At 62.3% G+C, this 57,427-nt stretch carries 48 protein-coding genes, 1 tRNA gene and 2 pseudogenes (1 of these 51 cut by a window edge); 29 read left to right on the top strand and 22 right to left on the bottom strand.

Features of this window, described 5'->3' with window-relative positions:
• Nucleotides 1–447: the 3' portion of a hypothetical protein gene (locus tag ACVOK8_RS06450; RefSeq protein ID WP_481566106.1), read on the top strand. Its footprint begins 27 nt before the window's first position; only the last 447 of its 474 coding nucleotides appear in the window; its start codon lies off the left edge, out of view; the stop codon is at nucleotides 445–447.
• Nucleotides 448–618: 171 nt separating this feature from the next.
• Here ACVOK8_RS06450 and ACVOK8_RS06445 read toward each other — a convergent pair whose 3' ends face one another.
• On the bottom strand, nucleotides 619–1,392 hold the full coding sequence (locus ACVOK8_RS06445; RefSeq protein ID WP_481566105.1) for a lytic transglycosylase domain-containing protein: 774 nt from the start codon (nucleotides 1,390–1,392) through the stop codon (nucleotides 619–621).
• Nucleotides 1,393–1,515: 123 nt separating this feature from the next.
• On the opposite strand from ACVOK8_RS06445, the gene ACVOK8_RS06440 reads away from it, so the two are divergent.
• Entirely contained in the window at nucleotides 1,516–1,824 is a 309-nt protein-coding gene (locus tag ACVOK8_RS06440) for an ASCH domain-containing protein (protein WP_481566104.1), read from the top strand.
• Nucleotides 1,825–2,071: 247 nt separating this feature from the next.
• Here ACVOK8_RS06440 and ACVOK8_RS06435 read toward each other — a convergent pair whose 3' ends face one another.
• A complete protein-coding gene (locus tag ACVOK8_RS06435; RefSeq protein WP_481566103.1) occupies nucleotides 2,072–3,142 on the bottom strand; it encodes a chitinase in 1,071 nt (356 codons plus the stop codon).
• 188 nt (nucleotides 3,143–3,330) lie between these two features.
• Nucleotides 3,331–4,302, bottom strand: coding sequence for a hypothetical protein (locus ACVOK8_RS06430; RefSeq protein WP_481566102.1), 972 nt, complete (start codon nucleotides 4,300–4,302; stop codon nucleotides 3,331–3,333).
• 184 nt (nucleotides 4,303–4,486) lie between these two features.
• On the opposite strand from ACVOK8_RS06430, the gene ACVOK8_RS06425 reads away from it, so the two are divergent.
• On the top strand, nucleotides 4,487–6,235 hold the full coding sequence (locus ACVOK8_RS06425) for an acyl-CoA dehydrogenase family protein (protein ID WP_481566101.1): 1,749 nt from the start codon (nucleotides 4,487–4,489) through the stop codon (nucleotides 6,233–6,235).
• 266 nt (nucleotides 6,236–6,501) lie between these two features.
• Here ACVOK8_RS06425 and ACVOK8_RS06420 read toward each other — a convergent pair whose 3' ends face one another.
• On the bottom strand, nucleotides 6,502–7,995 hold the full coding sequence (locus ACVOK8_RS06420; RefSeq protein ID WP_481566100.1) for a SulP family inorganic anion transporter: 1,494 nt from the start codon (nucleotides 7,993–7,995) through the stop codon (nucleotides 6,502–6,504).
• Between the two features lie 293 nt (nucleotides 7,996–8,288).
• On the opposite strand from ACVOK8_RS06420, the gene ACVOK8_RS06415 reads away from it, so the two are divergent.
• The 3 genes from ACVOK8_RS06415 (at nucleotide 8,289) to ACVOK8_RS06405 (ending at nucleotide 11,350) form a co-directional block, all read left to right on the top strand.
• A complete protein-coding gene (locus tag ACVOK8_RS06415; RefSeq protein WP_481566099.1) occupies nucleotides 8,289–9,131 on the top strand; it encodes a class I SAM-dependent methyltransferase in 843 nt (280 codons plus the stop codon).
• A 178-nt stretch (nucleotides 9,132–9,309) separates the two neighbouring features.
• Complete coding sequence (locus ACVOK8_RS06410; protein WP_481566098.1) at nucleotides 9,310–9,951, top strand: CDGSH iron-sulfur domain-containing protein; 642 nt, start codon at nucleotides 9,310–9,312, stop codon at nucleotides 9,949–9,951.
• Between the two features lie 274 nt (nucleotides 9,952–10,225).
• Nucleotides 10,226–11,350 carry an alpha/beta hydrolase gene (locus tag ACVOK8_RS06405; protein ID WP_481566097.1) on the top strand — a complete coding sequence of 375 codons (1,125 nt, stop codon included), beginning with the start codon at nucleotides 10,226–10,228 and terminating at the stop codon, nucleotides 11,348–11,350.
• Between the two features lie 116 nt (nucleotides 11,351–11,466).
• Here the strand turns inward: ACVOK8_RS06405 and ACVOK8_RS06400 are convergent, their stop codons facing one another.
• The 4 genes from ACVOK8_RS06400 to ACVOK8_RS06385 all read right to left on the bottom strand — a co-directional run bounded on the left by ACVOK8_RS06400 (nucleotide 11,467) and on the right by ACVOK8_RS06385 (nucleotide 17,046).
• Nucleotides 11,467–12,732: a serine hydrolase domain-containing protein gene (locus tag ACVOK8_RS06400; RefSeq protein ID WP_481566096.1), complete on the bottom strand. Its 1,266-nt coding sequence runs from the start codon at nucleotides 12,730–12,732 to the stop codon at nucleotides 11,467–11,469.
• A 184-nt stretch (nucleotides 12,733–12,916) separates the two neighbouring features.
• Nucleotides 12,917–15,217, bottom strand: coding sequence for a TonB-dependent hemoglobin/transferrin/lactoferrin family receptor (locus tag ACVOK8_RS06395; RefSeq protein ID WP_481566095.1), 2,301 nt, complete (start codon nucleotides 15,215–15,217; stop codon nucleotides 12,917–12,919).
• Nucleotides 15,218–15,376: 159 nt separating this feature from the next.
• Entirely contained in the window at nucleotides 15,377–16,225 is an 849-nt protein-coding gene (locus ACVOK8_RS06390; protein WP_481566094.1) for an EF-hand domain-containing protein, read from the bottom strand.
• Nucleotides 16,226–16,251: 26 nt separating this feature from the next.
• Complete coding sequence (locus ACVOK8_RS06385; protein ID WP_481566093.1) at nucleotides 16,252–17,046, bottom strand: DUF4198 domain-containing protein; 795 nt, start codon at nucleotides 17,044–17,046, stop codon at nucleotides 16,252–16,254.
• A gap of 990 nt (nucleotides 17,047–18,036) precedes the next feature.
• Here ACVOK8_RS06385 and ACVOK8_RS06380 point away from each other — a divergent pair.
• On the top strand, nucleotides 18,037–18,471 hold the full coding sequence (locus ACVOK8_RS06380) for a hypothetical protein (protein WP_481566092.1): 435 nt from the start codon (nucleotides 18,037–18,039) through the stop codon (nucleotides 18,469–18,471).
• 45 nt (nucleotides 18,472–18,516) lie between these two features.
• Here ACVOK8_RS06380 and ACVOK8_RS06375 read toward each other — a convergent pair.
• Nucleotides 18,517–18,815, bottom strand: a pseudogene (locus tag ACVOK8_RS06375) (IS3 family transposase); the annotation flags it as partial.
• A 163-nt stretch (nucleotides 18,816–18,978) separates the two neighbouring features.
• Between ACVOK8_RS06375 and ACVOK8_RS06370 the strand changes: the two are divergent.
• Nucleotides 18,979–20,751 carry an ATP-dependent nuclease gene (locus tag ACVOK8_RS06370; protein WP_481566091.1) on the top strand — a complete coding sequence of 591 codons (1,773 nt, stop codon included), beginning with the start codon at nucleotides 18,979–18,981 and terminating at the stop codon, nucleotides 20,749–20,751.
• 128 nt (nucleotides 20,752–20,879) lie between these two features.
• Here ACVOK8_RS06370 and ACVOK8_RS06365 read toward each other — a convergent pair whose 3' ends face one another.
• From ACVOK8_RS06365 to ACVOK8_RS06350, 4 genes are all read right to left on the bottom strand, one after another.
• On the bottom strand, nucleotides 20,880–21,194 hold the full coding sequence (locus ACVOK8_RS06365) for a HigA family addiction module antitoxin (RefSeq protein WP_481566090.1): 315 nt from the start codon (nucleotides 21,192–21,194) through the stop codon (nucleotides 20,880–20,882).
• 139 nt (nucleotides 21,195–21,333) lie between these two features.
• Nucleotides 21,334–21,612 carry a type II toxin-antitoxin system RelE/ParE family toxin gene (locus ACVOK8_RS06360; protein ID WP_481566089.1) on the bottom strand — a complete coding sequence of 93 codons (279 nt, stop codon included), beginning with the start codon at nucleotides 21,610–21,612 and terminating at the stop codon, nucleotides 21,334–21,336.
• Nucleotides 21,613–22,550: 938 nt separating this feature from the next.
• Nucleotides 22,551–23,261, bottom strand: coding sequence for a DNA-methyltransferase (locus tag ACVOK8_RS06355; RefSeq protein WP_481566088.1), 711 nt, complete (start codon nucleotides 23,259–23,261; stop codon nucleotides 22,551–22,553).
• A complete protein-coding gene (locus ACVOK8_RS06350) occupies nucleotides 23,179–23,376 on the bottom strand; it encodes a Com family DNA-binding transcriptional regulator (protein ID WP_481566087.1) in 198 nt (65 codons plus the stop codon). Before ACVOK8_RS06350 ends, ACVOK8_RS06355 begins: the two co-directional genes overlap by 83 nt.
• A 297-nt stretch (nucleotides 23,377–23,673) precedes the next feature.
• Between ACVOK8_RS06350 and ACVOK8_RS06345 the strand changes: the two are divergent.
• Nucleotides 23,674–24,862 (top strand): annotated as a pseudogene (locus tag ACVOK8_RS06345) (site-specific integrase).
• Between the two features lie 68 nt (nucleotides 24,863–24,930).
• On the opposite strand, the gene ACVOK8_RS06340 reads toward ACVOK8_RS06345, so the two are convergent.
• Nucleotides 24,931–25,006, bottom strand: a tRNA-Ile gene (locus ACVOK8_RS06340).
• Nucleotides 25,007–25,739: 733 nt separating this feature from the next.
• Between ACVOK8_RS06340 and ACVOK8_RS06335 the strand changes: the two genes are divergently transcribed.
• The gene (locus ACVOK8_RS06335) at nucleotides 25,740–28,751 is read left to right on the top strand and encodes a TonB-dependent receptor (RefSeq protein WP_481566086.1); all 3,012 of its coding nucleotides are present in this window, start codon (nucleotides 25,740–25,742) and stop codon (nucleotides 28,749–28,751) included.
• Between the two features lie 395 nt (nucleotides 28,752–29,146).
• Here the strand turns inward: ACVOK8_RS06335 and rpoD are convergent, their stop codons facing one another.
• Nucleotides 29,147–30,994, bottom strand: coding sequence for an RNA polymerase sigma factor RpoD (gene rpoD / locus ACVOK8_RS06330; RefSeq protein ID WP_481515831.1), 1,848 nt, complete (start codon nucleotides 30,992–30,994; stop codon nucleotides 29,147–29,149).
• 93 nt (nucleotides 30,995–31,087) lie between these two features.
• Nucleotides 31,088–31,528: a D-aminoacyl-tRNA deacylase gene (gene dtd, locus ACVOK8_RS06325; RefSeq protein WP_481566085.1), complete on the bottom strand. Its 441-nt coding sequence runs from the start codon at nucleotides 31,526–31,528 to the stop codon at nucleotides 31,088–31,090.
• Between the two features lie 63 nt (nucleotides 31,529–31,591).
• On the opposite strand from dtd, the gene ACVOK8_RS06320 reads away from it, so the two are divergent.
• From ACVOK8_RS06320 to ACVOK8_RS06305, 4 genes are all read left to right on the top strand, one after another.
• Entirely contained in the window at nucleotides 31,592–32,512 is a 921-nt protein-coding gene (locus tag ACVOK8_RS06320; RefSeq protein WP_481566084.1) for a lauroyl acyltransferase, read from the top strand.
• A gap of 74 nt (nucleotides 32,513–32,586) precedes the next feature.
• The gene (gene ribA, locus ACVOK8_RS06315) at nucleotides 32,587–33,708 is read left to right on the top strand and encodes a GTP cyclohydrolase II RibA (RefSeq protein WP_481566083.1); all 1,122 of its coding nucleotides are present in this window, start codon (nucleotides 32,587–32,589) and stop codon (nucleotides 33,706–33,708) included.
• Nucleotides 33,709–33,919: 211 nt separating this feature from the next.
• Complete coding sequence (locus ACVOK8_RS06310; protein ID WP_481566082.1) at nucleotides 33,920–34,426, top strand: PH domain-containing protein; 507 nt, start codon at nucleotides 33,920–33,922, stop codon at nucleotides 34,424–34,426.
• Nucleotides 34,423–35,937 carry a PH domain-containing protein gene (locus tag ACVOK8_RS06305; RefSeq protein WP_481566081.1) on the top strand — a complete coding sequence of 505 codons (1,515 nt, stop codon included), beginning with the start codon at nucleotides 34,423–34,425 and terminating at the stop codon, nucleotides 35,935–35,937. Before ACVOK8_RS06310 ends, ACVOK8_RS06305 begins: the two co-directional genes overlap by 4 nt.
• Before the next feature lie 159 nt (nucleotides 35,938–36,096).
• Here ACVOK8_RS06305 and ACVOK8_RS06300 read toward each other — a convergent pair whose 3' ends face one another.
• Nucleotides 36,097–37,128 (bottom strand): CDP-glycerol glycerophosphotransferase family protein, encoded by a 1,032-nt coding sequence (locus tag ACVOK8_RS06300; RefSeq protein WP_481566080.1) that lies wholly within the window; start codon nucleotides 37,126–37,128, stop codon nucleotides 36,097–36,099.
• A 102-nt stretch (nucleotides 37,129–37,230) separates the two neighbouring features.
• On the opposite strand from ACVOK8_RS06300, the gene ACVOK8_RS06295 reads away from it, so the two are divergent.
• The 5 genes from ACVOK8_RS06295 to ACVOK8_RS06275 all read left to right on the top strand — a co-directional run bounded on the left by ACVOK8_RS06295 (nucleotide 37,231) and on the right by ACVOK8_RS06275 (nucleotide 42,437).
• A complete protein-coding gene (locus tag ACVOK8_RS06295) occupies nucleotides 37,231–38,055 on the top strand; it encodes a glycosyltransferase family 2 protein (protein ID WP_481566079.1) in 825 nt (274 codons plus the stop codon).
• Between the two features lie 297 nt (nucleotides 38,056–38,352).
• A complete protein-coding gene (locus ACVOK8_RS06290) occupies nucleotides 38,353–39,549 on the top strand; it encodes an O-antigen ligase family protein (protein WP_481566078.1) in 1,197 nt (398 codons plus the stop codon).
• Nucleotides 39,546–40,460, top strand: coding sequence for a glycosyltransferase family 2 protein (locus ACVOK8_RS06285; RefSeq protein WP_481566077.1), 915 nt, complete (start codon nucleotides 39,546–39,548; stop codon nucleotides 40,458–40,460). The genes ACVOK8_RS06290 and ACVOK8_RS06285 overlap by 4 nt, the downstream gene beginning before the upstream one ends.
• Before the next feature lie 115 nt (nucleotides 40,461–40,575).
• Nucleotides 40,576–41,523 (top strand): UDP-glucuronic acid decarboxylase family protein, encoded by a 948-nt coding sequence (locus ACVOK8_RS06280; RefSeq protein WP_481535166.1) that lies wholly within the window; start codon nucleotides 40,576–40,578, stop codon nucleotides 41,521–41,523.
• Nucleotides 41,520–42,437, top strand: a complete 918-nt coding sequence (locus ACVOK8_RS06275; RefSeq protein WP_481566076.1) for a glycosyltransferase family 2 protein — start codon at nucleotides 41,520–41,522, stop codon at nucleotides 42,435–42,437. The genes ACVOK8_RS06280 and ACVOK8_RS06275 overlap by 4 nt, the downstream gene beginning before the upstream one ends.
• 22 nt (nucleotides 42,438–42,459) lie before the next feature.
• On the opposite strand, the gene ACVOK8_RS06270 is transcribed toward ACVOK8_RS06275, so the two are convergent.
• The 4 genes from ACVOK8_RS06270 to def all read right to left on the bottom strand — a co-directional run bounded on the left by ACVOK8_RS06270 (nucleotide 42,460) and on the right by def (nucleotide 46,403).
• The gene (locus ACVOK8_RS06270) at nucleotides 42,460–43,227 is read right to left on the bottom strand and encodes a glycosyltransferase family 25 protein (RefSeq protein WP_481566075.1); all 768 of its coding nucleotides are present in this window, start codon (nucleotides 43,225–43,227) and stop codon (nucleotides 42,460–42,462) included.
• A gap of 203 nt (nucleotides 43,228–43,430) precedes the next feature.
• Nucleotides 43,431–44,777, bottom strand: a complete 1,347-nt coding sequence (gene rsmB / locus ACVOK8_RS06265) for a 16S rRNA (cytosine(967)-C(5))-methyltransferase RsmB (protein WP_481566074.1) — start codon at nucleotides 44,775–44,777, stop codon at nucleotides 43,431–43,433.
• 4 nt (nucleotides 44,778–44,781) lie between these two features.
• Nucleotides 44,782–45,705, bottom strand: coding sequence for a methionyl-tRNA formyltransferase (gene fmt / locus ACVOK8_RS06260; protein ID WP_481566073.1), 924 nt, complete (start codon nucleotides 45,703–45,705; stop codon nucleotides 44,782–44,784).
• Between the two features lie 182 nt (nucleotides 45,706–45,887).
• Nucleotides 45,888–46,403, bottom strand: a complete 516-nt coding sequence (gene def / locus ACVOK8_RS06255) for a peptide deformylase (RefSeq protein ID WP_481566072.1) — start codon at nucleotides 46,401–46,403, stop codon at nucleotides 45,888–45,890.
• Nucleotides 46,404–46,531: 128 nt separating this feature from the next.
• Between def and ACVOK8_RS06250 the strand changes: the two genes are divergently transcribed.
• The 9 genes from ACVOK8_RS06250 (at nucleotide 46,532) to ACVOK8_RS06210 (ending at nucleotide 56,078) form a co-directional block, all read left to right on the top strand.
• Complete coding sequence (locus tag ACVOK8_RS06250; RefSeq protein WP_481566071.1) at nucleotides 46,532–47,656, top strand: LysM peptidoglycan-binding domain-containing protein; 1,125 nt, start codon at nucleotides 46,532–46,534, stop codon at nucleotides 47,654–47,656.
• A 78-nt stretch (nucleotides 47,657–47,734) separates the two neighbouring features.
• Complete coding sequence (dprA, locus tag ACVOK8_RS06245) at nucleotides 47,735–48,886, top strand: DNA-processing protein DprA (RefSeq protein ID WP_481566070.1); 1,152 nt, start codon at nucleotides 47,735–47,737, stop codon at nucleotides 48,884–48,886.
• Between the two features lie 45 nt (nucleotides 48,887–48,931).
• Nucleotides 48,932–49,405, top strand: coding sequence for a DUF494 family protein (locus ACVOK8_RS06240; RefSeq protein ID WP_481508841.1), 474 nt, complete (start codon nucleotides 48,932–48,934; stop codon nucleotides 49,403–49,405).
• A 21-nt stretch (nucleotides 49,406–49,426) separates the two neighbouring features.
• Nucleotides 49,427–50,161, top strand: coding sequence for a pilin (locus ACVOK8_RS06235; RefSeq protein ID WP_481566069.1), 735 nt, complete (start codon nucleotides 49,427–49,429; stop codon nucleotides 50,159–50,161).
• Between the two features lie 33 nt (nucleotides 50,162–50,194).
• A complete protein-coding gene (locus ACVOK8_RS06230) occupies nucleotides 50,195–51,118 on the top strand; it encodes an RDD family protein (protein WP_481566068.1) in 924 nt (307 codons plus the stop codon).
• Between the two features lie 188 nt (nucleotides 51,119–51,306).
• Nucleotides 51,307–53,808, top strand: a complete 2,502-nt coding sequence (locus ACVOK8_RS06225; RefSeq protein ID WP_481566067.1) for a DNA topoisomerase I — start codon at nucleotides 51,307–51,309, stop codon at nucleotides 53,806–53,808.
• 224 nt (nucleotides 53,809–54,032) lie between these two features.
• A complete protein-coding gene (gene tsaC / locus ACVOK8_RS06220) occupies nucleotides 54,033–54,593 on the top strand; it encodes an L-threonylcarbamoyladenylate synthase type 1 TsaC (protein ID WP_481566066.1) in 561 nt (186 codons plus the stop codon).
• A 175-nt stretch (nucleotides 54,594–54,768) separates the two neighbouring features.
• Nucleotides 54,769–55,452, top strand: coding sequence for a DUF4124 domain-containing protein (locus ACVOK8_RS06215; protein ID WP_481566065.1), 684 nt, complete (start codon nucleotides 54,769–54,771; stop codon nucleotides 55,450–55,452).
• A complete protein-coding gene (locus tag ACVOK8_RS06210) occupies nucleotides 55,452–56,078 on the top strand; it encodes a DUF4124 domain-containing protein (RefSeq protein ID WP_481566064.1) in 627 nt (208 codons plus the stop codon). Before ACVOK8_RS06215 ends, ACVOK8_RS06210 begins: the two co-directional genes overlap by 1 nt.
• Here ACVOK8_RS06210 and ACVOK8_RS06205 read toward each other — a convergent pair.
• Nucleotides 56,066–56,842 (bottom strand): SDR family oxidoreductase, encoded by a 777-nt coding sequence (locus tag ACVOK8_RS06205; protein ID WP_481566063.1) that lies wholly within the window; start codon nucleotides 56,840–56,842, stop codon nucleotides 56,066–56,068. The genes ACVOK8_RS06210 and ACVOK8_RS06205 overlap by 13 nt on opposite strands.
• Nucleotides 56,843–56,937: 95 nt before the next feature.
• Here ACVOK8_RS06205 and ACVOK8_RS06200 point away from each other — a divergent pair, with 95 nt between their 5' ends.
• Nucleotides 56,938–57,168, top strand: a complete 231-nt coding sequence (locus tag ACVOK8_RS06200) for a hypothetical protein (RefSeq protein ID WP_481566062.1) — start codon at nucleotides 56,938–56,940, stop codon at nucleotides 57,166–57,168.
• The last annotated feature ends 259 nt before the right edge of the window (nucleotides 57,169–57,427 follow it).

Here is a 57,427-nt window from a genome sequence, read left to right as displayed (position 1 = left end):
ATCCGCCTGCAGGCTGGGCAGAGCACGGATATCAGCCTGCCACTGTCACTGTCCTCGCTGCTGGAGGCCGGTCTGCGGCATTTCCCGCCTTCTGAGCGTGCAGTGGAGCAGGCCATCGCCAGTACCGAGGATGCGCTGATGCCGTGGATTCCGGCCCTGCGCCTGGATTCGCTGGAGGTATTGGAGTGTGCCGATGCGGTGCTGGCTCCCCTGCCAGGCGTGCTGGGCTATCCACCGCAAGCGATCTGGGAGCTGGACATCGACGAAGTCGAGCGGGCATTCAACCAGCTGGCACAGGTGGCGGCGGGGATGCCGGCAAAGAGCCTGGATGTACCCGAGAACCCGGCTTTCGTCGCCGCGCTGGTGGTGGTGCGCGAGCTGATGCATCACGTTGGCTGGGAGCAGTTGCGGTTGCTGGAGGCTGGGCTGGTTGGTGCTGAGAACTAAAGCAAGGACAAAAGCACCCCTCCCCAACCCTCCCCTGCTGCGCAAGGGAGGGGGCGCAAGCCAAAGCTGCGGCACCGCGCGAACTGCACCCTCCCTTTGCCGCAGGCAACGGGAGGATTTGGGAGGGGTGCTCTTGCTCTGCTTTTGCCTCTCTCAGTCCCGAAAAACCCACTACAAAGCAGGCTTCTCCGGCGCCGCCCCCATCGCCTCCCGGTAACGCCCGTACAAGGCCAATACCTTGTCCACGTATTGCCGCGTCTCCGCATAGGGCGGCACACCGCCATAACGTGCAACCACCCCGATCCCAGCGTTGTAAGCGGCTGCCGCCAAGGTCCGGTCACCGTTGTAGCGACGCAGCAGCGACTTCATGTAGCGCGCGCCACCGCTGATGGACTGTGCAGGGGACAGGGGATCACTCACCCCGTACTCGGTTGCCGTCTCCGGCATCAACTGCATCACCCCCTGCGCGCCCTTGGGCGACACCGCTTTTTCATCGAATGCGCTTTCGGCATGGGCGACTGCACGCAACCAGGCATCATCCACGCCGGTGGCCTTGGCAGCGGCCAGGAATTGCGGGGCGTGCCGGTTCAACTGCGGCGTGCCTACCCGGCCCAGACCTTCATGGGCCGACTCGCCCGGCGGCGTGGCGACAGTGAAACGCAGGTAAGGAGTCGAGCCCGGCAGGTTGCGGGTGGAATAAACCAACTTGCCATCCTGCTCACGCTCATACAAGGTGCCGCTGAACACACCGAAGTTGCCCCATAGATTGGGCGTCTGCACGGCGTTGTCGTCAACCTCGATGGCCTTGCAACTGGAGCCCGGCTCGGGCGCAGTAGCCATGCTGACCGTGCCTTTCTGCACGCAGCGGTACACCGAGCGCGCCTGCAACGGCGCGCACAGCCCGTATAAGAGCAGCAACAGCACAAGTGCGGCCGCGCGCGGCATGGGGCCAGATCCAATCGTGAGGAAGGAGACGATGCTGAGCCTGCCTGTTTGAACGGCAGGTGATGAAAAAACCAACCATCGCGCCCAGAATGAATACCTGCTTTCCAGCCCCTTCCAACGCCCATGACGGTACCTCTGCTCGGCTTCGACAACCCTCAGTTCCATACCGGGCGCAACACCAGCGTACGGCGTGGGGCGCGTTGGCACGGGGTGGCACAGGCCCGCATTGATCTGGGTGAAGGCCGCCAGCTTGGCCCTTTGTCACTGCAGACCGAGCTGCGGGCTTTTGATGCACTGGATGAAGCCGATCTGCGCGATGAGCATGATCCTGGCTGTCGTACGCCTGCGGGATTACTGGCCGTGATGCAGTGCTTGTACCCAGGGTTTCGCAGCGATGAGCTGGTGACTCTGGTGCATTTCTGGGTGGAGTGAAAGCGCAGACCTGAGAGACGCGGAATAGATCGGCTGTTGGCTGTTGGCTGTTGGCTGCGGTTGCGGTTGCGGTTGCGGTTGCGGTTGCGGTTGCGGCTTTGGCTTTGGCTTTGGCTTTGAGCCTTTCCCTTCTCCCGTTCACGGGAGAAGGTGGTGCGAAGCACCGGATGAGGGGAGCTTTTGCTTTTGCTTTTGCTTTTGCTTCTGCCTCAACCAAAAACCAAAACCGCAAAAGCTCCCACTGCACTCAGCGCCCCTGCGCCGCCCGCAGATGCCCACCTACCGGGCCCGAGAACGCACGCCCATCGACCACATCCCAATTGATCGACCAGGTCATCACCCCGCGGAAATCCGGATGCGGCTGACTCGGCTTCACCTCATCACACTGAGTAGCCGTGGTCAGGCAATCGAAGGCGCGATTTATATCCGCCGGTGTCGCATAACCATTGCCTGCAGCGCGCAGGCCCGACGGCAACGCCAGGGCAACCTGATCGGCACGCAGCCCTGCAAACCGCCCCTTGCCACCGGCAAGATCAAAACCCTCGATCAGCATCTTGGCCGAGCCCACCATCATGTCCACGCTGCCGCCCGGATACTTTTCGTCGCGGTAGGGTGTGGGCAGCCCCCCGTTGTTATAGAGCTGCACGTGCAACAGATCCAGCTCCTCACGCAGGCCGTCGATCAGCGGCAGGTAGGCGCCCCAAATACCTTCCATCGACACAAAGCCACCCTGCACGTACGGGTGCTCCGGTGCCATCGACACATACAGGTTCGGGTACATGCCGTGCAGGCGCTTCACCGCCGAGATCAGGTGCGGGGTGACCGGAGCGCCGTGCACCACACCGGCAATCTTTTCCAGATCAACATCGATGCCATCAAAGCCGTAGGTGTTGATCGCATCGGCGGTGGTGCGCACGAAATTGTCCTCATCGCGCTGCGTGTTCAAGGTCACCGTGCCCAGCTCGCCACCGAAGGACAGCACCACGATCTTGCCCTGCGCACGCTTGGCGGCGATGTCGGCGATCAGCTGCGTGCGGTCCAGCCCGCGATCCGGGTTGAACGCCACCTTGCCCTCGCCCTTGTCATCGGCGAAAGCCAGCACGATCACGTCCCAGCTCTCATCCACCTTGCCAACCGGCAACAAGCCCACGCCGTTGTCGAAGTTATGCAGATAGCCAACAAGCGCATGCTTGGGCAGCGCATGGCTATGCCCAGGAGCGATGCCCACGCCTGCGGACGGCACCGGCACTGGCGTTGCCTGACAGCCGAATGTGGAAACAAGCGCCAGCGTGGAGAACAACAGACCGATCGACTTCATCGCACCACCAGAAAGGGAAGACGCCCGATTCTAGGCATGCAAAACCGTCAAAAAATCATTCAAAGACAATAACTTAGAAAAGTCGTCCTGATTTGTCCCGGTTTGTCCCCCGCATGACGCACGGCCTGATCAATGGACACCGGCAATGACGACGGCAAGGCTCGCCATTGGCCCGCGATGACCACCGCTCAAATGCACATTTTCATGCGCCGCTCGGCGTCCCATAGCGCGCGTCGGGCGAGGTCGTAAGCGCTGTCTGCGGCGCTGGGCAGGCTGTGCTCAGCCTCGAGCGGATCGGCCCCGTTGTTGTAGCGGTATTCGGCGCGTTGCAGTGCGTCCAGATGTGTCATCAACGGGGCAAGCCACTGCCTGCGCTGCTGCGCATTGCAACGTGGATAGCGCTGCTCCAGTGCGCCCAGCGCAACACGAATGCGACGGCTGGCCCCACCCTTCATGTCCGGCGCTTTTTCGTAGCGGATGGGCGCCGCCTTATAGGCATCGCCGGTAGCTTCGCTACCGAGGTCGGACTTGCGCTCATGCAGGTTGGGATTGAACGCCACCTCAGGCGGGCGCCGTGCCTGCGCAGGTTGGATGTCGGGACCGTGGATCAAACGCGCACCGATCTGCCCCAGGGTCGGCGGCTTGGTCTTGTCCTCGAACATGCCGGAGACCATTTTCTCCAGCGGCCGCTCGCCGACGCCGGTAGCCAGTTCATCACGGTGTTCGAACACGCGTTCGGTCGCACTCTCCTGGCGTGGATCAGCGCCGTCCTTGGGCACCGCCAAGTTGCCGTCCTTGCCATACAGTCGCTGCGACCACCCCGCCTGAGCTGCCGCAGGTGCGCTCGCAGCAGTCGTTGCAGCCGCAGGTGACATATTGGCCGCATGCGCTTGCCCATCGTCCAGGGCCGCGACCGGCGCTGCCTGCTCATGCGACACGGCTGCTGTCTGGGTCGCTGTAGCCGCTTGTTGCGGCAGTGTCGCTACGGCAGGTGCCGTTGACGGCGCCAACCAGCGCAGCTGGATCCGCGTCTCTTCCCGCACTGCGTTCAGCTCCGGCAGCTGCAACATAAGACGCGCCAGCCCTGACATGAACGCCAATGCAATAACGCCGGCGGTCAGTCGGGTCGATAGCGGTTCGGCTGAACGGTCAGAACGCATGCAACTCCATCAGAAACACGACGCAGAGCACTAACCGGCCCCGTCACGGTACAAACGCACAGGACAGAGACCGACAAGAGCGCAACGAGTTCCACGATTGTGCCCTTCGAATGCGTGAACCTGTGGCAAGAGTGGGTCATCATCGGGCAAACGCCGTCATCGTTCGCAGCACAAGGAGCCGTACGTGAATACCGTTGCAGCACAGAACCTGGATGAAAGCATCGCCAAGCAGCTGTTCTTTGGCCATATCGCCGAAGATGTGTTGTTCCCCTACCCGCAGATCCGCGAGCGTGACCGCGAGATGCTGGGCGCGATGACCGATGCCATCGACCAGTTCCTGGCCGACAAGACCGCCGATCTGCGCCAGTACGACCGTGATGCCGAGCAGCCGCCGGAGTTCATCCAGGCACTGCGCGACATGGGCCTGTTCGGGCTGATCATTCCGGAGGAGTTCGGCGGGTTGGAGCTGTCCAATGGCGCCTATGCGCGCGTGCTGGGCCAGACCAGCAGCCACGACAGCTCGGTATCGCTGACCATCGGCGCGCACAGCTCGATCGGCATGAAGGGCTTGTTGCTGTTCGGCAATGACGAGCAGAAGCAGCGCTACCTGCCGAAGCTGGCCAGCGGCGAGATGATCGCCGCGTTCTGCCTGACCGAATCCGGCGCCGGCTCCGATGCAGCCGCCATCCGCACCAAGGCACAGCGCAACGACGACGGCAGTTGGACGCTGAGCGGCGAGAAAATCTGGATCACCAACGGTGGCATCGCCGACTTCTACACCGTGTTCGCGCGTACCGACACGCCCGAAGGCAAGGTCACCGCCTTCATCGTCGAGGCCGGCTGGGAAGGTGTCAGCCACGGCCCGCACGAAGACAAGATGGGCATCCGCGCCTCGTCCACCACCACCGTCGCCTTCAACGACGTACGCGTGCCGGCGGCCAACGTACTGGGCCCGGTTGGCAAGGGCTTCAAGGTGGCGATGAATATCCTCAACAGCGGCCGTACCGGCTTGGGCGGCGGCGCGGTGGGCGGCATGCGTGCGCTGATCCGCATGGCCTGTGCCCAAGCCAACGAACGCAAGCAGTTCGGTCAGCCGATCGCTGAGTTCGGCTTGGTGCGCGAAAAGATCGCACAGATGAGCGCCGACTGCTTCGCTGCCGAAAGCACGGTGTGGATGGTGGCGCACCTGATCGACAGTGGCCGCAGCGACTACTCGGTGGAAGCGGCGATGAGCAAGATCTTCGCCAGCGAAGCGGTACAACGCAGCTGCTACGAAGCACTGCAGATTGCCGCCGGCAACGGCTTCATGCGGGAGCTTCCGTATGAGCAGATGACCCGTGACACGCGCATCCTGTCGATCTTCGAGGGAACCAACGAGATCCTGCGCCTGTATGTGGCGCTGAATGGCCTGAAGGGTGTAGGCGCGACACTGAGCGAGCTACAGAGCGCGGTGGGCGGCATCTTCAATGACCCGATCAAGGGCTTCGGCGTGCTCAGCGACTATGCCGGCCGCCGCATGCGCGAGGCTACCGGCTACGGCACCGGCCGCATCCGCGTACCGCTCAACGATGCACTGCGGCCATTGGCGCGCTTGTGCGAGAAGTACACGGTGGAACTGTCCAAGGCCTCAGACCGGTTGCTGCGCAAGCACGGCAAGAAGATCGCCGATCAGCAGCATGCACAGAAGCGCGTGGCCGATATCGCCATCGATCTCTTTGTTGGCCTGTGCGTGTTGTCGCGCGTGGAGAGCCTGCTGCAGGCTGGTCACCCGGCGGCCGAAGACGCGGTGAAGATCGCCCGCCTGTTTGCCCGCCAGGCGCGTCGGCGTATGGCGCGCAATGTACGTGGACTGGAGCGCAATGAAGACGACATCGTCGAATCGCTGGCAGCATCGGTACTGGAGCGCGGCGGCTACGCCTGGGATGTGATGTAAGCCCTCTGATGTTTGTAGGAGCGGCGTATGCCGCGAAGCCACTGCACCATCCGCCGAGAAAGTTCCTGCAATTGCGAACTCCCAGGCAACCGGCAAGTGCACCAGCTTCGCGGCTGATGCCGCTCCCACAACAGCATCACCTGCGGCCAACGCTTGTGGGAGCGGTGTAAACCGCGAAGCCACCGAACTACCCGCCGAAGAAGATTCTGCAATCGCAACAAACCAGGCAATCGGTACCTGCACCAGCTTCGCGGCTGACGCCGCTCCTACAGAGACGGGTCCTCTACAGCCAGCTCGCCCTCACGCAGCACCCTCCGCATCAATGCCCGCCCCTGTCGGTCCAGCCCCAGCACGCGCGGCTTCACGCCGTGATGGCGATAGCGGCTGACCACCTTCTCCAAAGCCGCCACTGCGGTGATATCCCACAGCTGCGCGCCGGATAGATCAATCACCACCGCGCGCCCCTCGGCAACACGCGGGTCAAAGGCATCAATGAAGGCATCAGCGGAAGCAAAGAAAACCTGCCCGCGCACCACATAGCGAAGGCTGCCATCGGCCTGATCCAGCGCTTCCACATCAAGCAGGCGCGCCACCTTCAGCGCGAAAAACACCCCGCTCAGCAGCACGCCCACGCCAACACCGGCCGCCAAATTATGCGTCCCAAGGGTCACCGCCACCGTCGCCAGCACCACCACACCAGACAGGCGCGGATGCCGTACCAAGGCACCGAGGCTGCGCCAGTCAAACGTGGACACGCTGACCATCACCATGATCGCCACCAGCGCGATCACCGGCACCTGGCCAACCCACGGCTTCAGCAACACCATCAGCACCAGCAGGAACACGCCAGCAAACAAGGTCGAAAGCCGACCACGCCCGCCGTACTTCACGTTGCCAACGGTCTGCCCGATCATGCCGCAGCCGGCGATTCCGCCGAACAGGCTGGCGGTGATATTTGCCACACCCAGACCAGTGCACTCACGATTCTTGGAGCTTGGCGTATCGGTAAGTTCATCGACCACACGCGCCGTCATCATCGACTCGAGCAAGCCCACCATCGCGATAGCCAAGGCCGGCATCGCGATGATGCGCAGCGTTTCCAGATCCCACGGCAACGATGGCAAACCCATCCACTGCGGTAGCGCGTCCGGCAGCTTTCCAAGATCGGCGACGGTGGGCAGATCCAGCTTCAGCCACGAAGCCAGCACGCTCAGCACCACGATGCAGATCAACGGCGAGGGAATCGCACGGACGCCAGGCAAGGGCAGCCGCGGCAATCCGTAGATGACCAGTAGTCCCAGCGCCAACATCGCCCAGGTCGCCGCAGTCGCACCGTGCAACTGTGGCAGCTGCGCGGCGAAGATCAGGATGGCCAGCGCATTGACGAAGCCGGTGCGCACCGAGCTGCTGACAAAGCGCATCAACACGCCCAGCCGAAGCACGCCAAACATGATCTGGATGATGCCCGCCAACAGCCCGGCCGCAAACAGATACGGCAGACCATGCGCGCTGATCAGCGGCGCCGCCACCAAGGCCACCGAACCGGCAGCCGCTGTGATCATCGCCGGCCGCCCGCCGAACACCGCAATAACGATGCTCAGCACGAAGGAAGCGAACAGGCCAACCTGCGGGTCCACCCCGGCCACGAACGAAAACGCGATGACCTCGGGGATCAAAGCGAAGGTCGCCACGGCACCGGCCAACATTTCGCGCAGGGGATTGGCGCGCCATTGCGCCAGTTCAGAATGCAGGGAGGACATACGGGCTGGCCGCCAGCGCTGGCCGACAGATGCGGCAGCGCAGGCAGAATCGAGATAAGGGGTGCGAATTATGCCCGCTTGGGTGGCTGGGTGCTGATTCAGCTGGCTTGAGTGAACGTCCAAAGCTACCCCTCTCCAGCCCTCCCCTTTGCTAAGCAAAAGGGAGCGGGCAAAGGCTCCCTCCCTTTGCCGCAGGCAAGGGGAGGGCTGGGGAGGGGTGCCCTTAGAGCAGAACCAAAACCCCAAAACCCACCCTGCGGTAGCATTCCCTCCCCCGCATCACCTTCGCACCCATGCCCCACTACACCGGCCCCCTGCTAACCCGCCCTCTGCTCGAGCAGATGCAAAGCGCCCTGAAGAGAGGCAGCAGCGAGCTCAGCACCTCGCTCGACCTCGGCCGCAGCCAGGAACCGGTCAGCCTCAGCACGGACAGCTGGCAGTACCGCGGCCAGCACTACCCGTGGCCGGCCAAGCTCAAGGACCGCACCATCTATTACTGGGATGGCGACGAATTCAGCGCTGCCTCGCGCTTCGGCAGCGGCCTGTACAAGCTGGTACCCACCGACTGGGGCATTCCCACCTTCGAGATCGACGGCATCAAGATGCTGGTCAGCGCGCAGATCTCGCCACTGGACGACGCCCGCCGCAAGGTGGCGCTGGTGGAGCCACGTGGCAAGCGGATTCTGGACACCTGCGGCGGCATGGGCTATTTCGCCGCCTGCTGCCTGGACGAAGGTGTGGCCGCTATCCGCTCATTCGAGAAGAGCCCGGAGGTGCTGTGGCTACGCACCTTGAACCCATGGTCGCCGGATCCCGCTGCTGAACACGCAGGCGGTCGCCTGCAGTTGAACCATGGTGATGTTTCCAAGGAAATCGAAGGCATCGCCGATGCGTCGATGGACGCCGTCCTGCATGACCCGCCTCGCTTCGGCATTGCCGGCGAACTGTATTCACAAGTGTTCTACGACCACCTCGCCCGCGTGCTGCGCACAGGCGGCCGCCTATTTCACTACACCGGCGCGCCCAACAAGCTCACCAGCGGCCGCGACGTCCCCCGCGAAGTTGCCACCCGCCTGCAGAAATCCGGCTTCAAGACCGAGCTGGCGCTGGATGGCGTGCTCGCCATACGCAAATAACCTGCCTTTGTGGGAACGGCGTAAGCCGCGAAGCTCGTACCCCTTCAAGCCCCGGTCCAATGGCTGTTTCATTGGCACCAGCTTCGCGGCCTGCGCCGCCCCTAAAAAAAACCAAGCTGTATACGCCAGCCTTCACCTCTTCCGCGCGACACTGCGCATTCCGAAGCGGAGGCAGCCCATGGCAACCGAAACCGTACGCGGCAAAACCGTCACCATCCATTTCGACGGCGAGCGCTGCATCCACTCACGCAACTGCGTGCTCAGCCATCCGGATGTGTTTGTGCCGAATGTGGTGGGCGAATGGATCCACCCCGATGCAGTAGCTCCTGAAGAAGTGGGTCTGATCGCGCGCAACTGCCCCTCCGGCGCCATCAGCTACGCGTATAACGACGGCACGCACAGCGAGCCGGCGCCGGTAGTGAACCTGGTGCATATCCGCGAGAACGGCCCCCTCGCCTTCAATGCCCCCTTGCTGATCGCTGGCAAGGACGAAGGCATGCGCGCCACGCTATGCCGCTGCGGCGAATCGCACAACAAACCCTTCTGCGATCACCGCCACGTCGAGTGCGGTTTCATCGCTACCGGCGAACCAGCAGAAAAGAAATCCGAAGCACTACCGCAACGCGACGGACCGCTACAGGTGAACCCAACCAGGAACGGCCCGCTGCACGTCATCGGCAATCTCGAAGTGGTCAGCGGCACCGGGCGCACCATCGACCGCCTCACCGAAACATGGTTATGTCGCTGCGGCCACTCCAACAACAAACCTTTCTGCGATGGCAGCCACAAGAAGGTTGGGTTCCAGGCCGACGGCGAATAGTACGTCACGCAAGGCCATGCACATGGTAGCGCTCAAATTCCCCCCGCTTCAGAACCAGACCGGCGCCCACGTTGGTTCAACGCTAGCCGCAAGCGCTGCAGCGCCCTCGACCACCATCGACTTGACCGCCTCAGCGCATCCAGCATAAGCGGACATTGACCACGCTGCGGGCAGCGTCCACTCATTGCGCAGCAAATCAAGCCGTCGATCGTGTTGGCGCTACTGCGGCATGGCATGCTGCGACAACGCAATCAGAATCAAAGCAGGGAAATCGATGAAGTTTCTGCCAGCGCTGTTGCTCTGTATCATCGCCGCGGCTGCCCCGGTCGCCGGTGCGGCCGAAGGCCCGGCGCCACGCAACCGTGCGCAGGCCACGACAATCATGGCCGACATGCGCCGGGTGGTCGCCGACAGTGGCATCGAGCGCCTGGAGAAGGTCCGCATCGGCGGCATCGATCAATGGGTGTCCATCCGTGGCAGCGATCCACGCAACCCGGTGTTACTGATGCTGCATGGCGGTCCGGGCTGGGTAGCAATGCCAACCAGCTGGTACTTCCAACGCGGTTGGGAGGAATACTTCACCGTAGTGCAGTGGGACCAACGCGGCGCTGGCAAGACGTTCGCGAGCAACGACCCTGCCCTGATCGGCCCGACCATGACGCGCGAGCGAATGGTGGAAGATTCGCTGGAAATGGTGGACTGGCTACGGCACGAATTCGGCAAGGAGAGAATCTTCCTGCTCGGTCATTCCTGGGGTAGCTATCTTGGTCTGGAAGTAGCACGGCAGCGGCCTGAGTGGTTGCATGCCTATATCGGCATGGGCCAGATATCCAACGCGCCCGAAAGCGAGCGCCTAGGCTGGGCGTGGACAATGCAGCAGGCGCAGCGCGACAACAACGCGCAGGCGATTGCCGACCTGCAGGCCATAGCGCCATACGCACAGGGTGACGCTCCTGTTCCACTGGATGCGTTGTTCAAACAACGGCGCTGGCTGAACCACTACGGCGGCATGGTCCACAATCGCAGGGGCGGCAATGCCGAGGCCGCCGCGTTCTCCCTTTCACCGGAGTATTCCGATGCTGACGTGGCTGCCGCCTGGAAAGGCAACGACTTTTCGATGCAGCACCTGCTGTCCGGGGTGCTTACCCTCGACATGAGCACAACCCGGAAGCTGAAGACGCCGCTGTTCCTGTTCCTCGGCCGCCACGATCACAACGTGTCATCAGAGCTGGCAGCACAGTGGTTTTCCACTGTGGAGGCGCCGCAAAAAAAGCTGATCTGGTTTGAGCAATCCGCACACGAGGTCATGAATGAAGAGCCGGGCAAGACCTTTATTACATTGGTGCAGGAGGTTCGCCCTATCGCTGAGAAGGCGGGCGATGGCGCATTCGACCGTTGACGCCATCGCTATAGGCCGTCAGCAGCAAGCGCGCGGCCTGACTCCAGAATCAACCGGTGTTTCCGCGGACCATCAAGACGCTGCGAAGGTCTGAACCGGCGGCAATCACCACTGGATCAAAGATCATAGGAAAGCAGGTCATATCCCGTCGCCGCACGCACCACGCGCTGATGCACGAACGAGCCGCTGCCGCCGTTGGTCAGCACCACGATGCCTCGCCCGCGCTGCGCGTCACCAATGGCGAAATTCTTGAAGATGCCGCTGTTGCTGCCGGAATGGTAGAACACCGGGCCATCACGGGTCTGCTCCGTGTTCCACCCCAGCCCTTTTTCGGTCCATCGCCCAGGCAAGCTGATCTGCGGTGTAAGCATCGCCTGCCGCGCAGCCTCACTGATCTCCCACGATGCGCGTTGTCGGCCAGCCATCATCAGACTCAGGAAGCTCGCGTAATCATGCACTGTCGTCCGCAGGCTTGCTGCTGCATTGGCGAGGATATCGCCCGGCCATGTCACCAAACCCGGCGGCGCCAGCGCGAGCACTTCCGGCATTGCGCGTTCGGCATCTGCGTACTTCCATGCGGACAGTGGCTTACCCCAGCGATCTGCAACCTGCTGGGCGACGCCCCATTGTTCGCGAATCACCTGTCGCGGCGTTCCGGTATCAATACGATCGTGCGCCGGATGACCATGGACCGAGCGGGCCGCCAGGTCCGCATTCCATGTATAGCTGCTGTCGTTCATACCAGCAGGGCCGAACAGATGTACCTGCATCGACTCATCCAGACTCTGACCGGTGATTGCTTCAACCACCAGCTGCAGCCACACAAAGGCCTCACCGGAATAGTTGATGCGCGTACCAGGCTTCACCATCGGCACCAGCTTCTCGGTTGCTGGCGACTTGCGCCAGTCGGGCAGGCCGGTCGTATGCCGCAGCACATCGCGCGCGGTGATCAGCGCAAGCCACGGATGATCTCCGAGATAGTCAGGCCTCCGATAGCCAACCAGCGGAGCATCCAGATCGATCCGCCCCTGCTCCACCAGCTGCATCACCAGATAGGCGAACATTGGCTTGCTGAGCGAAGCATCCTCGAACACCGTGCGCGCATCGATTGGCGTCTGCGTCTGCGCATTGGCGAGGCCAAATCCCCTGCTCCACGCCACAACACCATCTTCAACCACGGCGATACCAACACCGGGAACCGCGAAGGCCTGCATGATCCGCAGCAACTCGGCGAGGAATGTGTCGTCCGGAATCCAGCTGCGGCTGACGGCGCCCTTGCACGGGACAGCCAGCGCTTGCGCCGAAGGCAACGCAGCAAGCATCCCCAGGGTTGCGGAATGGGTGATGAAGCGACGACGACCTGAATCTGTGCGAATCGGCATTGCCAGCAGCCTCCGGTACGGATAGCTGAGCTTAGCCGGTGTTCCGGACACGTTGGGCGAAACATCTGCACGCGTTGTCGCCCGCATGCAGCCCCACACCGGCCCCCAAAAGAACAACAGCGCGGAGCCTGCGCTCCACGCTGTTGTTCCCCGCGCAAAGGACTGGGATCAGCCCCCCAATGACTCAGAACGAATACGCCACAGTGACGCGGGCATTGCGGCCCGGCTCGCTGTAACGCCCGATGCCGTCATCGTTGACGTAGCCGTACAGCGTATTGCTGCCCTTGTTGATCACCCGCACTCGCTGCCACAGGTAGTACTCGCGATCGGTCAGGTTGTAGATGCCTGCGGTCACCCGCAACTGCGAGGTGATGTTCCAGCTGCCGGTCAGGTCCAGCACCGTGTAACCGTCGGCCTTGCCTGTCCACGCCGGCACCACCTGCGTGCCATTGGCTGATGTGGTGTAGGCGTCGCCGGCACTCTTGCCCCAGGCGTGGGTCAGGTTGGCGCTGACGTTCCACGACGGCGAAGGCGCATAGCGCACACCCAGCACCGCGCTGGCGGGCACGATGCTCTCCAGCGGATCACCATTGTGCTTCTCACCCTTGCTGTACGCCGCCGCCATCCGCGACGACCACGCGTCGGCAATCTGCCAGCGCCCTTCCAGCTCGGCGCCCTTCACTGTCACCTTGCCCGCGTTGACCGGCATCGTGCTGTTGTAGCTGTACTGCACCGGACCGGTTGCCGTGGTGCGGTAACCATTGGCATACGGCACCGCCGTGGTCACCGTCTCGATGAAGTTGTCGTACTGGTCGCGGAACACCGAGAACCCCAACTGCGCGCGATCGGTGGTCCAGCGGTAACCCAGCTCGATGTTCAGGCTCTTCTCCGCGTCCAAGTCCGGATTGGACATGGAAGTGTCGAGCCGGATCGGTGCACCGCTCACTGCGTCGAACGCGGCGCTGGCGCTGGTCGGCGAATACAGATCCGCCACGCTCGGTGCGCGGAAGCCACGGCCCAGCTGCGCCCACAGCGCGTGGTCGGGCAGGAAGCGGAACTCCGCCCCCACCTGCCAGCTCGGTGCCGAGAAGCGAAGGTCACGCACGCTGCCGGTCTTGTCGACGAAGGTACTGTCTACCTGCGGCGAGTAATCGTAGCGGTCATAGCGCAGGCCACCGCTGAGCTGCAGCCGCTCGTCGAACAGGCTCAGGCTGTCGCGCACATACAGGTTCCAGGAGCGTGCATCGGTCTTGGGCACCTGGCGCGGGTCATGCTCCACGCTGGCAATGCCACCGGCCGCATTCCAACGGGTGTCCACTGCGGTGTAGTCGATGTCGCGCTGCTGCCACGCCAGGCCGTAGCCGATGTCATGCCGCACCGGGCCTTCCACCACCTTGCTGAAGTCCAGCGCTGCGCGGTCCAGAGTCTGCTCGGTGGCGCGGTCTTCGCTGCGCTTGCAGGGAGCGCCACCACCCGGGCAACCGCTGCCGGCCAGAATGCGGGTAACGCCACGACTGTCGGTGACCTGGCGGTCCAGCTGCGCATCAAGGGTGTCGAACAAGGCATTGCCTGCACGCCACTGCCAGCTCACGCCATAGCGGTCGCGATCATTGCGATCATCGCCCTTGCGCTCCAGGTAGCCCGGCGCGTAGACGCGGGAAAGATTGTCGACTTCGTTGTGGGCGCGGCCGCGCTCGTACATGAGGCCCAGCGTGTGCGCATCCGACAACTGCAGATCGACCTTGCCGAGCAGGTTGTCGCGCGTGCTGTCGACCGGATCCGGCGTGCGTCGACCGACACCGATCCGGTCCACCGTACTGTCGTACCAGCTTTCGCTTTCGTGGCCTTCGCGGCGGGTGTAGACCAGCATTGACTCGACGATGCCGGTACGGTTGGCCAAGCTCAGCGTGCCCATGCTCTCGTCGTTTGAGCCGCTGTAACCGAATTTCACCCCGACATGGGTGTCGTTGCCTTCAGGCTTGAGGTAGTCCGCTGGATCCTTGGTGGTGAATACCACCGCGCCGCCGAGCGCACCGCTGCCGGAGGTGATCGAATCAGCGCCCTTGACCACCTGCAGGCTCTTCAGCGTATCGATGTCCACATCGCCGCGCCCACTGCGGAAGAACTCGTAGGAGCGCGCCGTCTCCACCGATTCGGCCAGGCTCAGGCCATCGACGGTGATCGCAACGCGATCGCTTTCCAGGCCACGGATGTTGAAGCCGTTGTCACCGAAGCGGCCCATGTCGACCACGCTTACGCCCGGGATGTAGCGAATGGCCTCTTCCATGTTGTTCGCCATCTCGGCATCGAGATCGGCGGCGGTGAGAACCGTCACGTTCTGGTTGCGCGATTTGCTCTTCTTTGCTCGCTCGGCCTCGACGCGGACCGTGTCCAGGTTCGAGGCGTCAGCCAGCGCTTCGGCGCAGGCGGTGCCGGACAGACTGGCCAGCACGGCCAGCGCAAGCAGTGATACAGCTGGATTCATGAGAGATCTCCACAGAAAGGTAATGGCGGGAATACGCCGTTCCTGGCTGCTCGATCACATGGACCATGCCGGCTGGGGGGGGGCATCGGCGCCGCGCTGGCGCCGTGTCATTGCAGAAACTGAAACGACCGGTCACAAGCCGCGACCGGTACGCGGGGCTCAACGGTTGCCGTTGGCCGAATGGGCACCGGCAACCGGCTCGGGGTCGCGGGCGTCAACGATGCCGTCGCGATTGCTGTCAGCACGCTCGAACAGCCGCTTGCCGGACACCTGGTACTCGGCAAAGGTCATGCGACCATCTTTATCGGTATCCAGCGCATCGAAACGCACGCCGGCCTGGCGACTTGCCGCGGCGCGAACCTTGCTGCGCTGTGCGTCCAGCCGGCCTTCAAACTCGGCGGTGTATTCGGCCACATCCAGCACGCCATCGCCATTGGCATCGGCAGCAGCAAAAGTCGCACTACGTGCAGCGTCAAATTCGGCGCGCTCCACCAGTCCATCGCCATTGCGGTCGTACAACTCCAACATGCCGTTGGCCGTATGCGAGGTCGGCATCTTCAGCGGATCGCGGTTGTCACTGGCAGCGGTTTCCTGGGTAGCGTCCTGGCGCTTCTCGTAGCCAGCCCAGGCGCGCTCACCGGCGGCATCGAACTCGGCCCGGCTGATGCTGCCGCTCTTGTCGCGGTCCAGCGCCTTGAAGCGGGTATTGGTCTGACGCAGGTGGCCGGCACGCGCATCGATCAGGCGCACATCGAAACGCTGCAGGTATTCGTCCACGTATTCCTGGCGATCGACGTGCCCGTCATTGTTCGCATCGGTGGCGTCATAACGCTGCCGACGGAACTGCTCGAAGGCTTCCCAGCTCACTGCTCCGGTCTTGTCCGGATCGAACTGGGCCAGGAAGGCAGTAACCGTCGGCGATACCACGGGCGGCGCGGCGGCCTGCGCCGAGGAAAGCGGGGCCAGCACCGCTGCCAGCAGCGTGGCAACAGCAAAGGAGGTTTTCATCGGGGATATCCCTGTTGGAAAGCGGCTTAGGGTTCGAGCACGCGGAAGCTGAGCGTGTAATTGTTGCCGTACTCCGGCGCTGCGGCCCCGGCCGGTGCCGGCCCGCGGTAGCGGATCAGGGCCAGGTAGGTGCCCACTTGCTGCAAGGCGAACGAGGCCTTGCCGGCAGCGTCGGTGGTCAGCTCGACCGGAGCCGGCTGGATCTCGTCATCACCGCGTGCGGCGTGGATCTCCACCTTCTGTGCCGGCAACGGCTTGCCGTCGTAATGCACCTCGAAGACGAACTGCTCACCGACGTACAGGTCCGATGGATGGGTCACCGGCACCAGTTCCAGACCCTTGCCGTAGGGCGCCAAGGCCTGCCGGGTCGGCTCACCGGCGGTCAGGTAGACCTCGGAGCGCGACAGGCTCTGGTAATGCGAAAGCACGGTGGCACCAGCAGGCAACGGCTTGGCCGGATCACGGCTGGTTTCCTTGCGGCCATCCACTTCCCAAGTGCGGAACACGGCGCCCAGGCGGTTGCCGGTAGAGAAGCGATACGTGCCCTTCTTGCCCGGCAGGGTCTGTTCGACCACGGCGCGGGTCTTCAGCCGCTGCACCACATCGGGCGCACGCTGCACGCCATCGGGATCGGTGACGACGAACTCGCTGTTGTCGAACACCACTTCGGGCACGAAGAAATGCTCGGCAAAGCTGGCATCGAGGGTAACCGTGCTGGTCGGCTGCACCTTGAAGGTGGCCGGCGCGAGGTACGGCGTATGCGCCTGGGCAGGCAATACCGCAGCGGCCAGCAGCAGGCAGGCCAAAGGACGGAAGTTCATCGACGGGTCTCATGGAGGTGACCGGCGCGATGCCGGCGGCCGATACGTTAAGTCAATTGCGAATGATTCGCAATACCATTTGTTCACGAACAACAGCGAATGGCCGAGCGTCTGGTCACTGGCCAAGGGCCGGAGCCTGAACAACCGCAACGGCTACAACGACTGGTTCGCGCTGGCGTGCGTCACGCGCCGTGCCAATGAGCTTCAGGCAGGTGTAGCCCAGCAGGACATATATGAGCCATGGCGGTGCGAACCACCAAATGATTCCGAGGTTCGATCAGCTGCAGTTCGACTATCAGTGGGCAGATGATTGTTGCTGCACCAAGCTGCCACATGCTCCATTCGAACCGCGTAGTCGCCATTGCAGCGTGCGTTGTTTACAACTTTCCAAGGTGATGTGTGAGGAGCGCTTTCTTTCTACTAGGAAGACGCGGCTCGTCGAAGGCACTGGCCGATCAACTGATAGGAGATACCAAGTAGGCATCGAGTCGGAATAGCTCAAAACAAAAAGGGCTTGCATCTCTGCAAACCTTTGCTTCTTCTGGTGGGCCCACCAGGATTCGAACCTGGAACCAAAGGATTATGAGGCAACAAATCTATCAATAAAAATCAACCACTTAACACATGGATTTTTTCCAAAGCCGACTATCCAAGTGATTGATAGTTCGCGGTGCAGGACGGTTTTTTTCCACAAGTTCCAGCTACTCATCTCCTATCTTGCACCTCCTCGCAGTCTTCGCTCACACTTGCGAGCTCGTACAAGTTTGGGGCGAATCAGCCTAAACTCATGCCACCTACGCATAGCGGACATTGGTGCGATCACCGAGCATGTCTCTGGGCGAGGTTACACGCTGACTTGTTAGCCTTACCCAGCCGCCCTAAGATCGGCTTGTGCCAAGGGAAAGCCCAACATACGGTGCTTTATGGATAAGTCGTATAACCGGGCCCACGGGCCCGTCTAATCGGTAGTTAGACCAGCCTGGAGAGAACATGGAATACGGGAAGATTCTATTCGCTGCACTGATCGCAGTAATCGGCTGGATTGCTGCCCATAAATTCACGTCGGCTCGTGATCTCGCCAACTCTCGCCGGACCGCTAGAATTGACGCACTTGCTGTCTGCTACAAGGCACTGGTTAGGTGCGGCATCGACGGCGTCATGCTCAAGCGCGACTCTTCCGGAAAGCTAATCAACGGGGCCATTCCTGTTGAGGATGCCATTGCCTTAATTCACTTGTACGGCAATGAGCAACAGTCTGAGTTGGCGAATGCTTATGCAAAGCAGGTTGGAGAGACTCAAGCAGGCGACCCGACAAAGCTTGTCAATGCTCTACGCAAAGATATCCGCGACATGCTTGGCACCGAAGACATAGGCTCAACTCAACACTACCTCAGGATCTCAGTCAAAGAGCCGCCGGTCGAATAGTTCGTTCAAACCGAACTGAATGGCACAGGCTTTTGTAGGCACTCTTCAGCCGTTTGGTGCGTACTGCCATCCAAACTCTATCGGGGACAGCCCGCCGTTGGAACCGTGTCTCGGTGTCGGGTTGCAAAACATCTCGATGTATTGGGAGACATCGGCGCGTGCCTCGTCGTGATTCGTGTAGATCCGCCGCTTAATACATTCGTGTTTCAATAGCAGGAAGAAGCTGTCCATTGCTGCGTTGTCCTGGCAATTTCCTCGCCGGCTCACGCTGCATACAAGTCGTGCTCACGCAGAAAGCACTGTCAGTCTTCGCTGGTGAACTGCGTTCCTTGATCAGAGTGCCGACCTAAACCTGTATCGGGATCCCGCAGACCAGCACGGATCGTCGCGTCCGAGGTGCTAGCTGTCCGAGTTCGCTAGGCGAACTAGAGCTGAGCCCTCTCAATCTTGGGCCAATGTATTGTGGTACAAAGCTGAGATTGAAAATTTGTTCAGGCTCAGGGGATCATGTTCATTTCAAGCGTCAGAGTTATAAATTTTCGTTCGCTCGTCGATGTACATGTTGACTTCACGGTGTACACCGCGCTAGTGGGACTAAACGATGCAGGGAAAAGCAACGTACTGCGCGCGCTCAATCTATTCTTTAATCAGGAAACGGACGTCGAGGAATCGCTCGTTTTTGATAGAGATTTTTCGCAGAAAGCACGGGTGGGGAAAAACAAAGCTCGCGAAATAACTATCGAAGTTGAGCTGCAGCCGCCAACACATTATCGCGACCCCGAGCCGATCGTTTGGAGAAAGACCTATCGATCAAACAGCCAAGGAGCTCACCGCGACGAAATAACGCGCAAAGATGGGCAGGCCTTTTCACCGAACTCCCGTGTGAGCTATTGGGCCAAGAGCCTTGCCTTTGAGTATGTACCGGCTGTTCGTGGGAAACCATTTTTTAATATTCTAAAGCGAAGACTTCACACAGCACTTGCCGCCACAGTTGCTGGAAAATTGAAGGATGCGTCTGGTGCGTTTTTGGAAGGGCTGCGTGCAGAACTCTCCAAAATTGAACAAGAATCGATGCGATTACTTGATCTAAAGACAGAATTTTCCCTTCCGGAGGATTTAGGCGACCTCTTCGAGGCGCTAGACTTCAGTTCCGCTGACTCAGGCGTACTTACCGCTCTGCACAATCGAGGGGATGGGGTGCAGGGTAGGCACGTACCTTTGATCCTCAAATTTCTAGCCGAACAGCGAAAGAAGAACTCTGCCAAGGGGCGCCCCGCGTCCGAAACCATCTGGGGATTTGAAGAGCCCGAAAACAATCTTGAGTTGACGAAACAACTAGAAGTCGCCCGAGAGTTTGAGGTTTACTCCCAAGATGTGCAGATTATTGTAAGCACCCACTCTCCTGCATTTTATAAAACGGCAAAGGACAGCGAAGGAGGATCTATCCAGTTCGCCTCCCGGATAGATGGCCGCACAATACTGGACGCTGTGCCTCAAGCAGAATCGGTGGATGGCAGTCTCGGCTTGATGCCATTCGTTGAACCCTATCTTGAGAGGGCCGAAATTGAGCGGGGGAAAGTACTCGGCGCACTGGCCGAACTTCGCTCCTCGGGTTTGCTCTCCAAGGGGAACGCTGTCTTCGTCGAAGGGGCAACTGACGCAAGAATTTTGAAATCTGCATTTAGAACTCTAGACATCGAACTCAACGCTATCATCGAAGCTACACAAGGATTGGGGGGAGGAGCGAGCTGGGTTGCGGATCGTTGCATCGCCCGAGCATCCCTCTCGGACGTCAACGGCAAAACGATTGCTCTACTTGACGATGATCCCGCAGGAAAAGATGCCGCTGACCGCATCAAATATATCTGCGATGCACTTGGGCGGCCAGGGTCAGTGAAATGTATACATATTGCAAAGTCGAATGCAAATGATCATGTTCGAGCGATCAAGAAAAGCGGCATTTCTCTATCTTGGTCCATTGACGAACTATTTGATCCGAGTGATTGGAAAGTTGCGGAGTCGAAAGGTTGGCTGGAACCACGAACCGATGAGCTTTTAAAGTTCAATCACGGCCTTCTGGGAAGCGACCGATCGCTACAGCAAATCATCGAAGAACGTATAACCGACCCATCCCTACGCCTCATAGTCACCTATTCTGTCAAACCAGATCGGAAAGGAAAATTTGCGCGCGAAGGTGTAAGCATGATGGAAGCCTTGGGCTACGTGCCGCCCTCACTCGAAAAGCTAGTTCGCGAACTCAGCGCAGCATTTTCCCCTTAGGCAGTCTGACCGTTCGCGAGGCGAACCAACTCATCTACAGAAAAAAGCCCCCGCTTTCGCAGGGGGCTTAGTCATTCCTTGATACTTTGGAAGTGCGCTAACTTCCACCTATGAATTAATTTATTGCCTTACGCCGCCCGAGGGTGGATCTCATGGATCTCATCTGCTATTTCGCTAGCTGCTGTCTCCAGATCAAAGCCCGACTGCAGGTTCAGCCAGAGCTCGGCGGTGGTTCCGAAGTACCGCGCTAGACGCAGTGCAGTATCTGCCGTAACACCACGACGCCCAGCGATGATGTCAGAGACCCGGGCGGGGGTGACTTTGATCTCGTTGGCAAGTGCGCGAGCGGACATGCCGAGCGGAGCTAAAAACTCCTCAGCTAAGATCTCGCCCGGATGGACAGGGGGAAGTGTGGTAGCCATGTTGACATAGGCTTTTGCCATGAATTTTAGTCTCGCCGCAGATTGTGGCTGCGACGCCTCCTGACTGTGTGGGTTGTTAAATCTTGAACCAAACTTCACGAATCACATGAAGTCTTTACCTCTTAACTCGCGCCGGAGGGAAACCTCCGGCGCCTTCTACTTAATGGTAATCCGTGACTTCTACGTCGTATGCGTCGCCGTCTTTCCATTTGAAGCAGATACGATACTGATCGTTGATACGGATGCTGTACTGACCGTCTCGATCTCCTTTCAATGCCTCAAACCTATTTCCAGGAGGGCTAGTGAGATCCTTCAGGTCTGTCGCAGCGTTCAGCAGTGCCAGCTTTCGTTGAATCGGTCTCTCTACGTTCACCCAAGCTTTGACTCTGATGCCTTGGGAAATTTTTTCGGTGTCCTTGTTCGAAAACGTTTTGATCATAGGCACTCCTTGTTAGCGCAACCGTATCGTATACCGATACGCGATACAGTGCAAGCCAGTGAATGCTTTCCCTCCCGCGCAAGACTTCCACGACGACGCCGGCATTAGGTTCCTAGCCGCTTGGGCCCGACGGTGGCAGGCCCTGATCCTCGATCGATGTCGTGACACAACATTTGGTCAACTCGCAGCCGCTGGCCAACCTGGCCACTTCACCCCGGATCCATCTATCAGCGTGCCGGCGACGAAGCGGCGGCGGCACAAGCAGTAGTGAGCGGGTCTGGGCCGGGTCTTCCTGCCGCCCTTATAGAAATTTTTGGGGACGCCACCGGGAATAGGTAATAAAGGTAATCCCTGAGCCGATATCCAATTAAATGTATATTTTTCAATTACTTATGCATGCTTATCAAAGGTAATTAAATGGTAATCAGAAGGTAATCAGGTTACCTTTTTGGACGGTAATCTTCTGGCCGAATCCAACTCAATAAAATCAATAACTTACAGGCAGATTACCTCTTTGGTTACCTCTGATTACCGTCAAAGGTAACCACCACAAATCGCGCTATTTCAATGACTTAGGCCATTAAAAAGTGGCCTGATTACCAGTTACCGTCTTCCGATGGGTGTCCCCAGAAATCGCGCTTGGAGTGGACAGCATCCCTCGCGCCGCAGGAAGCGACCACGCGCGCAGGGATCCGCAGGGCCATTACGCCCCAAGCAATACCCGCGCGAGCCACCACGGACGCGGCTGGGCGGTACCTGCAGGCCTGCAGAATTTGGGGGGTATTTAGAGGCCAGGCGTGGCGGGGCGACGATTGCGTTTCTCGGGGGGTAGGCGGCCGAAACCGTACCGCTTGCCTCGATTTCGTATGGTTTCGCCACGCGCCCACGAAAAAGCCGCCCAGGTGGGCGGCTCTGTTCGGTCAGCTCTGGTGTTGGGCCTACACGGCGCGCAGGCGCTCGCGCGACACTTCGGCGTAGTGGTCCGTCATCTCGATGCCGGTCCAGCTGTAGCCTTCCTGCTGGGCCGCTACAAGGGTGGTTCCGGATCCAGCAAAGGGGTCAATGATCCGGCCCCCCGTCTCGCAGATCCGCACAAGCTGGCGCATCAGCGCCGTGGGCTTGCCGGTCATGTGGAGCTTGTCCGCCTTACGCACTGGCTCGCGGATCACCCCCGGCAGTACCGGGGCCTGACGCTTCAACGGCATGCCGCCCTTACTGCCCCAAACCACGTACTCCGCCTGATTGCGGAACCGCCCGAGCTGGGGCCGCACCCTCTCGGTCTTGTCCCAGACCGTGATACCCCGCCAGGTGAACCCCGCGCACTGCAGCGCATCCGTGGTGAGCGGCAGCTGCCGCCAATCGGTGAACAAACAGACCGGTGCGCCATCGCGGAGCAGTCGGTTGCACTCACTGAGCCAGAGCACCATCCACTGCAGATGGGAACGCTGGTCGCGCTCGTCGCCAACAAAATCGGCGTGCAATGCCCTGCCCCCGGTCTGCACGTATTTCTCGGATGGCGGCCGTTGTCTCGCGCCAGCGGTAAGGCCACCACTCGCATACGGCGGGTCAGTGATCAGTGCGTCGAACGATGCGCTCGGCAGGGTCGGCAACAACTTCAGGGCGTCGCCCTGCAACAACTGGTTTTTCATTGGTAGAGCCTTCTGTCAGTCGCTCGCGGCGATCTGTCGGGAGGCTCTTGGCCTTCATGTGATTCATCGTGCCGCACCTCCCAACCAACGTACTACAGCTCGGCCTGCGGCTCACAGGGGGCAGTCGTGGCTAATGGAGACCAGCAGCTACTGTTGCCGGCGAGTGTGATGGGCCACGTAGGATCCGGCTTCGGTCGGATCCTGGCCTTTGCAGACCTGCAGCGTATCGTTGCGCCTGCAGGACCAACGCCCAGATCCCGAACGGTAGTGCAATGGGCAAAGGCAAACCGGATCAGGTTTGGCCAGGACGGCCAGGGTGGCATTTGGACGACGGTGGACGCAGTAAATGCGGCAGTAGGCCCCTACTGCCACACATAGCCATGGAACAAGTGCGAGCGGAGAGTTTGATCTGATGAGCCGAGGAAGAAAGCGGGCATTCAACCCATCCAAACCCGCCCACATCGACCAGGACACACTACCGGCTGGCATCTACTGGGAGCGCGACAGATGGTTCGTGTATACACCACATCCGGGGGGGCGGTAGGCCGATCAAGGCGACGGTGGCGAATGACGCAGCTCGCCTATCGGAGCTGCATGCGATCATCGAAGCGCGGCGCACTGCCCACACTGCCGGCACACTAAGCCATCTGTTCAACCAGTTTCATAGATCCCTTGAATTTAAGGAACTGGAGCTACTGACCCAAAAGCACTACAGGGCATACGCCAAGGCCCTTGAAGAATACTTACTGAATGATGGATCCACCTTAGGCCTGCTGCAGGTGGCACGCGTGACAACGCCAATGGTGCAGCGCCTGGTTGAAACCTTCGCGGTTGGGCGCGCCGCAACGCATAGCCAGCCTGCGCTGCCGGCGACGCCATCTAAGGCCAACCACCTCTTTCGTTATCTTCGCCGAACGCTGGCGTGGGGGGTCCGACACGGTCACTGCAAAACCAATGCCGCTCTCGGTGTACGTCAGGCAAAGGAAGCCAAGCAGTTCAAAATGCCTTCGCGGGAGGCATTCGCCGCAGTTCTAGCATTTGCCCACGAGCGCGGCGCGTTCCCGCCCCACACAAAGGGGAGCTTCCCGTCTTACCTGGCCCCTGTGATGGTGTTGGCCTATAGCGTGCGGCTGCGCGGCGTTGAGGTGTGCACCCTCACTGACGCGCACCGGTTGGAGCAAGGGATACAGAGCAACCGGCGGAAAGGCTCACGCGATAACGTGACGCGCTGGGATACAGAAACCGAGCAAGCATGGACAGCGCTGGTCGAGCGCCGCCGCGAAATCTGGAATCGGCCCGGACGGAAGTTTCCCGAACCACTGCAACCTGCGAATCGCTTCCTCCTGGTGGAACAGACCGGCAACCCAATGAGCAAAGCGTCATTGGACAGCGCGTGGCAGCGCTTTATTAGAGAAGCGATCCGCGCCAAAGTCATCAGCGAAAAAGAAAGGTTCTCGCTGCATGGTTTGAAGCATCGCGGTATCACCGACACCGCCGGCAACCGGGGGGATAAGCAGGATGCGGCGGGACATGTAACACCCGAAATGACCCACCGCTACGATCACGACCTGCCGGTGGTAGACACGCCGAAACCGCGCTAATTTTTCCACCAATTTTTCCACGGCAAAGAAAAAGGCACTTGGGCGCAAGCCTAAGTGCCTGTTTTATTTGGTGGGCCCACCAGGATTCGAACCTGGAACCAAAGGATTATGAGTCCTCTGCTCTAACCGTTGAGCTATAGGCCCTGCAAAGATTTCAAGCTGACTTATGCAGAACCAGCGCAACCCCGGTGACCGGGCTTGCCTTAGCGAGTGTCCATCGCATCATGCATAGAGCGGCGTGAGTGTACCGTTCCGACAGGGCCCGTGTCTTCCATCCACCAGACATTTGGATGGTAATGAAGAGGGCGGGGCTCGCCAGAGCCAAGTAGGGACTGCCGTACAAGACCTGCAAGAACCGCTCTAACGCGCTACCGAAAGCACCGGGAAGCTGCGAAAGCTGCACATGGCCAGCCCCTGACAATTACAGGAAGGGCTCGCTGCTTTGATGGCATGCAGACGTCGCCATGCCAGATTCGTGGAAGGCCGCATCGCGCGATGACCGGCATTGGTCCATCACAAACAGACCCATCATGGTGTCTGCTTTATCTCATGGTGCACAGGCAACCAACCGTTGCGTGCAACAACGCACCGCTATTCCTGCGAGCGACGTTCGCAGCACCGTTGCGCTTCAACATTCCCTGCATCGCCACACAAGCTGCTTGACTACTTCAGCCTGATCTTCTGCAGCACAGTTCAGCCTGCAGGAACCAGACAGTTGGGTAATCGAAGGGAAAAAGCTACAGGCGAAGTGTCTTTTGATGCACATAAACAATGTTAACGCCGCATTAGGATCGAGCGCACACCACTCCCGCGCCACGCAGCGCGGCCTCGCTCGACAACCCTTTTCCGGGGAGTACATTTCTTGAAACGAAACTACTTGCATAAACTCCGCCACAAAACACTGAGCGTTGCTCTTGGCATGTGCTTCGTCGGCGCAGCCTGGGCCGACACTGGTGGTTTGCGTATCGTCATCAACGACGGCGGTGGCCAACCACTGGTAGGTGCCACCGTGAAGGTAAGCTCGCCTGACAGTCTGGTCTCCAAGTCCGGCGTTACCGATTCCGCTGGTCGCCTCCGCCTCAGCGGCCTTGATCCGGCGACCAACTACACCGTCAAGATCGAAGCGCCAGGCCACAATGACTTCACTGCCGTCAATGTCGCCGTGGTAAGTGGCAAAGAGTTGAACATTGGCTACAGGTTGAGCAAGGCTTCGGCGTCCTCGGCGGACGCCACCAACCTGGACACCGTTACGGTAACCGGCACCGCCCTCGCAGCGATCGACACCACCTCGGCGACGGTGAGTAGTGTGCTGACGCTGGAACAAGTGGAGTCACTGCCGACCGGCCGTAGCTACCAGAGCTACCTGCAGCTGGTACCTGGCGTGAAACCCAGCGCCACCGGCAATCCATCATCCAAGTCGGGGGTGAATTATTCGGATATCGGCGGCGCGACCGGCAGCTCCACCGACAATGTCTACATGCTGGATGGCGTGGACGTCACCGACCCTTCGTCCGGAACATTCGGCGCCAACTTCAACTCCGAAATCATCCAGGAACAGCAGGTCATTACTGGTGGCGTACCCGCAGAGTATGCGGGTGGTTCCGGGCTGATCGCCAAGGTAGTCACCAAATCCGGCTCCAACGACTGGCACGGCTCGCTGAACTACTACATGCAGAACGACAGCCTAGTCGCGGACAACAAGCACAACACATCCTCGGGCTTCTCGACCTACGATACCGCCTTCACCCTCGGCGGCCCGATCCTGCAGGACAAACTCTGGTTCTTCGCGTCCTACCAGAAGAAGAACCGCGAGACCGATGTCGTCAATGCGCAGACGGGCGAATTCATGCGCACGGTCAAGAACGATGCCGACTACAGCTTCTTCAAGGCCACTTGGCAGATCAGCGAACACGATCGCCTGACCGGTACTTTCTTCAACGATCCCACCGACATTACCGGCACCACCACTGCAAGCACCTTGAACAACCGCGACTATGCGCGCAAGCAGGGGGGCGACAATTACAAGCTGGAGTACAGCCACGACTGGGAGAATCTCAAGCTCACCGCCTATGGCTTCCGCCATGAAGGCGAGATATCCAATACAGCGGCCGATGCTTCGGCGACCAATACCATCGCCTTCCGTTCCTCAGCGCAGGCATCCTTGGAGCAACGCAACCTGGGCGGCCTGGGCTCGGACATCATTACCGAGCGCAACCGCGACGAATTTGGTGCCAGCGTCGAGTACTGGCTGGATACTGCCTACGGCTCGCACACCCTGAAGCTTGGTATTACCAGCACCAAGAACGAGTACTTCGAGAACAGCGTCTATACCGGCGACAAGGCGCTGTACACATCGATCGACAACCAGTACAGCGGACTGACGTTGGACGAGGCCGTCACCAACACGGCTGGCAACGCCTGGACCACGCGCCCGATCGTGGGCGCCGATTACGGGCGCATCATCGACAGCATCAACGCAAGCACCAACCGCGCCTATTTCATGGGTTTGCTTGATGGAAATGCCGACGGTGAAATATCCACCGCGGAACTTGGCGCCTACAAACTGGGCAGCACCGCCGGCAACCCTGGTGGTTACATCAACAACTACCGCATCACCGAGACCCAGACCGCGCCGTATACCGTCAGCTCCAAGGGCAAAACTGTCTACCTGCAGGACACCTGGACACTGAACCAGTGGAGCGTCAACGCCGGTGTGCGTGCCGAACAGTGGAAACACTATGACTCCAAAGGTGGTGAGTCCGCGAAGTTCGACTGGGAGTTCGCCCCGCGCCTGAGTGTCGTGTACGACCTGTCAGGTGATGGCCGCAGCAAGATCTGGGGCTTCTATGGCCGCTACTACGACCCGGTCCGCAACAACATCTCCGACTTTGCCGGCAACTTGACCGGTCCCAGCTATGCAGAGCAGGTATTCCTGGGTGACCAGTGGCTAACATTCCGTACACGCGGCGGTGAGAAAGAACCCGATGCACTGTTCGCGCCATCCACCAAGACGCCGTACACCGACGAAATGATGCTCGGCTTCTCCACCACCTTCAGTGACGACCTCAGCTTGACCATCACCGCTACCAGGCGAGTAACCAGGAATATTCTGGAGGACTACGATCTGGGGCTGTACTCCGATGCATCATTGGACCCAAACGATCCAGAAGGCAATGAAGGCAAGGCGGCTCCTGGCTCCTTCTACTACCTTCCGCTGTCATACTTCGGCTACAGCAGCGCCCCGAACTCGAACTACGTGATCGCCACGCTCGCCGGCGGCAAGCGCAAGTACATGGGCTACGAAGTCACGCTGCAGAAGTTCAAGAAGGACAACTGGCAGGGCTCGGTCTCGTACACCTTCAACGACGCCAAGGGCAACACCAACTCCGACAGCAACGCCGACTTCCAGGGCGACTGGATCGCTCTGGATCCGCGCGCACCCAACATCTATGGCCCACAGGCCGGCAACATCAAGCACCAGCTCAAGGGCTGGGCCTCCTACGCCTGGGACAACGGCCTGGAAGTCAGCGGCGTGTTCAACTGGAACAGCGGCACGCTCTACACGACCGCACAGCTCGCCAGCTCGCGCTATCTGCCGGTCATGGGTGATGGCTACGTCGACCGCGGCGTCTACGACACATGGGTATTGCCGGGCTCGGTGGGCGCACACGAAGGTCCGTCAAGCTACACCCTGGATGCGCGGGTCAAATACAACTGGAGCCTGCCGTACGGAAATCTCGAGTTCTTCCTGGATATCTTCAACATCCTCGACAAACAGTCGGCGACAGCCGCCGAGGGGTTGGTCTCCGGTGGCGCATATGGCTATGGCCAGCACTCGGCATGGAACGAACCACGTCGCTTCTACCTTGGAGCGCGCTACTCCTTCTGATCCAGCAACAGGGCCTGCATATCCACACTGTTGGTTTGTGGGATATCGCTTCAACAAACAAAGCGGCCTGACGGCCGCTTTGTTTTTCCCGGCCTGTCGTCACCCCCAAGCTGCTTCATCGAGCCCGACCGCCACTGCTGCACGCATGGCCCGGCCCCTTCAGTCGCAGCTGCATGAGCCGCGAAGCCGACGTTGCCGACACCCTTGGTAGCTGTGCCATCTGCGGATGTGCCTGCTTCGCGGCCCACGCCGCTCCTGCAGCCACCAGTCCTGCGCACCCTCGCAACGCAGCCCGGGTACGCAGCGCTTACCCAGGCGATGGCCGCTCATGCTGCAGGCGAACATGAAAAAACCCCGCCGAAGCGGGGTTTTTCGTTGCCATCCAGCGATATCGATTACTCGATGTCGAGGAAGCTGCGCAGCTGCTCCGAACGGCTCGGGTGACGCAACTTGCGCAGCGCCTTGGCCTCGATCTGACGGATACGCTCGCGGGTCACGTCGAACTGCTTGCCCACTTCTTCCAGCGTGTGATCGGTGTTCATGTCGATGCCGAAGCGCATGCGCAGCACCTTGGCTTCCCTCGGGGTGAGGCCAGCCAGCACGTCACGCACGGTTTCCGACAAGTTGATGTTGGTGGTGTTCTCGATCGGGGACTCCACGTTGGTGTCCTCGATGAAGTCGCCCAGATGCGAATCCTCGTCGTCGCCGATCGGGGTTTCCATCGAGATCGGCTCCTTGGCGATCTTCATCACCTTGCGGATCTTGTCTTCCGGCATGTCCATTTCCTTGGCAAGCTCCTCCGGCGTAGCCTCGCGGCCGTACTGCTGGAGCATCTGGCGGGAAATGCGGTTCAACTTGTTGATCGTCTCGATCATGTGCACCGGAATACGAATGGTGCGGGCCTGGTCGGCGATCGAGCGGGTGATCGCCTGGCGGATCCACCAGGTGGCATAGGTCGAGAACTTGTAACCGCGACGGTATTCGAACTTGTCGACGGCCTTCATCAGGCCGATGTTGCCCTCCTGGATCAGATCCAGGAACTGCAGGCCGCGGTTGGTGTACTTCTTGGCAATGGAGATGACCAGGCGCAGGTTGGCCTCGACCATTTCCTTCTTGGCCTTGCGCGCCTTGGCTTCGCCGTAGGCCATGACGCGGCTGATTTCCTTCAGCTCGTCCAGGCTCAGCTGGGTGTTCTTTTCCAGGTCGATGGTGGCCTGCTGCTCGGACACGATCTGGTCCTTGACGTCACGCAGGGCCGACGACCACTTCTGCTTACGCTTGATCGCGTCTTCCACCCACTCCAGATTCGTCTGGTTGCCTTCCCACGAGCGGATGAAATCCTTACGCGGCATACGAGCGGTGATGGTGGCCAGGTGCAGCACACGGCGCTCCTGCGACTTGACCTGGGCCATGGTGTCGCGCAGCAGGCGTACCAGCACGTCGGTCAGCGGCAGCGGCAGCTTCAAGGTCACGAAGGTGGCCGAGATTTCTTCGCGCAGCTTGGCCTGGGCCTTGGTGTCACCCTTGGCGTGTGCCTTCTTGAACTTGGCAAGATCGCTGGCCAGCTGCTCCATGCGGGCAGCCACTTCCACCGGATCCGGACCGGTTGGGCCGGCTTCTTCCTCGACGTCGTCGCCGTCGTCTTCTTCGTCGCCATCGGCATCAGCGTCATCGCTGGTGTCTTCGGCAACGGCCGGAGCCGGCGCTTCCTCGACCAGGTCGTTGAAGCCGACGATCACTTCGGCCAGGCGCTTCTTGCCTTCCTTGTGCAGTTCGTAATCGGCCAGCACCGACTCAACGGCCAGCGGGAAGGTGCCCAGTGCAGCCTGCACCTGGCCCAGGCCTTCTTCGATGCGCTTGGCGATGGCGATTTCGCCTTCGCGGGTCAGCAGCTCGACCGTACCCATTTCGCGCATGTACATGCGCACCGGGTCGGTGGTGCGGCCACCTTCGGTGTCGAGTGCGGTAAGTGCAGCAGCAGCTTCTTCAGCGGCGGTATCATCGACTTCACGGTTGCCGGTGTTGCCGTCGCTGAGCATCAGCGTGTCGGCGTCGGGGGCAACTTCGTGGACATCGATGCCCATGCCGGTGATCAGGCCGATGATGTCTTCGATCTGCTCCGGATCGACCATGTCGTCGGGCAGATGATCGTTAACTTCGGCGTAGGTCAGGTAGCCCTGTTCCAGGCCCTTGCTGATCAGAAGCTTGATGTCGTTTTGCTGGGCAGGACGTTCGTTGGCCATGTAATGCTCGCGCCACCGGCGATTGTGAAGATGGGAACCTAGCATTATACCAGCGCAGCATAGCGCTTGCCGGGGCGGTGGGTTCGCGGCGCGCTACGGTCTGAGCAGAAAGGTTACGGGCCCATCGTTGATCAGGCTGACAACCATATGGGCACCAAAGCGGCCAATTTCCACCCCTGAGGCGTGCTTTTCACGGCAGATAGCCACCAAACGGTTGAAAAGCCGTTCAGCCTCGGCCGGCGGCGCGGCACTGGTGAAGCTCGGGCGCATGCCTGAACGGGTATCGGCGGCGAGGGTGAACTGGCTGACCAGCAGCAGTCCGCCACCGGTATCGTGCAGGGAGCGGTTCATCTTGCCGGCATCATCGGCGAAAACCCGGTAACCGAGCAGTCTGTCCGCCATCCGCGACAGCATCGCCTCGTCGTCGCCCGGTTCCACCCCCACCAAGGCAAGCAGGCCCGGGCCGATCTGCCCGACCACGGCGTCGTCGACGGTGACCGAGGCCTGGGTGACACGTTGGATCAGGCAAAGCATTGGCAGCTCCTGCTGTGGGGCCGGGCACCATAGCACCGGGCGCCAGCGGCTAAACTTGGGGGAATGAAACCGCAATCCACCGCCAAGCTCTATTACCGCCTCGCCTGCGCCCTGACCCACCTGCCCTGGTCCTGGCAGCGGACCCTGGCCGACACGGTGGCCTGGCTGTGGCGCAGCATCAATGCCCGCGAGAGCCGGGTCACCCGCCGCAATCTGGAATTGACCTACCCGGAGCTGGACCCCGCCCAGCGCGCGCGCCTGCACCGCGAGGTGCTGCGTACTACCGCCCGCCAGGCACTGGAAACCCTGTACCTGTGGACCCACGACCCTGCGCAGAACCTGTCCCGGCACCTGCGCGAACGCCACGGACAGGACCTGTATGACGCTGCGCTGGCGTCGGGCAAGGGGGTGATCGTGATTGCACCGCACTACGGCAACTGGGAGCTGTTGAACCAGTGGCTGGCCTCGCGCGGGCCGATCGCCATCGTCTATGCACCGCCGGAGAACCCGGTCGGCGATGAATTCCTGCAGCTGTGCCGCGGCGGCGACAACGTGCGCCAGGTGCGTGCTGAAGGCCCAGCGGTGCGGCAGCTGTTCAAGGTGCTCAAGGAAGGCGGCGCCACCGGCATCCTGCCCGACCAGCAACCCAAGAACGGTGACGGCGTATTCGTCCCGTTCTTCGGCATGCAGGCGCTGACCATGACCCTGGTCAACCGCCTGGCCGAGCGCACCGGCGCCACCCTCCTGTACGGCTGGTGCGAGCGCACCGGCCCCAACTTGGACTTCGCCCTGCACATCGAACCGGCCGAAGCCCAGATCGCCGACCCGGATCTGCAACTTGCGGCAGCTACCCTCAATGCCGGCATCGAACGCATCGCCCGCCGCGATCCAGCCCAGTACCAGTGGACCTACAAGCGCTACACGCTGCGGCCACCCGGTAGCGGCGAGCACGACCCTTACGCCACTGCCCGTCACCCGCACTGAACCTGCTGCTGCAACACTGCGTCACCCGTGCCGCTCGATTGATTCGACAGCCAACGGCCCCCATAAGGTTTCAAATGAACAACCCCGCTTCCGCCAGCCCGTCCTACTTCGGCCAGACTGCCGCCATCCGCTGCGAACGTGCCGCCGCCGAACTCCGTGCTGGCCGCCCGGTAGTGATCAGCGATGGCCAGCAGCGCCTGGCCAGCATTGCCCTGGACAGCAGCTCGCCGGAAGGCTACGCCGCCTTTGCCGAGGCCGCGCAAGGTCGCCATTACCTGTTCCTGAGCGCAGCGCGCGCGCAGACGCTGGGCATCAACGCTGCCAACGGCATCCATCTGCCATTGGCTGATCGCGAGTTTGCCGAACTGCCTGCACTGGCCTATCTGCGCGATGCAATCGCGCCGACCGATGCACAAGCCAATGGCAATGCACTGGACGCAGCGACGGTGGAAGTGGCGCGGCTGGGCTTGCTGTTGCCGGCCATGATCTCGGTGGAGCTGGATGCAGCAGGCAGCCCGTTTGATGACTGCCTGCAGCTGGACACCACTGCCCTGTACGAAGGTGCTGGCCAGGCCGGCCAGGACTACGAACTGGTGACACGCTCGCCGGTTCCTCTGCGGGACGTCGGCATGAGCGAGTTCGCCGTGTTCCGTGGCGGCGTGGCGCAGCGCGACCAGGTTGCGGTGATCGTCGGCAATCCGGACATGAGCGGCATCGTGCCAGTGCGCGTGCATTCGTCCTGTCTCACCGGTGACCTGTTCGGCTCGCTCAAATGCGATTGCGGCGACCAGTTGCGACGCGGCCTGCGCACGCTCAAAGAACTGGGCGGCGGCATCCTGTTGTACCTGGACCAGGAAGGCCGAGGCACCGGCATCGCCGCCAAGATGCGTGCCTACGGCTACCAGCACGAAGGGCTGGACACCATCGACGCCGATGCACAGCTGGGCTTCGGTGCCGACGAGCGCCGCTATGGCAGCGCCGTGGCCATGCTGCGCGCGCTGGGCGTGCAGCGCATCCAACTGCTGACCAATAACCCGACCAAGGTGCAGCATCTGCGCAAGGCCGGCATCGAAGTGGTTGGCTGCGTACCGGTCACCGGCGAGATCACCCACGAGAACGAGCAATACCTGCGCACCAAGGCCGCACGCGCCGGCCACCATCTGGATGTGGATGCGCTGATCATGGCGGCGCAGTAAGCGCCCTGCTTTTTGTTGCGCTTGTGGGAGCGGTGTAAGCCGCGAAGCCACTGCAACATCCGGCGCCAGCGTTGGTGCCCAACCTTGAAATATCGAATACAGGCTTTCCAGCGGCCCGCCACCTCGCCAGCTTCGCGGCTTACGCCGCTCCTACAACAGCCATCGGTGGCCCACCTACCGCTGTACGGCCCCGCCGTTATATCGTCTGCGCATGACTGAACCTCCTGCCTTCGATACGCCGCTGCCGGACGACATCCAGTGGCAACCGCTACCACCGCGCGGCGCGCTGTTCGCCGCCACCGGCTCGGCACTGAGCATGGCCCTGCTGTTTGGCGCCGCCTGCGTGGTGCTGATGTTGGCTACCGATCAATCCAACTGGCTGCTGGGCCCACCGGCCGCCGCCGTGGTCGGTGCCCTGTTGGGCGCCTGGTTCGGCTGGCGCCGCCATCGGCTCACCTTCTGGCGACTGGACGCGCAATCGCTGGGTGTACGCCGTGGCCATATGTGGCAGAGCGAAAGCCACGTGCCGGTATCGCGCGTGCAGCACCTGGACCTGCGCCGCGGTCCGCTGGAGCGCATGGCTGGCCTGGCCACCCTGATCGTGCATACCGCCGGCACCCGCATGAACACCGTCGCCGTGGCTGGACTGGCACATGCCGACGCCGAACGCCTGCGTGATCGCCTGGCGCGGCAGCTCGACCACGACGACGCGTTGTGAGCGAACTCCCGCCACCTCTGCCCAGCGACGAGCAGCGACTGCATCCGTGGTCGTGGCTGTTCGCCCTGCAGCAGCAGGTGCAGCAGTTCCTGCTACCGCTGGTTGCCTTGCTGGTGTTCGGCAGCCGCCGCGATGACGACCTGCCCTACCACCACTGGATCAGTGGCGCGATCGTGGTGGCGCTGGTCGCCAGCGCGGTGCTGCAATACCTGAGTTACCGCTACCGCATCGGCAACGATGCGCTGAGCATCCGCAGCGGCATCTTCGAGCGCACCCGTCGCGAGATTCCGTTCGCGCGCATCCACAATGTGGTGGTGCACCAGAACCTGTTGCACCGCATGTTCGGCGTGGCCGAGCTGCGACTGGAATCGGCTGGCGGCGACAAGCCCGAAGCGGAAATGCGCGTGCTCAAGCTGACACAGGCGCTGGAGCTGGAGCGGCTGATCCGCCAAGGCGGCAGCGAAGCAGCACCAAGCGGCGACCAAGCTGACGCTCCCACCGATGGTGTATTGCTGAGCCTGCCGCTGTCCGAACTGGTGCGGCAGGGGCTTATTTCCAACCGCGCAATGGTTGTTGTGGCGGCGGCAATCGGTGCGGCCTACCAACTGTTCCCGCGCCGGACCACCTCCGATTTCATCGAAGAACAGGGCCGCCACGCCTTCGGCTATGCCAGCCAGCTGCAGCTGGGAGCGCTGACCATGGTCGCTACCGGCCTGTTGCTGCTCGCGTTCGCGCTGGTCCTGATGCGGCTGCTGTCGATAGGTCTGGCAATCGTGCAGTACTACGGTTTCCGCCTGAGCGAGGCCGACCGTCGCCTCACCGTCGAACGCGGTCTGTTCACCCGTGTGCGCAGCAGCGTGGCGCGCCGTCGCATCCAGGCCTGGACCTTGCGCGAAGGCGCATTGCATCGGTTATTCAAGCGCCGCCAGCTACGCGTGGACATCGCCAGTGGCGGCCAGCAGCAGGAACAGGACGGGCGCGCGCTGAAGGAACTGGCACCGCTGGCAACGCCTGCTGCCTGCGATGGCCTGTTGCAGCACCTGCTGCCGCAGCTGCAGTGGCCGCCCGCCCAATGGCTGCCGGTAAGCACCCGCGGCTGGTGGCGGTTGTGCCTGCCTGCGCTGCTGTTGATGAGCCTGCTGTCTGCACTGCTGGTATACGAAACCGGCAGTGCATGGGGTCTGCTGCCACTGCTCTGGCTGCCATGGTCCGCACTGAAGGCGCATCGCCAGGTAAGCCGCATCGGCTACAACATCGACGCGCAGCGGGTGGCCATCCGTGGTGGCTGGTGGAACCGCTGGTGGCGGGTCGCCGAGCTGGACAAGCTGCAGGCGTTGCGACTGGATCGTTCACCGTTGGACCGGCAATTCGGCACCGCTACGCTGACGCTGGATACCGCTGGCGCAGGCGGTGCACCGGCCTTGCAGCTGCGCTTTCTGGAAGAAGCCCAAGCACGTGCTTTGATGGCGCAGCTTGAGCGGGAGATGGTGCGGCGCAAGCTGCGCTGGTGAGGCTCCCCCTCTTCCACCCCTTCGGGGCACCCTCTCCCGCAAGGGGAGAGGGGAGAAGCTGAAATCGCAGGCAATGCGTCAACTTGCGACGACTTTATCCCTCTCCCCATGCGGGAGAAGGTGCCCCAAAGGGGCGGGAGAGGGGAAAGCCTCGCGCGACTAAACCCGCGCAGGGCCCCAATAGCCAATCCGCTTGCGCAACTTGATCTTGCGCCACCAGTTGCGCGGCTTGGGTTTGCGGTTGCGCCCGCCCTTGGCGATGAAATCATCAATCGCCTGCAGGATGCGCTCACTGGACTGGCCATCGCGGTAGGGATGCAGCTGGTCGGCAAACTGGCGCACCGCGGCCATCAGTTCCGGCGGCCGCGACAGCGCGGTGCGGATGGCGCCTTCAAACTGAGCCGGGTCGTCGATATCCAGCAGCTGCGGGCCCGGCCGGCGGTTCTTGAAGGTCACCACCGGCTTGTAGGTCAGCAGGAATTCGTTGAGTGCCGAGGAGGTGTCCGAGCACATCATGTCCACCTGCGGGAACAGGTCCAGAATGTTGTCGTCATCAGCAAAACGCAGGTAGGGGCCTTCCAGCGCGCGGTACTTGGCGGTGATTTCCGGGTCCATCTTCGGATGGAAGGTGACGATCCAGCGCCATTCACCAGTCTGCGACAGGCGCTTGATCTCGTCGTACAGAATGCTGGCGGCACTCCAGGACGGTGAGAAAGTCGAGTGATACAGGATCACCGGCGGTTCGCGCACCGGATCGGGCTCGTCCTTGAGCTGGCTCATGAACGGGTCGATCTTCGGGAAGCCAGTTTCCACCACCGAAAAATGTCCGGTCTTTTGTGCCAATTCCGAGAACGCAGCGGTATCGCGCGGGCCGGTGGTGCAATACAGGTCGAAGAAGCCGCGGATATAGATGTGGCGCGGCTTGCCCGCGTCAAAGCCGTGGAAGGTCTCGACCTTCACCCCGGGGAAGAAGTGCGGCACCGCGTTGGAGGAGGTGATCACCGCGCAGGGGTTCCATGCGCGCACCTGCTCAACGGTCAGCAGGGTTTCGTCAGCGGTCAGGTCTTCCGCGCCCGGGCCATCGAAAAACCAGGCCGCCACATCACCACGCGCGCGGATCGCCGCCTGCAGCGGGCGGAGGATGGCCAGCGCATAGCGCTCGGACCCGTACAGCAGATAGTGGCGTGGCACGGTGGGGAACTCCTGAATATCCCGGATATGCCGAAATTATCGCATCGCCAGTGGAAGCCGTCGCTGCTAGGCTTTGGCCCGATCCCCCGTGCCAGACGTCGCATGCCCAGCCCAAGCACCACCCTGCCCACCCAGCGCCCGCGCCTGTCGGCGTGCATCATCGCCTTCAACGAAGCCGATCGTATTGGCGACTGCCTGGCCTCGCTGGCGTTCTGCGACGAGATCGTGGTGGTGGACTCCTTCTCCAGCGACGCCACCGTCGCCGTGGCCGAAGCTGCCGGTGCCCGCGTGGTGCAACGTGCTTTCAGTGGATTCCGCAGCCAGAAGGCGTTCTGTGTGGAACAGGCCAGCAATGACTGGGTGCTGTGCCTGGACGCCGATGAACGGGTCAACCCGGAGCTGCGCGCCGCCATCGAAGCCGAACGTGACGCCGGCTTCCGCCGCGCCGTCGGCTACCGCTTCGCGCGCTGCTCGGAATACTTCGGCCGTTTCCTGCGCCATGGCACCGCCTATCCGGACCGGGTGCTGCGCTTGTTCGACCGCCGCCATGGCGGCTGGCGCGGCGACCGCGAGATCCACGAAGCGGTCTCGCTGGACGGCCCGTCGGCCCTGCTCAAGGGCGACCTGCTGCACCATCCCTACCGCAGCTTCCTGCAACTGCTGGACAAGAAGCAGAAGTACGCGCGGATGATGGCCGAGCATGAGTTCGGCAAGGGCAAGCGTGCCAGCCTGGGCAAGCTGATCATCGCCCCAACCTGGCGCTTCATCCGCAGCTACGTGGTCAAGCGCGGCTTCCTGGATGGCTGGCCGGGCCTGATAGAGGCCTTCGTCAGCGCCAATTACGTGCGCCAGAAGACCATCATGTTGTGGTTGCTGCAGAACGGGCAGCCGCTGGTGGTCCCGCCAGCCGATAGCAGCAACAAATAGCGCTGCAGAAACGCGCCAACAGTTCCTGAACCCTCGCCAGCAGTTGTCGTGCGTACAGCACTGCGTTCGTTGAAGATGCAGGTTCACACAGCTAGAATTATTTGTTCTACCGACTGAGATTCAGACTGGTTATCCGGTGGCCGTCCCGCTGTCACTGCCACCTTCCCAGCGGCGTTTCCACGCCCCACCGGTGTGATCCCTTACGTGAATCATTTGTCTTCGGCCCAATCCCTCCCGTTGCTACAGGGGCTACGCACCCGGCTGCTGACGGTTGGGCAATGGTGTGCGGTACTCACGTTGTTTGCTGCGCCCATCAACAAACCCGCTACCAACATCCTCCTCGGATTGAGCCTGCTGTGCTCGCTTGCCGGCACAGATGTCCTGGCACGCTGGCGGGCAGCGCTGCGCGAGCCGGTGGTTATAGGCTTCCTGGTGTGGCTCGGCGTGCTGTTCGCCAGCGCGCTGCATGCATGGTTCGGCCGTGGCGACCCCGCTTTTCGCGACACCGCCATCTGGGGCTGTGCATACCCTGCACTGATCGCCAGCCTGCTACGTGATTCGCACTGGCGCTGGCGCGCGCTTGCCGCGTTTGCGGTGGCCGCAGGCCTGGTGGTGGTGATTTCCTATCTGATGCAGTTTGGCCTGGTGCCGCAGCGGGAGGTGGCTGAAATCCAGGCTTCCATGCGCAACACCGTTTTCAAGGAATACACCCAACAGGGGTTGGCCAGCCTGATCCTGATGTCGATGCTGGTGGCCGTGGGCCTGAACAGCCCGGATTGGCGCTGGCGTATCACGGCATTGCTCGGCGCTGCGATCGTGTTGTGCAATGCGGCCATGCTGATCCAGAGCAGAACCACTTACATCGTGCTGCTGCCACTGCTCGGGTACTGGATCTACCGTTTGGTATCTCATCGGCTCAGCGGATGGCGCATGCTGCTCGTCAGCGCTGGGCTTGCGGTCGTCACCATCACCGCACTGTGGTCGACACCCAGCATCCGCGAACGCATGATCAGCTCGATCAGCGAAGAAATTGATGGCTACCTGGTCAGTCAGGAAGCCACCTCCAGCGGCATCCGCCTATGGCTATGGCAGCAAACCCTGCCCATGATCGCCGACGCACCGGTTTTTGGGCACGGCCTTAACCAATGGGAACCGCTCTACCTGGAGCAGATGCGCAGCACCCCCGGCTCGGAGCCGTTCATCACCGGCCACCCGCACCAGGAAGCACTACTGATCCTGACCGAAGAGGGTGTGCTTGGCCTGCTGCTCTTTGCCACCTTGCTGCTGGCTTTCGCAGTCCACGCAAGCAAACTGCGTGACCCGCAAAAGGGTATCTTTGTCAGCATCCTCATCGTCTATGTCGCCGCCGGCCTGGCAAATGGGCTCTGGAGCAACTTCACCCATCGCCATGTATTCATCCTGTTGATGGCCTGCATCCCAGTGGGCAGCTTCCCTTGGTACGGCCTGGCTAGAGAGCGCGAATCCACGTCATGAAGCCCAACACGTCGTTTGATGAGGTGACCATTGTCTGCGTCACCTACAACAGTTCGACTCTGATGGAGACGATGGCCAGCACTTTGGCCCCGTTCCCTCATGTCGTCATCATCGACAACGGCAGCAGCGACGACAGCACCGCTAGCATCGCCCAGCTGATCCCGCATGCGCGCGCCATCAGCCGTAGCACCAACGCCGGTTACGGTGCGGCCAACAACCAGGCGATGGCGGCGGTGCAGACGCCGTTCGCACTGCTGCTCAATCCCGATTGTTTCATCGCCCCGGAAGACCTGCAGTGCCTGCTGGACTGCATGCAGCAGCACCCTCAGGCCGGCGTGATCGGCCCGCAGAACTGGCGCAGCGAAACGGTGCCACAGATATCGCACCGCAAGGCCTTCTTCAGGCCCGGTGCGGACAGCTCCTGCACGGTGCCGGACAAGGTCACCGCCGCCGAATGGATCCATGGTTGTTGCCAGCTGCTGCGAACCCGTGCGTTCCGCGCGATCGGCGGCTTTGACGAAGCATTCTTCCTCTACTACGAAGACGACGACCTGTGCCTGCGGATGGCCCAGGCAGGTCATCAATGCCTGCTGCAGCCGGCCGCACGCGCCTTCCACAAAGGCGGCGCTTCCTCCGCCCCCAGCATGCGCACCGATTTCATCAAGCGCTTTCACTATGCACGCTCGCGCCAGATCGCCATACGCCGTTATATGGGCAATGGCGCAGGGCGCATGCATCTTGCCAAGCTGATGGCCGCCATGCTGCCGGCAGTGGCGGTATACAGCCTGCTGCTGCGTCGGCGCGATGTAATCAAGTGGGCCGCATGGGGCGCGGCAGCATTCTCCGCGGCCTTGGGACTGGACCTGGTGCCCGGACGCGGCAAGCGCGCCGCACCTTTTATCGGCAAATAGCACCTTTTCGACGTCGGCGCACCCCAACCAATGACACAGATCGTGGCAGAATGGGATTGCCAGCTGGGCAGAAAACGTCCATGCGCGCCCTATCCATTACTTACGAGAGTTCTTCATGCAACGCGTCCTGGTCACAGGTGGTGCGGGGTTTCTTGGTTCCCATTTATGCGATCGGCTGATCCAGCAAGGGCATGATGTCCTGTGCGTGGACAACTACTTCACCGGCAGCAAGCGCAATATCGCGCACCTGCTGAACCTACCCAATTTCGAGCTGATGCGGCACGACGTCACCTTCCCGCTGTATGTGGAAGTGCAACGCATCTTCAACCTTGCCTGCCCAGCCTCTCCCGTGCATTACCAGCACGATCCGGTACAGACCACCAAGACCTCGGTGCACGGCGCGATCAACATGCTGGGCCTGGCCAAGCGTGTGAACGCGCGCATCCTGCAGGCGTCCACCAGCGAGGTCTATGGCGATCCGGAAGTGCACCCACAGCAGGAAGGCTATTGGGGCCGGGTCAATCCGATCGGCATCCGCAGTTGCTATGACGAAGGCAAGCGCTGCGCCGAAACGCTGTTCTTCGACTACCACCGCCAGCACGCGCTGGACATCAAGGTGGTGCGCATCTTCAACACCTACGGCCCGCGCATGCATCCCAACGATGGTCGCGTGGTGAGCAATTTCATCGTGCAGGCCCTGCGCGGCGAAGACATCACCATTTTCGGCGATGGCAGCCAGACCCGTAGCTTCTGCTATGTGGATGACCTGATTGAAGCGATGCTGCGGACCATGGACACCGAGCACGGCTTTACCGGGCCGATAAATATTGGCAACCCTGGCGAATTCACCATGCTGGAGTTGGCCGAAATGGTCCTGCGACTGGTTGGCGGTCGCTCGCGCCTGGTGTATCGGCCACTGCCCTCGGACGATCCGCGCCAGCGCCAGCCGGACATCTCGCTGGCCCGTGAAAAGCTGGGCTGGGAGCCCAAAGTCGCCTTGGAAGACGGCCTCAAGGAAACCATCGCCTACTTCCGCAAGCTGCTGGCCGAGGATAAGGCGTGACCACGTTCGCTGTCGTCATCACCAACTACAACTACGCCAACTTCGTCTGCGAAACGATCGATAGCGCGCTGGCCCAGACCCGCGCGGCGGCGCAGATCCTGGTGGTGGACGACGGCTCAACCGATGGCTCCCAAGAACTGCTGCGCCAGCGCTATGGTGACGATGCGCGGGTGACACTGTTGTTTGGCGAGAACGAAGGCCAGCTGGCTGCGTTTCAGCGCGGCGTGGCCGCTGCCAACGCCGATGTGATCTGCTTCCTGGACGCTGATGACCGCTGGAAGCCGGAATACCTGGAAAAGATCGGCGCGGTGTACGACACCCGCCGCGATATCGACTTCGTCTTCAGCGACCTGCAGACCTTCGGCATCGACAACCTGGACATCCGCTACGAAGACAGCCAGCAGCCCATCGACCTGGGCTATACCGCAATAAGCACCTATTTCCTGGTGCCTTGGTATGGCGCACCCACCTCGGCCCTGAGTCTGCGCAGGGTCTGGGCCGAGAACGTACTCGACCTGCCGCACAGTTTCCGCCGCCAGTGGAAGCTCTGCGCTGATGCCTGCGTGGTGCATGGCGCCAGCATTCTCGGCGCCCGCAAGTACTACCTGCCCACCGCATGCGTGGAATACCGCACCCATGGAAACAATGGCTGGTGGGCAACCCGCCGTGAGCCAACCAGCCTGTACCGCAACGGGCTGCGCAACTATGGCATTGTCCGCGTGTACGCCGCGCGCAGTGGGCTGGACGATGGCTGTTGCAGCTTGAGCAAATATGAGTACCGCACCAAACCCCAGCCAAGCCGCAAAGAGCGTCGTCGCTACGCCAGCCTCGCCCTGCGCGGGGATGCTCCCTGGTGGAAGCGCTATGAAAGAGCCATCAGCATCCTGGCTGGACACCGGTCAGGCCGCCGCTGAACAGCAGCGTCATCGTAGCGTATCAACCGTTGCTTGCCGGCGTAGGCCCGCGCAACCGCGAGCCGAAATTGTAAGCAAACCAACGCATGCTCAAACCGGCACGGTATGCCTCACGCTGCAGCCAACCCAGTGGCCCAACGCTGGGTTTGGCCCTGCGCCCGGCCTGAATCACCGAGGCGAACAAATCACCACTGCGCACCACCCCCGGCTTGAGACCGAGGCACTCCACCCCGTGCAGCCAGGCCAGGTCCATGTAGTCATCGACCGGCAGCACCCAGTGCTCGGCGTGACGCAGGAATTTCGCCGCCGCCTCCGGCGTCAGGTAATAGCCAAACGCACACAACGGGCTGCGCCAGTAGCGATGCAGGACGAAACCTCCGAACTTGATCCAGGGCGAGCTGGAGCGATCCGCAGCATGCAGGCGGAAGTAGCCCACCGACTCCGGCAATGACGGCAGGTCACGCAATACGTCCAGGAACCGCGGGTCGATGGTGATGTCGTCCTCAAACACGATCATCGGCCGGCCGCTGTCCACGCACTGCTGCCACAACAGATAGTGGCTGGCCCAGCAGCCGATTTCGCCGGGACGGAAAGGGCGGCCCTTGCAGGCCAGACGCCGCTTCTCATCGACCTTGGTGAACAAAGGATGCGGAGTGCTGCCATTGACGGCCTCCCACATCGTCACTTCGATACCCAGGGCCGCTGCCTGTCGCTGGATCGAGGCACGACGATCCGCCGATGCCGGCAGGTTGATGACATACAGAGGTAGATCAGCAGGCGGCCGAGTCATTGCACGAAGCAATCCTGGAAAAGAATCCACACGGGCTCCCTATTCTCAGAAAGCCATCTCTGGACACAACTAACGAACATGATAGTACCCGATCAGCAATTGCCTGCCTCCCTGCCACGGCGCCCGCCAACAACGCGCGGCAGGCGCTTGATTTCATCGGCATCGCAGCCGCCCGCTTGATCACGGGGACGAAGAACGTCCGCTCAGTCCTGCGCTGCCTTCACCAGCCGCGCATAGAAGAAGCCATCCCCACCCTGCTCGCCCGGCAGGCGCTGGCGATTGCCCGCGTCGTCATGGCCAAAGGCCGCCGGCAACGCCTGCAGCTGTGCATCCGGCGTGCGGGCGAGGAAGGCTGCGACCTGCTGACCGTTCTCCTCGCGCAGGATCGAACAGGTCGAGTAAAGCAGCACGCCGCCCGGGCCCAGCACCGTCCACAGTGCATCCAGCAAACGCGCCTGCAAAGCCGCCAACGCAACGATGTCTTCGGCACGGCGGTGCAGCAGCACGTCGGGCTGACGACGGATGATGCCGGTAGCCGAGCACGGCGCGTCCAACAACACCGCGTCAAAGGGTTTGCCGTCCCACCAGGCGGCGGTATCGGTAGCATCGACCGCCAACACCTGCGCCTGTGCGCCGACGCCGGTACGTGCAAAGGTTTCGCGGATACGCTGCAGACGTCGTGCATCGATATCCAGCGCCAGCAACTGCAGGGACGGGTCGCGCTCCAGCAGATGCGCGGACTTGCCGCCCGGCGCGGCGCAAGCGTCCAGCACCCGTGCGCCGAGTGGCGCCTGCAGGGCATCGGCCACCTGCTGCGCTGACAGGTCCTGCACCGACACGGCGCCCTGCGCGAAGCCGGGCAAGCTGCTCACCGGCACCGCAACCGGCAGACGCACCGCGTCGGCCGACAAGGGCTCGGCGACGGCCTCAATGCCAGCCTCGGCCAACCAACCCAGATACGCATCACGCGCATGCTGCTGGCGATTCACCCGCAGCCACATCGGTGCCGGCTGCAGACTCTGCGCGATGATTTCCGCGGCCTGCTCCGGCCAGTCGCGCTGCACCTGGGCCAGCAACCATTGTGGCCAGGCGTCTTCGGCATTCGCTTCGGCAAAGCCTTCGCGCTGAGCGCGGCGCAGCAATGCGTTGACCATGCCGGCCTGTCGCTCACGACCCAGCGCGCGCGCTGCCTCCACCGTCGCCGACAGCGCGGCATGGGCTGGCAGCTGCAATACATCCAGCTGTGCGAAGCCAGCCATCAGCAGCGCGCGCAGATCACCATCGCGTGCGCCCAGCGGCTTCTGCAGCCATTGCCGCAGCGCGTGGTCATAGACGGCGCGACGGCGCAGCGCGGCAAAACAAATGGCTTCCAACAATGCGCGGTCGCGGCTGTCGTCGAGCTTGGGCAGGGCAGCGCCGAGCTCGGCTTTCAGCGAGCGGCCCTTGCCGATCACCGCCGCCAACACCTTGGCCGCCAGCGCGCGAGTCTGCACGCCGGGCTGTGCCGCCGCGGATTTGCTGCCCCACGGTGAGGAAGTTGCCACCGTCATCCGCTCAGCCCTCGACCCGCAGATCGCGGCGTGCGTTCAGATAATCAGCAGCGGTGATCGCCTTGCCGCCTTCGCGCTGCACCACGCGCAGGCGCAACGCGCCCTGCCCACAGGCAATGTCGATACCTTCGCGGGCGGCCCCGATCACCGTGCCCGGTGCCTTGCCATGATTGTCATCAATAGCCACCGCACCGTGGATGCGCACCCGCTCGCCGGCCAAGCTGGCTTCGGCCACCGGCCACGGATTGAAGGCGCGCACGCGGCGTGCCAGCGCCACCGCCGGCTCGGCCCAATCGAGCTTGGCCTCGGCCTTGTCCAACTTGTGTGCGTAGGTGACGCCGGCTTCCGGCTGGCGCTGCGGTACCGGCTTGAGGCCGGCGCGCAACAGACCCAGACCATCGGACAGCACCTGTGCACCCATCTGTGCCAGACGGTCATGCAATTGACCGCCGGTATCGGTATCGCTGATCGGGGTGTGCTGGCGCAGCAGCACCGGGCCAGTGTCCAGACCGGCTTCCATCTGCATCAGGCAGACGCCGGTTTCGGCATCACCAGCCTCGATCGCGCGCTGGATCGGCGCCGCGCCGCGCCAACGTGGCAGCAGCGAGGCATGCACGTTCCAGCAGCCGTGGGTCGGGATGGCCAGCACCGCCTTGGGCAGGATCAGGCCGTAGGCCACCACGATCATCAAATCCGGCTGCAGCTCGCGCAATTGCTGTTGGGCTTCGGGTGTCTTCAGGCTTTCCGGCTGGAACACCGGGATGCCGCGCGCGATCGCGTCAAGCTTCACCGGCGAGGGCATCAAGCCACGGCCGCGGCCGGCCGGACGATCCGGCTGGGTGTAGACCGCCACCACTTCATGCTGGCGCGCGGCGGCGGCCAAGGAGGCAACAGCGAATTCCGGCGTACCGGCAAAGATGATTTTCATTGGGCGGGGATTCGGGATTCGGGACTCGGAATTGGCAAAAGCTGCGCAGCGGCTGTTGCCAATCGCGAATCGAAAAAAACAGCGAGCGGGTCAGGAATACAGGACGGAACGCCAGAACTGCAAAAGACGCAGCAATGCACGCCTTTACCGATCTCCAATCCCGACTTCCCCAATCCCTGCACTCAAGCTACGTGCTTGCGCGACTTGGCCAGCTTCTTGCGCACCATCTCGCGCTTGAGCGGCGACAGGTAGTCGATGAACAGCTTGCCGTCCAGGTGATCCATCTCGTGCTGGATGCAGGTGGCCAGCAGCTCATCGGCCGCCAGTTCCTGTTGCTTGCCTTCGCGGTCAAGGTAGCGCACCACGATGGAATCAGCGCGGGTGACATCGGCGTAGATGCCCGGTACCGACAAGCAGCCTTCCTGATAGACGCGACCGCCTTCACTGGCACTTACGATCTGCGGATTGATGAACACCTGCGGCTCGTTGTGTTCTTCGCTGACGTCAATGACCATGAAGCGCTTGTGCACGTCCACCTGGCTGGCAGCCAAGCCGATGCCTGGAGCGTCGTACATGGTCTGCAGCATGTCGTCGAGCAGCTGCTGGAAGGCCGGCGTGGTCACTTCGGCCGCCTCGACGAGGGCCGCTTTGGTGCGCAGGCGCGGGTCTGGGAACTCAAGAATAGGCAGGAGGGCCATGGCAATACCAATCGGGGATGCCGCTTATTTCGGCAAGATGTCCCAATTCTACCGCTTGCGCTTGCCCGGCGCCCCCGTTTCTGCAATATAGTGCGACAACCTGTTGGGGAATCAGGCAGATCGCAACCATGTTGAAACAAATACGTACGGTCGCCGCCGTGGCGATGCTGACCGTCACGACCTATGCCGTGGCCGTCGAAATGAACGGTACCCACCCTGACACCTACGTGGTGCGCAAGGGCGATACTTTGTGGGACATATCGGCACGTTTTCTGAAAAAGCCGTGGCTTTGGCCGGAAATCTGGCAGGCAAACCCGCAGGTCAAGAACCCGCATCTGATCTATCCGGGCGACGTTCTGAGCCTGGCCTATCTGGACCGGGTAACGGCCCAGGCCGGCCCGCGCCAGGAGGCGCCGATCACCGGCGTACCGCTGGCAGACGTTGAGCCTTTCCTTAAGAACCTGAACGTGGTGGACAGCTTCGAAGACCTGCCCTACGTGGTCGGCCTGGAAGACAACCGCCTGCGGGCAACCCTGGGACAGAAGGCCTATGTCCGCGGCCTGGAGGGCGCGCAGCCTGGCCAACGCTATATGGTAGTGCGCCCAACGGTGCGCTTCAGCCAACCCAAGCCCACCGACGATCTGGACAACCGGGGCCGTGCCATTCCGGGCAGCGGCAACGTGTGGGCGAGCTACGTAGCCGCCAATGACCGCAATGAGTTCCTGGGCTACGAGCTGGCAGAGGTGAATGCCGGCACCCTGACCCAGGTAGCCAGCGGTAACGTCGAAGCGTCCACCTTGCAGCTGCAGGACAGCGGCAGAGAGGTACGCATCGGTGACCGTTTGGTGCCAGTGCAGACCACCCCTTACGACCTGCAGTTCGTTCCGCACGCCCCGGCCAACGCCTCGGCACCGGGCCAGCTGCGCGTACTTGCAGTGACCGACACCTTCACCAGCGGCGGCCCGCGCGATGTGATCGCCATCTCCGGCGGCGCACGTGAGGGCATCAACAACGGCACGGTGTTCTCGATCTGGCGCAGCGGCAGCCATGTCGCCCACCGCATGCAGCACCCGGGTTCGTCGCGCATGGATGACGCACTGAAGACCGGCGCCGGCCGGGTCACCCTGCCTGACGAATATGCAGGCCATGCGATGGTGTTCCGCACCTTCGACAAGGTCAGCTATGCCTTGATCATGGAAGGCACCAAGCCGACCCGCGTAGGCTTTGAGCTGAAGCACCCGGACGCGCAGTAAGCGCCTGCGGCCTACCCTTACGATGTACAACAACGGCGCCCGAGGGCGCCGTTGTTGTTTGTGGCCGCAGGCTGGGCCATGTCTCGATCAGCCTTCGCCAATCTACCCATTCCACCCTGCTGCCCGGCCCTGCTGGCCCTGGCACTGGCTGGCGGCCCCCTGCAGGCACTGCGTCGCCTGCTCGATCAACACAGCGGCAGCGCGAACGCCTTGGCCGCCGGCTGCAGCGGCTGGCAAGCAGCGGGTTGCACGCAAGCGCAACGCCAGGCCCTGGCAAGGCCCGATGCAGATACCTGGGCGCGCGCCATTGCCTGGCTGGAAGCCGATAACCATCACCTGATCGGCTGGGGTGATCCGGACTATCCACCACTATTGCGGGACAGCCCGAATCCACCGCTGGCGCTGTTCATCGCCGGCGACCCGGCGCGCCTGTGGCAACCGGCGATCGCTATCGTTGGCAGTCGCATGCCCAGTGCCGGCGGCCGTGACATCGCCCGCGACTTTGCCGCCGCACTGGCCGGTCACGGCCTGACCATCGCCAGCGGCCTGGCCGCCGGCATCGATGCTGCCGCGCACCGGGCCACGTTGGCCTGCAACGGCAGCACATATGCGGTTATCGGCACCGGTCCGGACCTGGCCTATCCGCGTCATCATCGCCAACTGCAAGCGCAGATCGCCGTCGAAGGCGCAGTGGTCAGCGAATACCCGCCGGGCACCGCGCCGCGCAGCGGCCAGTTCCCGGCCCGCAACCGCCTGTTGGCGGCGCTTGCTCTTGGCACCGTGGTCATCGAGGCCGCTGAACGGTCCGGCGCACTGATCACCGCCCGCCTGGCCAGCGAGGCCGGACGCGAGATCTTTGCCGTGCCCGGCTCCATCCACAATCCGATGGCGCGCGGCTGCCACCGGCTGATACGCGAAGGTGCAACCTTGGTGACACACAGCGCCGACATTCTTGAAGGCGTGGCCAATCTGGCCGGCGAACTGGCCTGTGCCTTGCAAACCCGCCTTCAGACCCCCATCTCCCCTGTACCGTCCGGCCAGCACCCGGCCGTCACGCCACCGGACCCAGACTACCAGCGATTGTGGGATGCCTTGGGTTATGACCCAACCGGTATGGATTTACTGATCGAGCGCACTGGATTGACGGCCGCCAACCTGTCCTCCATGCTGCTGCTTATGGAATTGGAAGGCAGGGTGTCGTCGGCGCACGGCCGCTACACCCGCACCTGAAGGTTTCTTCACCTCCACAGCGCCAATGGCGCAGGCCGAGGGGCAATGAAAGAGAGCATTCTGGACGTCCTGTTGTACCTGTTTGAACACTACTTCAGCGAAGACGCTGATCTCATCCGAGACCGCGACTCGCTACAGAACGGCCTGATCCAGGCCGGCTTCAGTCCCGCCGAAATCAACAAGGCCTTCGATTGGCTCGATGCCTTGGCAGAACAACGCCCAGCCGTGGCGCAGCCACGCGTTGACGGGCCGGTGCGCGTGTTCCACGGCCCCGAGCTGGACAAGCTGGACGTGGAAGGCCGCGGCTTCCTGCTGTTCCTGGAACAACAACGCGTGCTCGATGCCGACCAGCGCGAGCTGGTGCTGGACCGTGCCATGGCCCTGGATCAGGACGAACTGGACCTGGACGACCTGAAGTGGGTGGTGCTGATGGTGCTGTTCAACCAACCCGGCGCAGAAGCTGCCTATGCCTGGATGGAAACCCAGATGTTCGTCGACGAACCCGAACCCCTGCACTAAGCCCAACACCGGCGTGCAGGGATGCATAAGGACACCACCTACGTGAGCCAATGGTTCTACGCCGAGGGCAACCGCGAACGTCGCGGCCCGATCACCGATGCCAACATCGTTGAGCTATTCCAGTCCCGCCGTATCGACGAGGACACCCTGATCTGGCGCGAAGGTGCCGGCGACTGGCGGCCGCTGCGTGATTTCGCCGACGAACTCGGCCTGGACATGGCGCAGGCAGCCCCGACGACGGTGCCAACCGGCCCACCGTCACTGCCTCCTGGGCTGCAAACCATCCACACGACCTCTGCCGTGGCTCCCCGCCAAGGCCTGTCCGGCTGCGCGATCGCCGGCATCATCGCCGCGGTGGTCGGCGTGATCCTGATAGCCATCCTTGGCATCCTGGCCGCCATCGCCCTGCCCGCTTACCAGGACTATGTGATGCGCTCCAAGGTCACCATGGCAAATGGGCAAATGATTGCCCTGAAGCAGCAGGTGGCCGAGTTTGTCGCCACCAACGAACGCTGCCCCATCAATGATGACGAAGGCTTTGGTAGCCCGGACAGCTATGCCGAAGGCGATGTCGCCGAGATCAATATCGGCCGCTTCGAGAACGAGCATTGCGGGCTGGAAGCACGTCTGCATATCCCGAAGCACACGCAACTTGACGGCAAAAGCATCTGGCTCGACTACGATATGCAGGCCGACAGCTGGGAATGCAGTTCCGATGTCGAGGACAAATACCTGCCAATCAGCTGTCGCGGCTGACTGGCAGCGGTCAGAACTTTTACGGGGAAAACAATGAGCCAGTGGTACTACGCTGATGCCCAGCGCGAGCGGCATGGTCCGATTGAAGCGGACGCCCTCCGCGAAAAATTCCGCGCAGGCGAGATCGACCTGGGCACTTTGGTCTGGCGTGAAGGCATGCAGCAGTGGCAGCCGCTCTCAGCCATCGCCGACGAACTGCAGCTGATCACCCAGGCCAGCACCGGTATCGATCTGCGCCAGGACTACGCTGCCATTGAAAGTGGCGAAGCCGTCGCCGCACGCGCTGCTGCCGAAGCCAACTCCCCGTACGCCGCGCCGGCCAGCCGTCCGCAGGATGTCGACCCCGCCGCCGTGCAGGGCGGGCCGGTGGTGCAGGCGGGCTTCTGGAAGCGCGTAGCCGCCTATTTCATCGACTACGTGATCATGACCGTGTTCACCTACATCGTGCTGATTCCGCTGAGCATCCTTGGCGCGATTGTCGGTGGCGTATCAGGCAGCTCGGACTCCGCGGCCGGCTCGATCGGCATGTTCGTGACCCTGGGCGTCGGCTACCTGATCATCTTCGCCGGCAACCTGATGTACCCGGCATGGATGCACTCGTCCAAGTACCAGGCCACGCTGGGCAAGATGGCGGTAGGCATCAAGGTGGTGCGCAGCAATGGCGAGCGCCTGACCCTGGGCCGCGCGGTTGGCCGCTTCTTCGCCTACATCCTGAGCAGCATCACCCTGTGTATCGGCTTTGTGATGGCCGCCTTCACTGAGCGCAAGCAGGCCCTGCACGACATCATCTGCGACACCCTGGTGGTGGACAAGTTCGCCTTCACCGAGCATCCGGAGTGGCAGCAGCAAGGCCTGGGCACGGTCACCATCGTGATCCTGTCGATAGCCGGCCTGGGCTTGCTTTGCCTGATCGGGCTGTTCGTGCTTATCGGCGTTGCCGCAGCAGGCTTCAACTGACAAATTGCCGGGGGCGGCTTGACACAAGCCCCTCCGGCATGATTCCTCTAATAAGGAACCAAGCTGAACGCCCGGGCCGCAACCCGGGCGTCGGCTTATGCACAACCCAAACATCGGCTTCACTATCGTCCCGGTTTAAGCCACCCTAGCGCCCCCACAAGGGCGTTCCGCCCCAAGAATGTACTGACATGCCCAAGCACCTGCTCATCGTCGAATCACCGGCCAAGGCCAAGACGATCAATAAATACCTCGGCAAGGACTACACGGTCCTGGCCTCGTATGGGCATGTGCGTGACCTGGTTCCCAAGGAAGGCGCGGTCGACCCCGAGAACGGGTTCGCCATGCGTTACGACCTGATCGAGAAGAACGAGAAGCACGTCGAAGCCATCGCAAAAGCCGCAAAGGGCGCCGATGACATCCTGCTGGCGACTGACCCGGATCGCGAGGGTGAGGCCATCAGCTGGCATATCGCCGAGATCCTGAAGCAGCGCGGTCTGTCCGACGGCAAGCCGATGCAGCGCGTGGTGTTCACCGAAATCACCCCACGCGCGATCAAGGAAGCGATTGCCCAGCCGCGTGAAATCGCCTCGGACCTGGTCGATGCCCAGCAGGCGCGTCGCGCACTTGATTACCTGGTCGGCTTCAACCTGTCGCCGGTGCTGTGGCGCAAGGTGCAGCGCGGCCTGTCCGCCGGCCGCGTGCAGAGCCCGGCACTGCGCATGATCGTCGAGCGCGAGGAAGAGATCGAAGCCTTCATCTCGCGCGAGTACTGGAGCATCGAGGCCGCCTGCGCACATCCTTCGCAGCACTTCAACGCGCGCCTGATAAAGCTGGACGGGCAGAAGTTCGAGCAGTTCACCATCACCGATGGCGATACCGCCGAGGCCGCGCGTCTGCGCATCCAGCAGGCCGCGCAGGGCTCGCTGCACGTCACCGACGTCGCCAGCAAGGAGCGCAAGCGCCGCCCGGCCGCGCCGTTCACCACCTCCACGCTGCAGCAGGAAGCCTCGCGCAAGCTGGGCTTCACCACTCGCAAGACCATGCAGGTGGCGCAGAAGCTGTATGAAGGTGTGAACATCGGCGACGAAGGCACGGTCGGCCTGATCTCGTACATGCGTACCGACTCGGTGAGCCTGTCGCAGGATGCGCTGGCCGAGATCCGCGACGTGATCGCCCGCGACTACGGCATCAGCTCGCTGCCGGACAAGCCGAACACCTACACCACCAAATCCAAGAACGCGCAGGAAGCCCACGAGGCCGTGCGCCCGACCTCCGCGTTGCGCACCCCGGCACAGGTGGGCAAGTACCTCACCGATGACGAGCGCAAGCTGTACGAGTTGATCTGGAAGCGCGCCGTCGCCTGCCAGATGATCCCGGCCACCTTGAACACCGTCAGCGTCGACCTGTCGGCCGGCAGCGAGCATGTGTTCCGCGCCAGCGGCACCACCGTGGTGGTGCCCGGCTTCCTCGCCGTGTACGAGGAAGGCAAGGACAACAAGAGCGCCGAGGACGAGGACGAGGGCCGCAAGCTGCCGCTGATGAAGCCCGGCGATCGCGTGCCACTGGACCGCATCGTCGCCGACCAGCACTTCACCCAGCCGCCGCCGCGCTACACCGAAGCGGCGCTGGTCAAGGCGCTTGAGGAATACGGCATCGGCCGTCCGTCCACCTACGCCTCGATCATCCAGACCCTGCTGTTCCGCAAGTACACCGAGATGGAAGGCCGCAGTTTCAAGCCGACCGACGTCGGCCGCGCGGTGAGCAAGTTCCTGTCCAGCCACTTCACCCAGTACGTCGATTACGACTTCACCGCCAAGCTCGAAGACGAGCTGGATGCGGTGTCGCGTGGCGAAGAAGAGTGGATACCGCTGATGGAACGCTTCTGGGGCCCGTTCAAGGAACTGGTCACCGACAAGAGCGAATCACTGGACCGCACCGATGCCGGCAGCGCGCGCGTGCTGGGCCCGGACCCGGTGAGCGGCAAGGACGTCACCGCCCGTATCGGCCGCTTCGGGCCGATGGTGCAGATCGGCACCGTCGAGGACGAAGAGAAGCCCAAGTTCGCCTCGCTGCAGCCGGGTCAGAGCATCTACTCGATCTCGCTGGACGAAGCACTGAAGCTGTTCGACATGCCGCGCAAGCTTGGCGCAGACGCCAATGGCGAGGAAGTCACCGTCGGCATCGGCCGTTTTGGTCCGTTCGCCAAGCGTGGCAGCACCTATGCCTCGCTGACCAAGGAAGACGACCCCTACAAAATTGACCTGGCCCGCGCCGTGTTCCTGATCGAAGAGAAGGAAGAGATCGCGCGCAACCGCATCATCAAGGAGTTCGAGGGCTCGGACATCCAGGTGTTGAACGGTCGCTTCGGCCCGTACATCAGCGACGGCAAGATGAACGGCAAGATCCCCAAGGACCGCGAGCCTGCTTCGCTGACCTTGGCCGAAGTCGAGCAGCTGATGGCCGACACCGGCAAGCCGGTGCGCAAGGGCTTCGGCAAGAAGGCCGCCAAGAAGACCACGGTCAAGAAGGAAGCCGCACCGAAGAAGGCCGCCGCAAAGAAGGCCCCGGCCAAGAAAGCGGCAACCAAGAAAGCAGCGACCAAAAAGACCGCGGCGAAGAAGGCCACCAAGAAGACCGTCGCCAAGAAGGCAGTGAAGAAGTCGGCCGCCGACGACGCACCGCCGTTCTGACCAGCGGCACAGCAAGACCGCTGCTCCCTTCTCCCGTATACGGGAGAAGGTGCCCGGAGGGCGGATGAGGGGAAGCTCTACTCCTGAGGGTGGATACCCCCTCCCCCGCCAACAAGCGGATAATCAGCACCACCCGCAGCAGGCCGCCCACCGTGCGGCCTTTGCTTTGCGTCCTTTCGCGGACCAGCGCCATCAAACGTACTGGCCCTCCAACGGTGCTGACCATGCTCGAACTCGACCTGCACAGCGTCGTCCCGGCCCTCAAGGCCGGCGGCGTGATCGCCTACCCCACTGAAGCGGTCTGGGGCCTGGGCTGTGATCCCTCCAACGAAGCTGCGGTGATGAAGCTGTTGGCACTGAAGCAGCGCCCGGTCGAGAAGGGCATGATCCTGATCGCCGCCAGCCCGGCGCAGCTGGAAGGCTGGGTGCAGTTGGATGCCTTGGCCGAGGATCGCAGGCAAGCAGTGCTGGACAGCTGGCCCGGCGCCAACACCTGGATCGTGCCAGCCGGCCCACGCGCCCCACGCTGGATCACTGGCGAGCACACCGGTATCGCCGTGCGGGTCAGCGCGCATCCACTGGTACAGGCCCTGTGCGAAGCCTGGGGCGGCCCGCTGGTATCGACCAGTGCCAACCTCGCAGGTGAGCCCCCGGCACGCTCCCGTGAGCAGCTGGACCCTGCCCTACTGGCCCTGCTGGATGGTCTGCTGGACGGCGCCACCGGCGGCCTGGCCCAACCTACCCGCATCCGCGTAGCCGCCACCGGCGAAGTCCTGCGCGACTAAGCGTCAAGCGCACCACCTGTAGTGCCGAGCCATGCTCGGCAAGGGGCCTTACCGCGAAACCCCGCCTCTAGTGCCGAGCCATGCTCGGCAAGGGCTTGACCCGTACAGCCTCAGCCGAGCATGGCTCGGCACTACAGAGGCGTTTCCCCGGCTGCCGCCGTGGCACACTGCCGCCATGCGCGCTCGACTGCCCCTGCTCGGTTGCCTGATCTGGTTGCCCGTCGCGGCCTTGGCGGTTGATCCGCCTCCCGCCAGGCCAACGGACAACGTGCGTATCTACCGCTGCGTCGGCAGCAATGGCGCGGTGTCGCTGCAGGATGCGCCCTGCACCAAGGCCACGCAGCAACAGGTGCTGGATATGACACGGCCGAAGGACCCACCACCGCGGCCGGCTGCCACTGCCACTGCACCGGCACCGGCACCTACCACCGTGCCAGCGATCCAGCGCGAGGTGCGGGTAATCACCGTGCAGCCGCCACAGCCGATGTACGAGTGCGTCACCAGCGAAGGTCAGCGCTATACCAGCGACAACAACGACGGCAATCCGCGCTGGGTGCCGACCTGGGGCTATACCTACCCAACCCACCACGGTCCCGGCCACGGTGGCCCGCGCCCGCCACGCCCGCCCGCTGGTGCCGGGATCCCATGGCGAGCCGGTGTCGCGGTTCCAATGGGTTCGGTGCTGGTGCGCGACAGCTGCCATGCCTTGCCACCACAGGAAGTCTGCGCGCGGCTGCGCGATCGGCGCTGGGAACTGATCCGCCGCTACAACAGCGCGCTGCAGAGCGAACGCCAGGAATTGATGCGCGAGCAACGCGGAATCGACGCGCGGCTTGAACAGGATTGCGGGGGTACCTGATGCGTTGTCTGACCGTGCTTCTACTGATGGCCAGTGCCAGCGCGCAGGCTGGCGAGATCGTGTTCTACCGCTGCACCGACGCCACCGGCGCACTCACCGTGCAGAACATGCCCTGCCCCAAGGGCACGCAGCAGCAGAGCAAAAAAGTCATGCAGGCGGTGGAGACCCGGCCACCTCCGCCACCGCTTGCAAGCCCGGCGCCTGCAGCACTGCCCCAACTGATCGCAGCGCCCGCATCGGCTGCTACACCACCCGAACCGGCGAAGGCCGCTGCAGTTGTGGTGGCGCCGACCGTACCGCTGCCCGAACTGTTCCAATGCCGCACCCGCGAAGGCCAGGCCTACTTGAGTGAAACCAGCGAGCCGCCGTCACGCTGCGTAACGATGCAGGTCACCGGCCTGGACGGAAATCCGAACACCGGTGCCGGCGAGGCCTGTGAAGTGGTGCGTGATACCTGCACAGCAGTCGACCCGGCGCAGCTTTGCGCCACTTGGCAACAGCGGGTAGACGAAGCCGAATCGGAATGGCGCTTTGCCGCGCCAAGCCAAGCCGAAACGCTGCAGACGAAGTATCAGCGCCTGCAATCGCTGCTCGAAGGCAGCGACTGCAAGACTCAGAAACCGTAACGCAGGAAGCCGCCGTCCACCGCGATGCATTCGCCGGTGACATAACTCGATGCCGGCAGGCACAGGAAGCTCACCGCAGCGGCTACTTCTTCCGGCTCACCGATGCGCCGCATCGGTGTGCGAGCGATCACTTCATCGTAGTAGTCGGCATCGGACAACGGCCCGGAAGTGCGGCGAGTACGGATGTACCACGGCGCCACCGAGTTGACGCGGACGCCATCCTCGGCCCATTCGCAGGCCAGGTTCCGGGTCATCTGCTGCATCGCCGCCTTGGTCATGCCATAGACCACGCCGCTGCGTACATGGGTGATGCCGGAGACGCTGCCAACGTTGACGATGGCCGAGGATGCGTGCCGGGTGAGCAACGGGTGCGCATAGCGGCACAGCTCGAATGCCGAGAACAGATTGGTCTCGAAGATTCCGCGCCACTCGTCTTCGGAGTACTCGGTTGCCGCCTTGGTGGTGTTGCCGCCGGCGTTGTTGACCAGGATGTTCAGGCCATCGCTGTGGTCTTCGACCCAGTCGAGAATTTCCTGCCGATCCTGGTCATCGCTGACGTCGGCCGACAGCGCGTGGATGGCGCGCTCTGGATACGCATCGGCCAATTCATCGCGTGCGGTTTCAAGCGCGTCGGCATCACGGCCAACGATCAGCACATCGGCACCGAATCCCAGCAGTTCACGTGCGATTGCCAGGCCGATGCCGGCACTGGCACCGGTGACCAAGGCGGTTTGCCCATCCAGGCGCCAACGCTGCGGGTTCATGCTGTTTCCTCATCGATGCGGGGTGCGGCGTCCGTGAAGGGACGCTGCAGGAAGATGGGGCTAGGATAGCTGCCTGAGCCCAGCGGAGCATGCCGATGAAGCGTCTTTCCTTGTTGATGGTGCCGTTGCTGCTTGCGCTGGCAGCGTGCAAGCCACAAGCGCCGGACACCGAACGCCGTCCCGACCCGCAGGCCACGGCGCTGCGTGATGCGATGAAGAAGGATCTGAATCAGGCCAAGGCGACCGCAGCGGCGGCCGAGCAGGCCAGCAATGCGCAGAAAGCTGAGTTGGATGCGGCGGTTGGAGCAGCCGATACCGCCAAGTGAAACGCCTCACCTGTAATGCCGAGCCATGCTCGGCAATGGACATTACCGCGAAAACCCACCTGTAGTGGGGGGGGGGGGGGGGGGGGGGGGGGGGGGGGGGGGGGGGTCGGGGGGGGGGGGGGGGGGGGGGGGGGGGGGGGGGGGGGGGTGGGGGGCGGGGGGGGGGGGGGGGGGGGGGGGGGGGGGGGGGGGGCGGGGGGGGGGGGCGGGGGGGGGGGGGGGGGGGGGGGGGGGGCGGGGGGGGGGCGGGGGGGGGGGG

Source organism: Stenotrophomonas sp. STEN083, from assembly GCF_056759195.1.
Note: the sequence above shows the minus strand (reverse complement) of the source record. Positions and strands in the feature narration are given on the sequence as shown.

Excerpts from the sequence above, each read along its gene's own strand:
- ACVOK8_RS06445 (WP_481566105.1), bottom strand. The coding sequence starts at position 1,392 with ATGCCGCGCGCGGCCGCACTTGTGCTGTTGCTGCTCTTATACGGGCTG.
- ACVOK8_RS06440 (WP_481566104.1), top strand. The coding sequence starts at position 1,516 with ATGACGGTACCTCTGCTCGGCTTCGACAACCCTCAGTTCCATACCGGG.
- ACVOK8_RS06435 (WP_481566103.1), bottom strand. The coding sequence starts at position 3,142 with ATGAAGTCGATCGGTCTGTTGTTCTCCACGCTGGCGCTTGTTTCCACA.
- ACVOK8_RS06430 (WP_481566102.1), bottom strand. The coding sequence starts at position 4,302 with ATGCGTTCTGACCGTTCAGCCGAACCGCTATCGACCCGACTGACCGCC.
- ACVOK8_RS06420 (WP_481566100.1), bottom strand. The coding sequence starts at position 7,995 with ATGTCCTCCCTGCATTCTGAACTGGCGCAATGGCGCGCCAATCCCCTG.
- ACVOK8_RS06415 (WP_481566099.1), top strand. The coding sequence starts at position 8,289 with ATGCCCCACTACACCGGCCCCCTGCTAACCCGCCCTCTGCTCGAGCAG.
- ACVOK8_RS06410 (WP_481566098.1), top strand. The coding sequence starts at position 9,310 with ATGGCAACCGAAACCGTACGCGGCAAAACCGTCACCATCCATTTCGAC.
- ACVOK8_RS06405 (WP_481566097.1), top strand. The coding sequence starts at position 10,226 with ATGAAGTTTCTGCCAGCGCTGTTGCTCTGTATCATCGCCGCGGCTGCC.
- ACVOK8_RS06400 (WP_481566096.1), bottom strand. The coding sequence starts at position 12,732 with ATGCCGATTCGCACAGATTCAGGTCGTCGTCGCTTCATCACCCATTCC.
- ACVOK8_RS06395 (WP_481566095.1), bottom strand. The coding sequence starts at position 15,217 with ATGAATCCAGCTGTATCACTGCTTGCGCTGGCCGTGCTGGCCAGTCTG.
- ACVOK8_RS06390 (WP_481566094.1), bottom strand. The coding sequence starts at position 16,225 with ATGAAAACCTCCTTTGCTGTTGCCACGCTGCTGGCAGCGGTGCTGGCC.
- ACVOK8_RS06385 (WP_481566093.1), bottom strand. The coding sequence starts at position 17,046 with ATGAACTTCCGTCCTTTGGCCTGCCTGCTGCTGGCCGCTGCGGTATTG.
- ACVOK8_RS06380 (WP_481566092.1), top strand. The coding sequence starts at position 18,037 with ATGGAATACGGGAAGATTCTATTCGCTGCACTGATCGCAGTAATCGGC.
- ACVOK8_RS06370 (WP_481566091.1), top strand. The coding sequence starts at position 18,979 with ATGTTCATTTCAAGCGTCAGAGTTATAAATTTTCGTTCGCTCGTCGAT.
- ACVOK8_RS06365 (WP_481566090.1), bottom strand. The coding sequence starts at position 21,194 with ATGGCAAAAGCCTATGTCAACATGGCTACCACACTTCCCCCTGTCCAT.
- ACVOK8_RS06360 (WP_481566089.1), bottom strand. The coding sequence starts at position 21,612 with ATGATCAAAACGTTTTCGAACAAGGACACCGAAAAAATTTCCCAAGGC.
- ACVOK8_RS06355 (WP_481566088.1), bottom strand. The coding sequence starts at position 23,261 with ATGAAAAACCAGTTGTTGCAGGGCGACGCCCTGAAGTTGTTGCCGACC.
- rpoD (WP_481515831.1), bottom strand. The coding sequence starts at position 30,994 with ATGGCCAACGAACGTCCTGCCCAGCAAAACGACATCAAGCTTCTGATC.
- dtd (WP_481566085.1), bottom strand. The coding sequence starts at position 31,528 with ATGCTTTGCCTGATCCAACGTGTCACCCAGGCCTCGGTCACCGTCGAC.
- ACVOK8_RS06320 (WP_481566084.1), top strand. The coding sequence starts at position 31,592 with ATGAAACCGCAATCCACCGCCAAGCTCTATTACCGCCTCGCCTGCGCC.
- ribA (WP_481566083.1), top strand. The coding sequence starts at position 32,587 with ATGAACAACCCCGCTTCCGCCAGCCCGTCCTACTTCGGCCAGACTGCC.
- ACVOK8_RS06310 (WP_481566082.1), top strand. The coding sequence starts at position 33,920 with ATGACTGAACCTCCTGCCTTCGATACGCCGCTGCCGGACGACATCCAG.
- ACVOK8_RS06295 (WP_481566079.1), top strand. The coding sequence starts at position 37,231 with ATGCCCAGCCCAAGCACCACCCTGCCCACCCAGCGCCCGCGCCTGTCG.
- ACVOK8_RS06285 (WP_481566077.1), top strand. The coding sequence starts at position 39,546 with ATGAAGCCCAACACGTCGTTTGATGAGGTGACCATTGTCTGCGTCACC.
- ACVOK8_RS06280 (WP_481535166.1), top strand. The coding sequence starts at position 40,576 with ATGCAACGCGTCCTGGTCACAGGTGGTGCGGGGTTTCTTGGTTCCCAT.
- ACVOK8_RS06270 (WP_481566075.1), bottom strand. The coding sequence starts at position 43,227 with ATGACTCGGCCGCCTGCTGATCTACCTCTGTATGTCATCAACCTGCCG.
- rsmB (WP_481566074.1), bottom strand. The coding sequence starts at position 44,777 with ATGACGGTGGCAACTTCCTCACCGTGGGGCAGCAAATCCGCGGCGGCA.
- fmt (WP_481566073.1), bottom strand. The coding sequence starts at position 45,705 with ATGAAAATCATCTTTGCCGGTACGCCGGAATTCGCTGTTGCCTCCTTG.
- def (WP_481566072.1), bottom strand. The coding sequence starts at position 46,403 with ATGGCCCTCCTGCCTATTCTTGAGTTCCCAGACCCGCGCCTGCGCACC.
- ACVOK8_RS06250 (WP_481566071.1), top strand. The coding sequence starts at position 46,532 with ATGTTGAAACAAATACGTACGGTCGCCGCCGTGGCGATGCTGACCGTC.
- dprA (WP_481566070.1), top strand. The coding sequence starts at position 47,735 with ATGTCTCGATCAGCCTTCGCCAATCTACCCATTCCACCCTGCTGCCCG.
- ACVOK8_RS06240 (WP_481508841.1), top strand. The coding sequence starts at position 48,932 with ATGAAAGAGAGCATTCTGGACGTCCTGTTGTACCTGTTTGAACACTAC.
- ACVOK8_RS06235 (WP_481566069.1), top strand. The coding sequence starts at position 49,427 with ATGCATAAGGACACCACCTACGTGAGCCAATGGTTCTACGCCGAGGGC.
- ACVOK8_RS06230 (WP_481566068.1), top strand. The coding sequence starts at position 50,195 with ATGAGCCAGTGGTACTACGCTGATGCCCAGCGCGAGCGGCATGGTCCG.
- ACVOK8_RS06225 (WP_481566067.1), top strand. The coding sequence starts at position 51,307 with ATGCCCAAGCACCTGCTCATCGTCGAATCACCGGCCAAGGCCAAGACG.
- tsaC (WP_481566066.1), top strand. The coding sequence starts at position 54,033 with ATGCTCGAACTCGACCTGCACAGCGTCGTCCCGGCCCTCAAGGCCGGC.
- ACVOK8_RS06215 (WP_481566065.1), top strand. The coding sequence starts at position 54,769 with ATGCGCGCTCGACTGCCCCTGCTCGGTTGCCTGATCTGGTTGCCCGTC.
- ACVOK8_RS06210 (WP_481566064.1), top strand. The coding sequence starts at position 55,452 with ATGCGTTGTCTGACCGTGCTTCTACTGATGGCCAGTGCCAGCGCGCAG.
- ACVOK8_RS06205 (WP_481566063.1), bottom strand. The coding sequence starts at position 56,842 with ATGAACCCGCAGCGTTGGCGCCTGGATGGGCAAACCGCCTTGGTCACC.
- ACVOK8_RS06200 (WP_481566062.1), top strand. The coding sequence starts at position 56,938 with ATGAAGCGTCTTTCCTTGTTGATGGTGCCGTTGCTGCTTGCGCTGGCA.